Annotated in this window: 48 protein-coding genes and 1 pseudogene (1 of these 49 running past the window's edge); 30 read left to right on the plus strand and 19 right to left on the minus strand. The window is 67.8% G+C overall.

What is annotated here, in order from left to right; translation table 11 throughout:
• The 3 genes from JM949_RS02760 to JM949_RS02770 form a co-directional block, all read left to right on the plus strand.
• Window positions 1-1,986: hypothetical protein (locus JM949_RS02760; RefSeq protein WP_238432458.1), on the plus strand; the 1,986-nt coding region annotated here is incomplete at its 5' end.
• 337 nt (window positions 1,987-2,323) lie between these two features.
• On the plus strand, window positions 2,324-3,046 hold the full coding sequence (locus JM949_RS02765) for a hypothetical protein (protein WP_203146888.1): 723 nt from the start codon (window positions 2,324-2,326) through the stop codon (window positions 3,044-3,046).
• Window positions 3,047-3,264: 218 nt separating this feature from the next.
• Window positions 3,265-3,711 (plus strand): very short patch repair endonuclease, encoded by a 447-nt coding sequence (locus tag JM949_RS02770; RefSeq protein ID WP_203146889.1) that lies wholly within the window; start codon window positions 3,265-3,267, stop codon window positions 3,709-3,711.
• Here the strand turns inward: JM949_RS02770 and JM949_RS02775 are convergent.
• A complete protein-coding gene (locus tag JM949_RS02775) occupies window positions 3,656-5,551 on the minus strand; it encodes a DNA cytosine methyltransferase (protein WP_203146890.1) in 1,896 nt (631 codons plus the stop codon). The two genes, JM949_RS02770 and JM949_RS02775, sit on opposite strands and share 56 nt — an antisense overlap.
• A 303-nt stretch (window positions 5,552-5,854) precedes the next feature.
• Here JM949_RS02775 and JM949_RS02780 point away from each other — a divergent pair, with 303 nt between their 5' ends.
• From JM949_RS02780 to JM949_RS02795, 4 genes are read left to right on the plus strand one after another with little or no spacing between them, the layout of a single operon-like run.
• Window positions 5,855-7,342, plus strand: a complete 1,488-nt coding sequence (locus tag JM949_RS02780; RefSeq protein WP_203146891.1) for an ATP-binding protein — start codon at window positions 5,855-5,857, stop codon at window positions 7,340-7,342.
• The gene (locus tag JM949_RS38950) at window positions 7,332-10,133 is read left to right on the plus strand and encodes a Z1 domain-containing protein (RefSeq protein WP_203146892.1); all 2,802 of its coding nucleotides are present in this window, start codon (window positions 7,332-7,334) and stop codon (window positions 10,131-10,133) included. Before JM949_RS02780 ends, JM949_RS38950 begins: the two co-directional genes overlap by 11 nt.
• A complete protein-coding gene (locus JM949_RS02790) occupies window positions 10,130-11,128 on the plus strand; it encodes a PD-(D/E)XK motif protein (protein WP_203146893.1) in 999 nt (332 codons plus the stop codon). Before JM949_RS38950 ends, JM949_RS02790 begins: the two co-directional genes overlap by 4 nt.
• Window positions 11,125-12,885, plus strand: coding sequence for an AIPR family protein (locus JM949_RS02795; protein ID WP_203146894.1), 1,761 nt, complete (start codon window positions 11,125-11,127; stop codon window positions 12,883-12,885). Before JM949_RS02790 ends, JM949_RS02795 begins: the two co-directional genes overlap by 4 nt.
• 1,647 nt (window positions 12,886-14,532) lie before the next feature.
• On the opposite strand, the gene JM949_RS02800 is transcribed toward JM949_RS02795, so the two are convergent.
• From JM949_RS02800 to JM949_RS02810, 3 genes are all read right to left on the minus strand, one after another.
• On the minus strand, window positions 14,533-15,456 hold the full coding sequence (locus JM949_RS02800; protein ID WP_203146895.1) for a replication-relaxation family protein: 924 nt from the start codon (window positions 15,454-15,456) through the stop codon (window positions 14,533-14,535).
• A 623-nt stretch (window positions 15,457-16,079) separates the two neighbouring features.
• Entirely contained in the window at window positions 16,080-17,048 is a 969-nt protein-coding gene (locus JM949_RS02805) for a replication-relaxation family protein (protein WP_203146896.1), read from the minus strand.
• Window positions 17,049-17,467: 419 nt separating this feature from the next.
• Window positions 17,468-18,331 (minus strand): RNA polymerase sigma factor, encoded by an 864-nt coding sequence (locus tag JM949_RS02810; protein WP_203146897.1) that lies wholly within the window; start codon window positions 18,329-18,331, stop codon window positions 17,468-17,470.
• A 1,838-nt stretch (window positions 18,332-20,169) separates the two neighbouring features.
• On the opposite strand from JM949_RS02810, the gene JM949_RS02815 reads away from it, so the two are divergent.
• The 4 genes from JM949_RS02815 to JM949_RS02825 all read left to right on the plus strand — a co-directional run bounded on the left by JM949_RS02815 (window position 20,170) and on the right by JM949_RS02825 (window position 23,051).
• Entirely contained in the window at window positions 20,170-20,490 is a 321-nt protein-coding gene (locus tag JM949_RS02815; RefSeq protein WP_238432459.1) for a helix-turn-helix domain-containing protein, read from the plus strand.
• Window positions 20,491-20,687: 197 nt separating this feature from the next.
• Window positions 20,688-21,512, plus strand: coding sequence for a tyrosine-type recombinase/integrase (locus JM949_RS36320; RefSeq protein WP_238432460.1), 825 nt, complete (start codon window positions 20,688-20,690; stop codon window positions 21,510-21,512).
• On the plus strand, window positions 21,470-22,147 hold the full coding sequence (locus JM949_RS36325) for a site-specific integrase (RefSeq protein ID WP_309231972.1): 678 nt from the start codon (window positions 21,470-21,472) through the stop codon (window positions 22,145-22,147). Before JM949_RS36320 ends, JM949_RS36325 begins: the two co-directional genes overlap by 43 nt.
• Window positions 22,148-22,226: 79 nt before the next feature.
• Window positions 22,227-23,051: a class I SAM-dependent methyltransferase gene (locus JM949_RS02825; RefSeq protein WP_203146898.1), complete on the plus strand. Its 825-nt coding sequence runs from the start codon at window positions 22,227-22,229 to the stop codon at window positions 23,049-23,051.
• A 135-nt stretch (window positions 23,052-23,186) separates the two neighbouring features.
• Here the strand turns inward: JM949_RS02825 and JM949_RS02830 are convergent, their stop codons facing one another.
• The 6 genes from JM949_RS02830 to JM949_RS02855 form a co-directional block, all read right to left on the minus strand.
• Entirely contained in the window at window positions 23,187-24,065 is an 879-nt protein-coding gene (locus JM949_RS02830; RefSeq protein WP_238432461.1) for a hypothetical protein, read from the minus strand.
• Window positions 24,066-24,135: 70 nt separating this feature from the next.
• Window positions 24,136-25,266, minus strand: a complete 1,131-nt coding sequence (locus JM949_RS02835) for a hypothetical protein (RefSeq protein ID WP_203146899.1) — start codon at window positions 25,264-25,266, stop codon at window positions 24,136-24,138.
• Between the two features lie 272 nt (window positions 25,267-25,538).
• Entirely contained in the window at window positions 25,539-26,207 is a 669-nt protein-coding gene (locus tag JM949_RS02840; RefSeq protein ID WP_203146900.1) for a GNAT family N-acetyltransferase, read from the minus strand.
• A gap of 43 nt (window positions 26,208-26,250) precedes the next feature.
• Entirely contained in the window at window positions 26,251-26,934 is a 684-nt protein-coding gene (locus tag JM949_RS02845; RefSeq protein WP_203146901.1) for a GOLPH3/VPS74 family protein, read from the minus strand.
• 14 nt (window positions 26,935-26,948) lie between these two features.
• Window positions 26,949-27,962 (minus strand): acetamidase/formamidase family protein, encoded by a 1,014-nt coding sequence (locus tag JM949_RS02850; RefSeq protein ID WP_203146902.1) that lies wholly within the window; start codon window positions 27,960-27,962, stop codon window positions 26,949-26,951.
• The gene (locus JM949_RS02855; RefSeq protein WP_203146903.1) at window positions 27,959-29,365 is read right to left on the minus strand and encodes an APC family permease; all 1,407 of its coding nucleotides are present in this window, start codon (window positions 29,363-29,365) and stop codon (window positions 27,959-27,961) included. Before JM949_RS02855 ends, JM949_RS02850 begins: the two co-directional genes overlap by 4 nt.
• 320 nt (window positions 29,366-29,685) lie before the next feature.
• On the opposite strand from JM949_RS02855, the gene JM949_RS02860 reads away from it, so the two are divergent.
• Together JM949_RS02860 and JM949_RS02865 are read left to right on the plus strand one after the other, a co-directional pair.
• Window positions 29,686-31,023: a hypothetical protein gene (locus tag JM949_RS02860; protein WP_203146904.1), complete on the plus strand. Its 1,338-nt coding sequence runs from the start codon at window positions 29,686-29,688 to the stop codon at window positions 31,021-31,023.
• Between the two features lie 34 nt (window positions 31,024-31,057).
• On the plus strand, window positions 31,058-31,933 hold the full coding sequence (locus tag JM949_RS02865; RefSeq protein WP_203146905.1) for a DMT family transporter: 876 nt from the start codon (window positions 31,058-31,060) through the stop codon (window positions 31,931-31,933).
• Window positions 31,934-32,182: 249 nt separating this feature from the next.
• On the opposite strand, the gene JM949_RS02870 is transcribed toward JM949_RS02865, so the two are convergent.
• Window positions 32,183-32,878 (minus strand): RibD family protein, encoded by a 696-nt coding sequence (locus JM949_RS02870; RefSeq protein WP_203146906.1) that lies wholly within the window; start codon window positions 32,876-32,878, stop codon window positions 32,183-32,185.
• Window positions 32,871-33,776 carry a hypothetical protein gene (locus tag JM949_RS02875; protein ID WP_203146907.1) on the minus strand — a complete coding sequence of 302 codons (906 nt, stop codon included), beginning with the start codon at window positions 33,774-33,776 and terminating at the stop codon, window positions 32,871-32,873. The genes JM949_RS02870 and JM949_RS02875 overlap by 8 nt, the downstream gene beginning before the upstream one ends.
• Before the next feature lie 227 nt (window positions 33,777-34,003).
• Between JM949_RS02875 and JM949_RS02880 the strand changes: the two genes are divergently transcribed.
• The 10 genes from JM949_RS02880 (at window position 34,004) to JM949_RS02925 (ending at window position 42,464) form a co-directional block, all read left to right on the plus strand.
• Window positions 34,004-35,008, plus strand: a complete 1,005-nt coding sequence (locus JM949_RS02880) for an NAD-dependent epimerase/dehydratase family protein (RefSeq protein ID WP_203146908.1) — start codon at window positions 34,004-34,006, stop codon at window positions 35,006-35,008.
• The gene (locus JM949_RS02885; protein ID WP_203146909.1) at window positions 35,005-36,006 is read left to right on the plus strand and encodes a phosphoenolpyruvate carboxykinase (ATP); all 1,002 of its coding nucleotides are present in this window, start codon (window positions 35,005-35,007) and stop codon (window positions 36,004-36,006) included. Before JM949_RS02880 ends, JM949_RS02885 begins: the two co-directional genes overlap by 4 nt.
• A complete protein-coding gene (locus tag JM949_RS02890) occupies window positions 36,003-36,944 on the plus strand; it encodes a glycosyltransferase family 2 protein (protein WP_203146910.1) in 942 nt (313 codons plus the stop codon). Before JM949_RS02885 ends, JM949_RS02890 begins: the two co-directional genes overlap by 4 nt.
• Window positions 36,925-37,827, plus strand: coding sequence for a phosphotransferase (locus tag JM949_RS02895; protein ID WP_203146911.1), 903 nt, complete (start codon window positions 36,925-36,927; stop codon window positions 37,825-37,827). Before JM949_RS02890 ends, JM949_RS02895 begins: the two co-directional genes overlap by 20 nt.
• Entirely contained in the window at window positions 37,824-38,951 is a 1,128-nt protein-coding gene (locus tag JM949_RS02900; RefSeq protein ID WP_203146912.1) for a glycosyltransferase family 4 protein, read from the plus strand. Before JM949_RS02895 ends, JM949_RS02900 begins: the two co-directional genes overlap by 4 nt.
• Window positions 38,952-38,954: 3 nt before the next feature.
• A complete protein-coding gene (locus JM949_RS02905; RefSeq protein WP_203146913.1) occupies window positions 38,955-40,067 on the plus strand; it encodes a glycosyltransferase family 4 protein in 1,113 nt (370 codons plus the stop codon).
• Between the two features lie 16 nt (window positions 40,068-40,083).
• Window positions 40,084-40,704, plus strand: a complete 621-nt coding sequence (locus tag JM949_RS02910; RefSeq protein ID WP_203146914.1) for a histidine phosphatase family protein — start codon at window positions 40,084-40,086, stop codon at window positions 40,702-40,704.
• Between the two features lie 166 nt (window positions 40,705-40,870).
• Entirely contained in the window at window positions 40,871-41,398 is a 528-nt protein-coding gene (locus tag JM949_RS02915; protein ID WP_203146915.1) for a DUF6244 family protein, read from the plus strand.
• A gap of 185 nt (window positions 41,399-41,583) precedes the next feature.
• Entirely contained in the window at window positions 41,584-41,994 is a 411-nt protein-coding gene (locus JM949_RS02920) for a CdiA C-terminal domain-containing protein (RefSeq protein ID WP_203146916.1), read from the plus strand.
• A 14-nt stretch (window positions 41,995-42,008) separates the two neighbouring features.
• Entirely contained in the window at window positions 42,009-42,464 is a 456-nt protein-coding gene (locus tag JM949_RS02925; RefSeq protein WP_203146917.1) for a SitI3 family protein, read from the plus strand.
• A gap of 927 nt (window positions 42,465-43,391) precedes the next feature.
• Here the strand turns inward: JM949_RS02925 and JM949_RS02930 are convergent.
• Window positions 43,392-44,489, minus strand: a complete 1,098-nt coding sequence (locus JM949_RS02930; protein WP_203146918.1) for a HigA family addiction module antitoxin — start codon at window positions 44,487-44,489, stop codon at window positions 43,392-43,394.
• The gene (locus tag JM949_RS02935; RefSeq protein WP_203146919.1) at window positions 44,486-44,800 is read right to left on the minus strand and encodes a hypothetical protein; all 315 of its coding nucleotides are present in this window, start codon (window positions 44,798-44,800) and stop codon (window positions 44,486-44,488) included. The genes JM949_RS02930 and JM949_RS02935 overlap by 4 nt, the downstream gene beginning before the upstream one ends.
• A gap of 163 nt (window positions 44,801-44,963) precedes the next feature.
• On the opposite strand from JM949_RS02935, the gene JM949_RS02940 reads away from it, so the two are divergent.
• The 6 genes from JM949_RS02940 (at window position 44,964) to JM949_RS02965 (ending at window position 51,346) form a co-directional block, all read left to right on the plus strand.
• A complete protein-coding gene (locus JM949_RS02940; protein ID WP_203146920.1) occupies window positions 44,964-45,914 on the plus strand; it encodes a CBASS cGAMP-activated phospholipase in 951 nt (316 codons plus the stop codon).
• Window positions 45,915-45,917: 3 nt separating this feature from the next.
• Window positions 45,918-47,093, plus strand: coding sequence for a nucleotidyltransferase domain-containing protein (locus JM949_RS02945; RefSeq protein WP_203146921.1), 1,176 nt, complete (start codon window positions 45,918-45,920; stop codon window positions 47,091-47,093).
• Window positions 47,065-47,511 carry a hypothetical protein gene (locus JM949_RS02950; RefSeq protein ID WP_203146922.1) on the plus strand — a complete coding sequence of 149 codons (447 nt, stop codon included), beginning with the start codon at window positions 47,065-47,067 and terminating at the stop codon, window positions 47,509-47,511. Before JM949_RS02945 ends, JM949_RS02950 begins: the two co-directional genes overlap by 29 nt.
• Before the next feature lie 391 nt (window positions 47,512-47,902).
• Window positions 47,903-49,204 (plus strand): DUF4365 domain-containing protein, encoded by a 1,302-nt coding sequence (locus tag JM949_RS02955; RefSeq protein WP_203146923.1) that lies wholly within the window; start codon window positions 47,903-47,905, stop codon window positions 49,202-49,204.
• Window positions 49,177-50,628, plus strand: a complete 1,452-nt coding sequence (locus tag JM949_RS02960; protein WP_238432463.1) for a tetratricopeptide repeat protein — start codon at window positions 49,177-49,179, stop codon at window positions 50,626-50,628. The genes JM949_RS02955 and JM949_RS02960 overlap by 28 nt, the downstream gene beginning before the upstream one ends.
• 229 nt (window positions 50,629-50,857) lie before the next feature.
• Complete coding sequence (locus JM949_RS02965) at window positions 50,858-51,346, plus strand: sulfotransferase (protein WP_203146925.1); 489 nt, start codon at window positions 50,858-50,860, stop codon at window positions 51,344-51,346.
• Here the strand turns inward: JM949_RS02965 and argS are convergent.
• The 5 genes and pseudogenes from argS to JM949_RS02990 all read right to left on the minus strand — a co-directional run.
• Window positions 51,279-51,776, minus strand: a pseudogene (argS, locus tag JM949_RS02970) (arginine--tRNA ligase domain-containing protein); the annotation flags it as partial. The gene JM949_RS02965 and the pseudogene argS sit on opposite strands and share 68 nt — an antisense overlap.
• A gap of 443 nt (window positions 51,777-52,219) precedes the next feature.
• Window positions 52,220-52,636: a hypothetical protein gene (locus JM949_RS02975; RefSeq protein WP_203146926.1), complete on the minus strand. Its 417-nt coding sequence runs from the start codon at window positions 52,634-52,636 to the stop codon at window positions 52,220-52,222.
• Between the two features lie 138 nt (window positions 52,637-52,774).
• On the minus strand, window positions 52,775-53,341 hold the full coding sequence (locus JM949_RS02980) for a hypothetical protein (protein WP_203146927.1): 567 nt from the start codon (window positions 53,339-53,341) through the stop codon (window positions 52,775-52,777).
• Window positions 53,342-53,379: 38 nt separating this feature from the next.
• Window positions 53,380-55,032, minus strand: a complete 1,653-nt coding sequence (locus tag JM949_RS02985) for a DEAD/DEAH box helicase family protein (protein ID WP_203146928.1) — start codon at window positions 55,030-55,032, stop codon at window positions 53,380-53,382.
• A complete protein-coding gene (locus JM949_RS02990; RefSeq protein ID WP_203146929.1) occupies window positions 55,029-57,350 on the minus strand; it encodes an ATP-binding protein in 2,322 nt (773 codons plus the stop codon). Before JM949_RS02990 ends, JM949_RS02985 begins: the two co-directional genes overlap by 4 nt.
• 201 nt (window positions 57,351-57,551) lie before the next feature.
• On the opposite strand from JM949_RS02990, the gene JM949_RS02995 reads away from it, so the two are divergent.
• On the plus strand, window positions 57,552-57,671 hold the 5' portion of the coding sequence (locus tag JM949_RS02995) for a hypothetical protein (protein ID WP_203146930.1). Its footprint extends 171 nt past the window's final position; the window shows 120 of its 291 coding nt (coding positions 1-120); its start codon is at window positions 57,552-57,554; its stop codon lies off the right edge, out of view.

Raw genomic sequence — 57,671 nt, forward strand, 5'->3', positions numbered from 1 at the left:
GGCGCGCTGCCCCACTCCCGGCGGACCTCGGGCGTTGAGATACTTGCCTCTGTGTTTCCTTCCGGGCCTGCGTTCCGTTTCCCGCCGAGCTGGGTCGATGAGCTGCACGACGCGGTTGGTTGGTGGACCCGTTCTGATGACCAGCCGTGGGGCCGAGCCGGCGGTGTAGCTCTGCCGCTCGCCCTTTCGGAGGTTCGAAGCTGGATCACCGGGCCGTTCAGCGGTGTGCGGAAGCAACCGTGGAGGTCGGCGATGGAAGACCTCCGTCTTGCCGCCGGCAGGTGCGGCCAGCATCTGCGGACGGAACTGGGCCAAGATCTCCTCGATGTGGACGACCAGTCCCGACGGCTCATCGCGATCGTCTCGCAGAAGGGAAAAGTCGACGGCGCGGTGGGCGGGTGGTTGGCGGGGGTGCCGGCGCCAAAGGCGACGGTAGAGAAGCTGCTGGCCCGGCTCACGGAGCCGGCGGTAGCCGTTGCGGCCTGGCGCGACCTGGTGGACGCCTGCCAGACGAGCGGAACCTCCGCCGACGACCTCGGCAGCCGCCGCGACTTGTTCCGCGCACTGCTGTCCAGGGCCGAAATCAGCCTCCGCATCACCGGGCGGACCCTGACCGGCGTACTTCACGACAGCGCCGCCTTCGTGACCGAGGCCCGTGTTCACATCGGTGATCTCGATCGGGACGACGTGGCGACGTGGCCAGGTCTTGATGAGGCGGCCGGGCTGGACGAAGCCGCGCGACTTGCACTGTGTGAGCAACTGATCGCCTCCCGTGCGCAGGGCGGCCACCACGTCGTATGGTTCGCGTTTGGTCAGGCCCACATCGACACCTCGTACTTCGCCGTGGGTCCGGTCACCTTCTACTGCGCGCCGATGATGCAGGCCATGATCGGCATGACCGGGCCAGGAAAGGAGTGGGTGCCTGCCGAGCTCCGGCGAACCGACGGGTGGCTGAGGCCTAAGGACATCCCCACTGACGACGATCTCGTCTTCGCCCGTGTCGATCTGGGTCAGGGGCGCTTCGCTGATCCAATCCGCCGCGCCACGGACCTCGCCCACGCGACCGTTGCGGTCGCGAAGTTCGAGACCGGTACCCGCAACTGGACGCCGTGGAGCGGTTACATCCACGCAGTCGATGGCCGTGTTACCGGCATGCCCCTGCTCTCTGCACCGAAGCCGGAGCCTGAGTTGGTGCCGCATGAAGATCCGACCGGCGATGTGCTGGAGGATCTCTCCGCCACGCTGGGAGCGCGGCTCTCGCCGGTGCCGGAAGAGCTGCACGAGGTGATCAACCTAATGCGGTGGTGGCAGGAGGCTGGGGAGCAGTCGAACCTGCCCCGCGTCGTTCTCGACGTACGCGTGGTGGAGTGGGTCGCGTCCCTTGTCGGCGGCGGCAAGTGGTACGAGTTCCTCACATGCACCTGGCAGCAGCAGTGGATCAGAAGCCGGATTCGAGCTCACCTATTCAATACGTGTATCGAAGCTGCCGGTGAGCCGCACGCTGTCGCGCCCGAGCACCGCGCGCAGATGACCAGCCTCCGCGGCAAGCTCCAAGTGAATCATGGTCGAGGTGCCTACACCAGTCACCTGGACCACGCCTTGGCGGCCCTGCCCGGCCTCCGATCGATGCACCCGGTTCACACCCGCACCAGTCGCCGGTTGACCACCCTCGCCGACCGGCTGGCAACAACCGCGACGCTGGAGCAGTGGTGCAGCCAGTTGGAAGTGGACTGGACCTCGCAGGTCGATCGCCTCCAGCGGCTGCGGAACGCGCTCGCCCATGGTGGCCCAGCCTCGTCGGACGCCGTGGACACTGTCGCGTCGTTCGGGCGCGATCTGGCACGGATGACGCTCCGGGTCACCCTGACAGGTCTTCTCGACGGCCGTGGCTCGGTGATCGCCCATGAAGAGATCAAGACTGCGGCCGACGCCTGGCGCGCCGGCATACCGCTCGCGCCTGACGTCGCCACCGCGTTGTTCGCCTAGCTAGACACCTGGCTCTCCGTCGGCGGCCCTATGTCGCGCTGGATCATCTTCAGGCCCACCTCGGCTGGCGGGCCGACCTCCGTGGGCCGTAGATCACGCAACTTGAGCCGTGGGCCGCAGATCGCGCAGTTTAACCTGTAAGGAAGAGCGAGTGGTGATTTCGCTGGGGGCTCGCATATCGTTTCCGAGATGCCCGCCGGCGATGGGAGCATGCTGGCGGCGCCACTGTGGCGGGCCGGGCGAACAATCCCTCTGACTCGTACGAGTCCCCCGCCGCAAACTGCGTTCTGCGCCCTCAAAGTGGTTGACTGCTTCGAGGCTTCGAGAGGAGATGCGGTTGATCCCCCACACCCACATCCAGCTTGATCCGGCTTTTCCGGAGAATGCACCGTTTTGGATGCCGGCAGAAGACGAAATCCATGAAGAGGGCGTCGGATTCTTCCAAGGCGTGTGGGCGATATTCGATGTGCCGTTGTCGGAAGCGGCCCAGGTGGTAGCCGACGAACGGGCTGCGGCAACTGCAGTCGACGCCGCGGCGAACGATGCTACGACGTTCGAGTATTTCGCCCGGTTGATCGAAGCACACAACCCTGATTTCCCGTCCGAAGATCCCGAGGATGAGGCAGGCATGGCCGCGCTTGCCAAACATGGTGACGTCGACTCGGTCACTCTGTGTCACCTTGAACTCGGGGTCGCCGGGCTAACGTATGCATTGGCGGCGATCGGGTGCGTGCCGGCTGCCAGTTGCCGCAGTCACGCCGAGCGATCCTGGGCCGAGCGGCCGGTGGTTGTGGCCGCCATCGACCGAGTGCACGCGGACTGGTTGCAGCCGCTGGTCGAGAGCGCGTCCTGCGGATTCGACCTCGATGACCTGCGTCCGCAGTTTCTGACTATCCATGCGCGGTCGATCAAGGAGATGATGGACTTGGCCGCAGCCATTCTGGCCAAGGCTGAACACGATCCGCCACCGCCCCTGTGCTGGGGGCCGTCCTCGAATGATGAACAACCCCCGGAGGATCGCGTCGAAGTGGACGGGCAGCAGTCGCTGTTCAACTGCTGAGCGTCTGGCGAGTCATTGGACGCTTCTTCCTGGCAGCCCTGTCCGTCGTAGCCTTGGGGAGGTTCTTGGCTGCTCGGATCAACGGGTCGCCAGTAGGACTGCGACGGCCTGCTGAGAATTGGCCGGAAGCCGGCCCGCTTTTGGTCTGCCTTGGGAAGGCTCCAGGCTCCATGTGGCGGCCGGGCGCGGACGGCCATGCCGATCACTATCCTGGTGGCATGGGGCAGGCGGGCTCTGGTAGCGGCACTGACGCTCGGGGTTGGGTCTCGACCCAGGCCGGCGCGCATCTGCGCGGGCGCCGGGTACGCGACACAGGACCAGAGATCGCCCTCCGCAGCGCCGTGCACGCCCTCGGGATGCGTTTCCGGCTGCAGCGACAGGTGGTCGGCCGCTGCAAACCTGACCTCGTGTTCATGGGGCGGCGCTTGGCAGTGTTCGTTGACGGCTGCTTCTGGCACGGTTGTCCCCAGCACGGACCGCAGGCCTTCCGAGGACCGAATGCGGATCGCTGGCGTCAGAAACTGCGGGACAACCAGGAGCGGGACCGCCGCAACGATGCTGCCCTGGCCGATGCAGGGTGGCGCGTGGTGCGACTGTGGGAGTGTGAGATCAAAGCTGATGTGATGGCTGCGGCCCGACAGGTGCAGCGGGCTTTCCAGAGCTGACGAAGCGCGCGCCGAAGTGGCAGTTGTTGCGAAGGGGGCACGTTCGACAAAGTTGCCTGCTGGGCTCAGTCCGGCAAACGGTAGCGCCCAGTAGCCGCACGGCTGCCATGCGCGATGCTGCGTGTACCCCAGACCCAACGAGCAGCGCGAGGTCGAGCCTGCCGGCGGTGAGTCGGTTCGTCGTGTGTGAGTCGCTGCCGACCACTCGTGCTGCCACGCGGGTTGCCGTCTGGTTGGGTACCAGGCGGTCTTCGCCGAGGAGTAGTCGGAAGAGGTCTGTCTCGGCTGCCCGCAGTCGGAGTTTGATCTCCAGCTGGTCGGGGTTGTGAGCGACGTCGGGGTCGTCCAGCAGCGGGGCGAGCCGCTCGACGGCGTTACGAAGCCTTGACGTGGTCCTACCGTCAAGAACGCGTTCCAGCAGTTGCCGCGTCAGGGGGGCTGTGTCTCGTAGAGGTTCCAGTGTGGCGCCGAGTCCAGGCTGGCCACCGATCATCGCCACCAGCGCCGCCAAGGCGGGTGCACGGCCCTGCGACGGCAGCAGGTACCAGTGATCGCCCAGACGCTGACGGGTGGCGTGCTGAGCGAGAATTTTGCGGACGGTACCCCACTCGCGGTGCTCGTCGTCTGACGTTTCCTCTTGAGCCATGAGTGCCAGTGCGGCGGCCTCACCGAGCATCGGTGGTACGGCGTTGCCGATCTGTCGGAAGGCGTCACTGCGGGTTCCGGCGAAACGGAAGCTGTCGGGGAACGTCTGGATGCGTGCTGCCTCACGGACGGTGAGGGTGCGGTGCTCCTCCGGGTGGATGTACCAGTAGCCATCCTTGGCGATGTGCGCGGTGATCGACCGACTCCGGTCGTCCCAGTCCAGGCGCTTGTACTTGTCATCAAAGGTGTCGGCGGTGTACCGACGCAGGCTCGGGTCGATGGCGGAGTAGAGGGTTTTCGACGTCATCAGCGCGAAGACTTTGCGGTCGTCATCCCGGACGGGGCGGGTCATGTGATCGAACACGAGCCCGTTCTCAGCATTGCGTCGCATGCGCTGGGCGAATGGGCTCAGATGCTCTGACCTATGTTCCATCCGACGTCCGCCGGTGCCCAACTGTAGCCGCGGCAGGTCATGGATGGCCTCTCGCAGAGTCGTGAAGTGCTCGGCCTCCTCCGGCCAGGTGAACGCCCCATCGTCTCGGCGGGCGAGCAGGATCAGCCGCTGGCGGTGTTGGGGAACTCCGTGGCGCCACGCGTCGACCAGCCGGACCTGTGTGCGGTAACCGGCCTGCTCCAACGTTGCGACAATGGTTCGCACCACGAACATCTCATCGCCAAGTGCCATGTCCGGCACGTTCTCCATCAGCACCGCTCGTGGGCGGACCTTGAGAACGACGTCGACGAAGGCACGCCACAGTTCCTTGCGGTGGTCTTCTTCGTCTCTTTTGCCCGCTTCGACCAGACTGCGAATCTTGCTACGCCCCGCCCGGCTGAACGGCTGGCAGGGCGGCCCTCCGGCCACGAGGTCAATGTTGACCTTCCGGAGGAGTCGCACGAGACCTGCCCGGGCGACGTCATCGCCGAGATCGACGTCCAGAGCTAGCCCTGGAAAGTTCGCCCGATGAGTGTCCAGCGCCTTGCGGTCGTGGTCCACGGCGGCGGCGACGGTCCACCCTGCGTCGGTCAGGCCCTGGCTCAATCCGCCGGCCCCGGAGAACAGGTCGACCGCGAGGCGCCCGCCCGCAGCCAGCCGTTGTTCACACCACTGCGGGAATGACTCCAGGCTGCAGCTGTCCTCGCGAGGGAGGAGTCGAAGGTCGTCGCTCCGCTGCAGCTTCACACCGTAGGTGGCCACCCGGACGCCGTCCCCCCAATCGGTACCTCACGCAGATTTCGGTCGCACGTGTGTATGAACGACCGGTCAGGCACACTGTACGACGATGATCGCTTTTCGTCACGTCGCAGCGCTGCACTGTCCGGGTCGTCCTCGTCGGCGCCCGCCGGTCTCGCCGGTCTCGCCACTGTAGGCGGTCCGTCCGCCGGCACGCCTGGTGCCCCCAACCCCACCAGGTCGCGGTGATCTCGCCCCGTTCGTGGGACGGAGAACGTCGGAGAGGGGTCGTATGCTGGCGCCCTGTAACACGAGTGAAGGGCACCGATGACGGTCGAGCCGCGCGCACTGCACGCACCCCCCAACGCCGCTGCTCTGATCGAGTCCCTGCGCGCCCTGGGTTACCACCTACCGGACGCGATTGCCGACCTAGCCGACAACTCTGTGACCGCTGGCGCCCGCTCGGTCAGCGTGGAGTACAACGCCGATCGGGGAACCGGCTGGGTGGCTGTGGTCGATGACGGCAGGGGCATGACCGAGGAGCAGCTCCACCGGGCCATGCACCTAGGCGTGGATGGACCTCTGGCGCCGCGCCCACGCGGGGACCTGGGCCGTTTCGGCCTCGGGCTGAAGACTGCCTCGTTCTCGCAGGCCCGCAGGCTCACCGTTCTCACGCGCACGGCCGCCGGCGCCATGGCTGCCCGCACCTGGGATCTGGGATTCGTTGCTGAGCGGGGCGACTGGTACGTCCTCGACAGCGTTGATGACGAGGCGCTACGCATAGCAGAGCAACTCGGGATGGCCTTCCCGGGGACGATGGTGCTGTGGCGTGACCTCGACCGCTGTGGTTACGGGAGTCAGCTGACCGACGGCATGGCCGGCGTGCGCGACCAGCTGGCGGCGGTATTCGGTCGCTTCCTGCGCGACGGACGCCTCCGCCTGACCGTCGGTGGCCAACGGGTGCGGGGTTGGGACCCCTTTCTGACGGCGCACCCAGCGACCCAGGACCTCGGCTCCGCGCTGGTGGAGGGCGGGCTGTCGACCGCCGGCGTGACACCTTACGTCCTTCCGCACCCCTCCCGGCTTACCAACGTCGAGGCCCTGGCAGCCACCGGTGCCTCGGGGTGGAGCTCGCACCAGGGTTTCTACGTCTACCGCAACAACCGTCTCCTCACGCTGGGAGGCTGGCTCGGACTCGCCGGCCTGCGCCGCACGCCGCAGTGCCAGCTCGCACGCATAGCGGTCGAGGTCACCAGCGACGACGACCACTACTGGCAGGTCGACATCCGTAAGGCCCGGGTCAGCCCGCCACCAGTACTACGCGACCGGCTACGCGAGATCGCGGTGCTCACACGTACGCGCTCCGAGCAGGTCTTCCGCCACCGTGGCACGTCGGTGGTTCCCGCCAGCCGGAGGGACAGCGGTGCACTGACCTTCGTCTGGCAACAGCGCAGCCGGCGGGGCCAGATTGGCTACCAGATCAACCGGGACCACCCAGTTGTCGCAGCCGCACTGGCAACCCAGGAAAAGGCGGCTGTAGAGGTGGCCCTACGACTGGTGGAGGAAGCACTGCCCGTCGGCCTGATCGCTACCGAGGTGACGGCCGCTCCCGACCGCGCGGCGCAGGCACCTCTCGACGGCGCTGGCCAAGACGAGGTGGCCGCACTCTTTCGCGCCGCGGTCGCCGCGCTACCCCATGAACCGCACAGCCGGCAGGCTGTCGTCGCCGCCCTCCGGTCGACCGAGCCGTTCAATCGCTTCCCCGAGGCGCTCGACCGCGCCTTGGACGCCGAAGGAGCAGCAGGTGCACATTGATCCGTTCACGATGGCCCTCGACGTCGCCGAGAAGCTTCTATTGAGCCAGCCTCGTACCGATCGGACGATCGAGCGGATCCGCGAGGCGGCCGAGACCGCCGCGAAGCCTGCCAGCGTGATTGGTCCTGTCGATGTTGACCGGCTCGTCGAGGAGTTGGAGTCGCGATTCGACGTGTGGGTACCCCGCCCGGTGGCAGTGACCAGTCCCGACGCCCACCAACCGTGGTACCCGGAGCGCCGGGAGAAGATTTCGTTTGACTACTGGAACCGCTACCGCACCTGGCTCGCGTCCCGTCGGAGCTGGAAACCCCAGCCGGTGGAGGCCCTGGACGAGGCGACCGATGTGATCCTCGACCGCTTGGAGGACCCAGAACGCGCCGGCCCGTGGGCCTTCTACGGGTTGGTCTACGGGCAGGTGCAGTCCGGCAAGACCGCCAACTACACCGGCACCATCTGCAAGGCTGTGGACGCCGGTTACCACGTGGTGATCGTGCTCGCCGGGCGACACGAGAGCCTGCGCACCCAGACCCAGGCACGGCTGGATCTGGAGTTCCTCGGGTTCAACACCAGGGTCACCCGCACCCGCGGTGAGGGTGCGGGACTCGGCGATATCGGCGTGGGCACCCTGGGCCTCCGCCACCCCGTGCAGTGCTTCCCACTGACGACAACTGAGTCGGACTTCAAGAAGGCAGTGGCCCAGAGCACCGCCGTCGACCTGCGCAAGAACCGCGTTCTGATCGTTGTCAAGAAGTACAAGAGTATCTTGGAGAACCTGACTGGCTGGTTGGCCAACTTCAACAAGGACGGCGCCTTGGCCGACCTGCCGCTGTTGCTCATCGACGACGAGGCCGACGACGCGTCGATCGATACGCGCAAGACTCCTGACAAGAAGACGCACAGCGATCCCGAGCACGACCCCACCGCGATCAACGCGGCCATCCGTGACCTGCTTGGCCTGTTCGACAAGAGGGCCTACCTCGCCTATACGGCCACCCCGTTCGGCAATATCTTCATCCCGCACGACACCGACCATCCGGAGCATGGTCCCGATCTGTTTCCGCGCCACCTGGTCCTCGCACTGCGGCCGCCGACGAACTACTGCGGCCCGGAGACCGTCTTCGGGCTCGAGGACCCCACCGCCGACGAGGTTCGTCAGCCCCTACCGATCGTCAGCGTCGTCGACGACCACGAAACGTGGATGCCTGACAAGCACAAGGGCGGCCACCGGCCACCGGCCCGGCTGCCTGCCTCACTGGTAAACGCGATCGACGCCTTCGTGCTGGCTACCGCGGTGCGTAAGGTCCGTGCCGCCCGGCCGGGCGGTCGGCCCGACCACAACTCCATGCTCATCCATGTCACTCGGTTCACCGACATTCAGACGGCTGTCGTCAACCAGGTCCGTCAGCACCTCGCGCACATGCGCGACACGTGGGGGGACCACGGCGCGGCCGGTGCGGCGCTGCGACGACGCCTGTCCAAGCTTTGGAAGCAGGCCTTCGTTCCCGTGCACCTCGACCTTGCCGCCCGCGATAACCTCGGTGACGCCGTGGGCGAACCGGTGGTCCTCAAGGAGGTGCAGGAGATCCTGCCCGAGGTGCTTGCGGAGGCGGCGGGCAACGTCAAGGCGATCAACGGCACCGCGCAGGACGTGCTCGAGTACGGGTCCACGCCGGTGACTGTCGTGGCCGTCGGGGGCGATAAGCTGTCCCGGGGTCTCACGCTGGAGGGGTTGACGGTCTCCTACTACCTGCGCGCGTCCAAGGCCTATGACACGCTGCTGCAGATGGGCCGCTGGTTCGGCTATCGGCCCGGCTACCTGGACGTCACTCGCCTGTACACGACCCAGGAACTGGTCGACTACTACGTCCACATCACGCGCGCCAACCGCAACCTGATGGACGTGGTCGGCACCGTGGCAGCGAACGGCGACACCCCCAGGGACGTCGGGCTCAAGATCGAAGATGGCTACGGTCAACTCCAGGTCACCGCCGCAGCCAAGCGACGATCTGCCACCACGCTGTCCTTCACCTTCTCCGGTGAGCGACCCGAAACACTGGTCATGCTCTCCGACCCGGTGACGAAGGCAGCGAACAAGACGGTGTTCGACCGGCTGGTCGAGAACACCCTCAACTGTCCCGAGCTTTCGGTCGAACGACGCCCCCGCGGTCAACGAGGCTACTTCCGCTCCGAGGTGCCCGCTGCCGTCGTCAAGGACTTCCTGAACGACTTCCGGGCGTCGCCCCGGAACGTCCAGGCCACCCCGAAGGTCCTCGTCGAGTACATCGAGGCACAGGAGAGCAAGGGTGAGCTGACCCGGTGGATCGTAGCGATCGTCGCCGGCAAGGCCGACACCACCGACACCATCGACGGCGTCGAGCTGCGGCGTATCACCCGGAAGAACACCACCAATAGCGACCCCGCTAGGTGCAGGGAGCACGAGGTCGGCGTGTTGGTCAGCCCCACCGACGAGGCGATCGGCTTCGACGCCGAGCAACTCGCCGCCGCGAAGAAACGTACCCAGGCTCTCGCCGGAGACCAGACCACGGTGAAACGCCCCAGTGGAAAGGTGCTGCGCAGGATGCGGGACCCCGCCGAGGGCCTGCTCGTGGTCTATCGCGTCGACCCGGGTACCAACCAGGACGACGACCTCCTGATCGGGTTCGCGGTTCCGTTCCCGCGGTCCGACAACGCCAAGCGCCTGCAGTACAAGGTCAACAACGTGTTCATCGAGAACCTCGCCAAAAGCCTCCGCGCCGAGGAACTGGGCCAGTCCGAGGACGATCTCGAGTGACCGCACACACCGTTGATGAGATCGCCCGCCTGTTCGCCCAGATGGAACTAGCGCCCCCCGACCAGCCCGGTGTCCTGCGGCGCCGGCTGCGTGCCGACCTGCGTCATCTCGACATCCACGTCGAGGTCGCGCTGCCCGAACGGACGCGAGCGCTGGTCGTCACCGCCGCTGACGCCGTTGACGACCAGCAGCTACTGAACACCGCCGGGCTCAGGTGCAGCACCCAGGGCGGGACCGTCCGGGTGCAGGCCGAGCCGAACGTCGAGGCCGAGCTGTTCTGCACTCTGGTGGCCGACCTCGTCCATCACGCAGGTACCGCCGCCGCCCAGCCGACAGCGGCGCTGGTACACCGCATTCGGTGCTGGCAGAAGATGCTGGCGGCCGGACTTAACACCGGCCTCTCGGCGCAGGCTCAGCTGGGCCTTTTCGGTGAACTCGTCGCCCTTCGCGAGATCGCCCTGCCCGCTTGGGGGCCGGCGGCCCTGCAGGCGTGGGTGGGGCCGACGGGCGCCCCCCAGGACTTCCGGCACGGCCGCGCCGCGCTGGAGGTCAAGTGTGTGTCGTACCGCGATCCGGAACACTGCCGGATTAGCAACGAACGCCAGCTCGACACCGCCGACATCGAGCTCCTGTGCCTGGTACACCAGAGCGTGCGCTCCGGCTTCGACGGAGGTGTCACCCTGCCCGAGATCATCGATGCTGTGCGTGCCGACCCTGCCTTGGCCGGGTACCGGTTGTTGCTGGAGGAACGCCTGCTGCACGCCGGTTGGCTCGATGTGCACCGCCACCAGTACGAGCGTGAGCGCTACGGTCTCACGGCGCGACGTTGCTACCAGGTGGTTCCAGGTTTTCCACGCCTGACCCCCCGCGATGTTCCCACCGGGGTCCGCTCGGTGAGCTACTCGGTGGAACTCGACCAGTGCGCCCCGTTCCTCCTCACCGAGCGCGACCTGGCGCAGCTGCTGCGTCAGCACACCCCTGAGGAGGTGCCGTGACCGGCAACACGGACCTTGCGGACTTCGCCGAGGACCTTCGCGTCGAGGTCAATCAGCGGCTGGCCCTCGAGCCTGAGAGCATGAACGGCGACATGTTCGTACGCGTGGTCGGCGAACGACTGATGGCCGACGGGGCACTAGAGGACCTGCACGTCTGCTACCTGCGGCAGACGGGCCGCCCGTCGCTCGAAGTCGCCGGGTACCACATCGGCCAGGACGGCACCGTTCTCGATCTGGTGACCAGGGCGACCGATCGGGGAGCCACGACAGTCACCAGAAGCCAGGTCGACCAGCTCTTCCGCCGTGCTGCCGCGTTCGCCGAGGCCTGCCGCGACGGCCTGCACCGACGGATGGAGGAGTCCTCACCCGCATACGACATGGCGCAGAGGATCCACGCCGAGTGGCAACAGCTCCGAAAGGTTCGGATACTGCTCGTCACCGACGGGCGTACCACGCTCGACCGTCTCGACGCGGGCATAGTCGCCGGACTACCAGCCACGTACGACGTCTGGGACATCACCCGGCTGCACCGGCTGGCAACCTCAGGGCGTGTGCAGGAGGAAATCGTCATCGACCTTGAGGCGATGGGGGAGGTGGTGCCGGTACTGGAGTCACCGAAGCAGTCCGATGGATATCGCTGCCTGCTCGCCGTGCTGCCGGGGCAGCTGCTGGCTGATCTCTACGAACAGCACAGCGGCCGACTGCTGCAACGCAATGTTCGTGCTTATCTGCAGGCGCGCGGACGCGTGAATAAGGAGATCCACACGACACTCCGGACGGCCCCCGGCCGCTTCTTGGCCTACAACAACGGCATTTCGGCCACCGCCACCGACGTCGCGTTCCGAAGGGTGGACGGAGCCACCGTGCTCACACGGCTGCACGACTTGCAGATCGTCAACGGCGGTCAGACCACTGCTTCACTACACCACGCGGCCACGCTCAAGGCGGACCTGAGCGACGTCCACGTCATGGCGAAGATCACGGTTGTACCGGCCGACATGCTCGACGAACTGGTACCGCGTATATCGCGTTACGCCAACTCGCAGAACGCCATCCGGCCCGCCGATTTCGAAGCCAATGGCGCCTTCCACGTAGGTCTCGAGCGCGTCTCCCGGGCGGTGTGGGCACCGGCGGTCGGCGGCGCCACCCGCCAGACCCGTTGGTACTACGAACGCGTCCGCGGTCAGTACCAGGTAGAGCGCAGCCGACTGCGCGGCAGGGGCCAGCTGGGTAGGTTCGAGCAGGAGCATCCCCCGGCCCAGCGTTTCGGCAAGACCGACGCTGCCAAGTACGAGATGGCCTACCTACGGCAACCCCACACCGTCAGCCTCGGCGCCGAGAAGTGCTTCCACGAGTGGACCCTGCAGTGCCATCTCGATGAGCGAGACGAGCCGAGCGTCCAGTACTTTCAACACCTCATCGCTAAGGGCATCCTCTTCCAACGGATCCGCTCCCGTGTCCTGGGCATGAAGCTGGGGGGGTACCCCGGTCAGACCGCCGCCTACGTTATGGCCCTCATCCTGGAGCGGCTCGGTGGGGGAATCGACCTTGACCTGGTGTGGCGTCTACAAAGCCTGCCCAGCTCGGTGGCGGCCGTGATCCCGAACGTAACCGAGCTCGTTCGCCAGGTCATCATCGATCCGCCCGACTCGGCAAACATCACGGAGTGGTGCAAGAAGGAAGCCTGTTGGCACAGCGTTCAACAGGTTGCTTGGCAACCGCCGCCCGACCTCGCCGGCCTGGCCATGGCACCATAGGCATCCCTCGCCAGTGGAAAATGGAAAGATCCCTAGGACCAGAAAATTGCCTCGGCACGTCCGTACTCGAAGAGCTCCCCTGCCTATCAGCTGACAGGACCGCTATGGAGAGCAACTCTGTTCGCGCCTGAAAGGTTCGTCAACGATCCACCACGAGATGCAGCGGCGTGGCTGTCGCCCGGTCACTGATCCGGTGCGCAAGGCCTGCAGCGAGGGTGGAGGCCCCCTGCGGCCGATCCTGTCCTAAGCTGCAAGCAGAAGAATGGCAGCGGCGCCGCGATGTACAGCCCGAAGACCACGCCACCACCCTCGCTCCAGCTCACCCGGCGGGTAAGGGCGGCGGGCGCGGCGAGACGGTGTGGCAGGCGGCCCTGAGCAGCACTGCGTCCCAGACAATCGTGTCGAGGGCGGCATCGAGTAGGGCGGCGAGCCGTACGGCACCGAGTCCCATGCCGCTGCCACTGATCGGGGCGAGCAGCAGCTATCCGCCGCCGCGCGTCAGCAGCCAGCGCCGCCTCGACTGCGAGGATCTCAAGGCTTCACGGCTGGGTGCACTCGTGGCCGAAGTTCCGAACCCGCACGCCGTAAAGCCGGCGCAGCGCGCCCAACGCGGCGCTTGTTTTTTCGGAGACAGCCGTGTAGTTCTACGCAGCATTGGCGGCCAAGGCTGGTCGTGGGGATGTCTGCCGTGACGGGCGGTCTGCCACCGGCCGCACGGGTGCCTTGGTCGCAAACCAGCCGCGAAACGCTGCCGGTCGGTGGGTGGTCACGGCTGCGCGTCCCCACGCGCGTTGGGGCGCGGGCGGGACGGCGGGCGGGCGTGCCTGTCGGGCGAGGTTCATGGCCTGGCGGGCGTTGCGGGCGGCGGGACACATACCGCGGTGGTGGGTGCATTGCAGGTTGCGGCAGTTGCCGTGGTGGTCCGGTTGGTGTGCGGCGGTGACGTCGAGGGCGAGCCGCCACAGCAGCGGGTCGGTAACGTCGTCGGGTATCACGGCGAGCAGGCTGAGGCGTTCGCGAGACATGGCAGGACCCTTCCGTCGATCGTGTCCGCCGTCCTCCCGAATCGATGGGCCAGCGGTGGATACGATCGACGCCCATCTTCGTTTGAAGGTCAAGTCGTCTGCCCACGCTGGCGATCGTGCGGGCTCAGCACCCGCTGACCGTGCCAGCGCTGACGTCGGTGCCTGAGCCCGCTTGCGGGCCGCGCACCCTCGGTGGTGCGGCCTCTTCGACCGTGCGGTGGGTCCGGGATGGTGGAGTCTCGCGTGCGGCGTGTAGGTGGGCGCGGACGGTGGTCAGTCGCTGATCCAGGGGTGGCGACTTGGCCGTGCCGCTCGTAGGGCAGTGGCGTGCCTGTGGCGCAGTACGGGCACACCTCGCCGTCACGCCAGTGCTCGCCGTCGGGGTCGGGGCGGGGATAAGTGATTGCGCAGGTGTCGCCGACGAGGTCGATGCGCTCGCGCCGGACGGAGGCCGCGGCTGTCTCGTCGTAGTGACATTGGGCGCGAGTCTGGGCGGTGACGCGGCCAGCGAGGAGCTGCGGCGTCGCGCGGGAGGTGGGCTCGTCGGGAAGCAGCCATACCGGAGCGGCGATGGCGGCCGGCGGGGTCGCGTACGAGCCCGCTCGTTTTCCGCTCCCCCTCATTAGGCGGCCCGCTCGTCCGGGGTGGGCTGGTCGTGGGTGGGGTAGTGGGTGTCGGTGTAGGGCAGGTCGATGAGGCGGTGACGGCCGGTACGGCCGAGCAGTTGCCAGATCTGGTGGGCGGGGCTGGCGGCGAGTGCGGTGCGCAGTTCGGCGGTGGTGGTGGCGATGACCGTCTTCAGGTCGGCGCCGGCGAGGCGGTTGTGCAGGTTCGCCTCGCGTCGAGCGGAGGGTAGGTGCAGCAGCACCGGCCAGGCCCAGGTGCTCAGCATGTACAGCCGCTCGTATTTGATGACTTTGTCGATGAGGACATGCAGGTTCTCGCCGCTGGTGTCGTACTCGAGGAAGAACGGCACGGCCCGTTCGTGCTCGGTCCATATCCCTGCGCCGTCCGGGCGGGGGAAGCCGGTCGCTCCGGCGAGGATGATGTTCGGGTCGCCGCCTTCACGGTAGAGGGTGCCGGGTTCGTGGTAGGCCGACGCGGGCTCCCAGCGGGCCAGGTCGCTGTCGGGGTGGGTGCGGGCGTGGGCGGCGAGGTCGATGAAGACCTGGTTGCCGCCGAGCAGGTGCGGCAGGTCCGGTCGGTTGGTCAGGGAGTGTTTGCGGCGGCGGGCTTGGTCCCGGCGGCCTCGTGGGAGTCCGCGTTGGGCGTGGACGTGGTCGTAGCCGAGTTGGTCCAGGACGTAGTGGTAGGGGTGGGAGCCGCCGTCGGCTTTGTTGGGTCGGAACCGGTCGACCGCTCGCAGGGCGGTGAGGCGGCGTAGCCGGCGTTGGGTGAAGTCCAGGGACGGGAACAGGGCGGCGGCGATCTGGTCGGTGGTAAGCACGCCGTGGTCGTAGAGCCAGCCCAGGAGCCGGTTGTCGCGGGCAGTGATGCTGGCCTGCAGACGCAGCAGCGGATCCGCGGTCGGTAGGTGTTTACCCATGGGCACCAGCCCCTGGGGAGAGACCCGAGACTGGAGGGTCTGTCTGGAGTGGTCCCCAACTGCTGACAGCGGGGCTGACCTGGGCTGTGAGCGGCCGTGAGGGGTCAGGTTGGGGGTCAGGATCAAGACGGACGGTAGAACGGAGATCGGCACTGACTGCTGAAGCGCCGGGCACAACGGGTTCGGCGTGACGGTGCGGTGAGGGTGGGTGTGAGTCGGGCCGGTGACGCTGGTGAGGTTCGCGGTGCGGGGTGATCATCGTTGGTGCTCCAAGGTCAGAGGTGCGAGTGGGGGTGAGGTTGGTGCGCCCCGCGGCCGCAGCGGACGGAAGCAACCGGAGGTCCGCAGGGGCTGTACGGAAAGCTTGGTTGGACATGCCAACCTGCCTGGTCTCGCGCCGATGGCGAACTTCCGGCGACATTGGCAGTCAGTCGCCTGTCGATCGACGTTGGTCACAGCGGCTGTGACCTGCGGTGTGAGAGCCGCAGGCGTTGCCGTTCGGGTTCGAAGCGAACGGCAACCTCGCCAGTCCTCTGAGAGTGACCGGGTGGGCGCTTCGGTGGGTCGCTCCGGTCTGCTCCTCGACCGGCCCGGGTGGGCGTCGAGGAGCAGTGGTCGGTTGGTCAGGGTCGCGGCGGGTAGTGGTACTCGCCGTTGGCGACGGATTCTTCGTAGGGGCGTTCGGGGTCGTAGATGGGGTGTGGGGCTCGGGGCCGTACCTGCTTGAAGGTCACGGTGTCGGGCGGCCACTGATCGGGGGTGTGGGGAAGGTCGGTCAGGGCGAGGCGGTGTGTCTCGCCGATCGGCTGCCAGACCGGGTCGGCTGGGTGGCCGTGCTCGGGGTTGCTGGTGACGACGGTGAGGTGCCGCGTGTTGCGGCGCTCGAGGTAGCGGCGCAGGTCCTGCTCTCGCCGGGGGTCGGCGGCGTGGAACAGCAGGGTCGCCAGGCCGGTCCGTTCGGCCAGTAGCCGGTAGGCGTGGACGTGGTCGGAGAGGTCGGCGGGACGGATCTCGCCGGGGTCGGGCTGGTACCAGAACGCGTGGCGGTCACGGTCGTGGATGTACTCGCCGTGCCAGGCGGCATGCCGCGCCGCGGTGACGCATCGGCAGGTGCGCGGTGACCACCAGGTGCGCAGGTCACTACCGGGCTCGGTGAGCGCGTGGGTGGCCAGATCGACGAAGAAGGCGTTGGCCCGCAGCAGGCCGGGCAGGCCCACATGCTGGCGGAGCCGGTCGCGGGCCTGGTACGCCTGCGCCGGTGTGACGTCGTGGTCTTCGCCGAGTGGGGTGAGTTGGGTGCCGATCGGGCCGAGGCACCACCAGGTGTCGGCGGTGGCCGCGGCGCTGGTGTTCCAGAGGCGGTCGATCCAGCCGCGGCGGGCGAGGATCGCCAGACGTCGGGTGGCCGACGCCGTGGTGGTGGCGAAACCGAGTGCGGTGAGCTGCGCGGTGGTCAGGACGCGGTGCTCGGCGAGCATCTCGACGGCCCACCAGTCGGGCAGGCGCATGCGGCCGCTCTCGGCGAGGAGCAGCTCCGCCGGGATCGGTCGGGTGGACGGGACAGTGAATTGGGGATGGTAGGTGGTCGGCATGACCGGTACCTCCAAGGTGGCACCATCCCCGGATTGGGGGTGGCAGGGGTGGATGAATGCCTGTGCGACCGCGTCGGTGCGGCACACCTCGGGCGGATCACGCCATCGCGGTCGTGCGTCGCGGCGGGTGACAGGGCGGTGCCAGATCGCCGGTTCCGTGTCCGGACGGCCGCCCGGGCATGGAACCGGCTGGTCCGCGCGGCCGGATCACCCGCCGGTACCTGCGGTAAGGCGAGAATCCGAGCGCGGCTTCTGGTGCCGTCATTTAGGAACCGCCGTTTGTGTGCTCTGGCGAACGCCTGCCCCACTCACAGCCACTCACAACGAGGGGTTTTCTCAGTTGAGGTGATCCGTCCCAGGAGCCCTCACCGGGGGAAGGTGACGGGCGCCGTGAGAAGAGGGCTCCTGGGACAGCCGACCTACGCGACTGCCGTCGAGGTGGCGGCAGCGGTGGAGAGGCGGCGGCTGGCGGCGCGCAGACTGGCCCGGCGTTCGGCTCGCGCCGCCAACGCCTCGGCGGCCTGCGGCGACGCCACGCCGGTCAGCATGCCGCTGGCGAGGGCTTCGGCGAGGCGGGTGTCGATGCGACCCAACCGCATGCGCAGGGCGTCGGTGCTGATGCCCATCCGGGCCGCGATTGGATCCATGGCCCGCCGTCCCAGTCGCACGTCGATGTAGGGCTGCTCGTCGTCGGCGTCGAGGATCCCGAGGCGCACCGCGCGGCGTACCAGCAGGTCCGGATGCCCGTAGGGCACCTGCGGGGTCCGCGGTCCCGTGACGCGCTCCACGTCCTCGACCGTGGTGAACTCGCCGGCCTGCTGACGCAACGCGTGCCCGGCGCGCCACCCGGCCCGGCACAACGACGCGTACGGCGCCCGGCGGGCCACGTCCACGTGGTCGCGCAGCGCCGCCAGGAAACCCGCGAGGATCTCCGCGCTGATGTCGTCGGGGTCGCCGCGGTAGCCGTCGGACAAGCGCCTGGCGTAGCGGCGCAGCGCCGGCATCGCCATGCCGACCGCGGCGATGACCCACTGCGGTCCGTCCAGGCGGGCACGACGGATCAGCTCCCGCCACTCCGCGTCGCGGACGGTGTAGGCGCGCGGGTTGGCCAGCAGCCAGTCCCGCAGCGCCGGCAGCGCCAGGACACCCTTCGGCAGGCCGTCATCCGGACCGAACTCGTCGAGGTCGAGGGACAGGGGCGCCGGATCGCTGGTCAGCGCCGCGAACGCCACGTCGACGGCGTCCAGGGGCGCGGCGGGCGAGATCGTGTCGGACACACTCATGATCAGTACTCCTCGGTCAGAGACCATCGAGGTCGCCGCGGTCTTTTCGGCGACGCTGGGATGCCGATTACGCCACGACCCACTCACAACGCTCACAGCGCAGGTCAGGCCCGCTTTTCGCCCCCAGTGGACCGCCGTAGCGCTCCACCCGAACTCCGGGCGCCAGTCCGGCACCTCGCGGGCGACGCGGACGGGCTGCGGTACGGCTGAGCAGGACTGTGAGCCACCGAGGTGCACCGTGGACGGCACCCGGACGGCTCAGCGAAGAGGTCACGATCGTCAAGCCGCGCCCACCGCTCACAGTGACTCACAGCGGCTCACAGACACTCACAGCCGCTGACCCCGCCCATCTGGTCAGCGAATCTCGTCCGTCAGCGGCGATCGGATCACTCTCGTGGGGCACTGAACCACCTTGGTGGCATCGGACTGACAGCTCCGTTGAACTTCGTGCCACCGAAGGTGCGCCGCAGCCGTTCTCGCCGCCGAGGTCGCACCGCCGCTGGTCATCTCGCGCGAGGGGTGCTGGCAGGGCTGTGAGCGTAGGGGCGGGTGCGAGAAGTGACCCCGACAAGAGAGTCTCCGGGGCCCTATACACCCTCCCACTCACAGCGACTCACAGCCGCTCACAAAGACTTCCGGCGACTCACAGCGGCGTGGCATCCGCTGCCGGGCACGCCCGGTAGGCCAGCGGACGACGCCGGCGTGGCACGAACTCCGACCAAATGCCGCGTCCCTGTCCCTGGGCGTCATGCCCGGCACCTCACCCATGTCGACCGCTGAGGTGTGCGCACCAGTGGGGGGAACACTCTGTCCCGGATGCCTCGCCCGGGAAGCGTGCGATCCGGTGTCAACGAGGGCGGTCGATTGACAGGTTGTCCGTGCGGGCGGCGGCGACCGCGTCCGCGAGGACAGGAACATCGGCCTCGGCGCTGTGTCACTTCGTCCGGACACACGTTCACGAGCGGTCACATGACGTCGAGAAGTGCCGATCGGTATCGTCCGCGCGGCCATGGCCTCAAGGTGGGCACAGCATGCCTCCGTGCCTGGACCGGTGTCCGTGACGTCGCGCATGTCATCGATGCTCGTCGTTGACAAAATGTCCGGCGGATCGCTGATCAGGCCCGGGACAACTCTTCCTCGCGCGTCACTGGCCTGGAGTGACACTGGCGCAGGTTGGCCGAGGTTCGTCTCGTGGCGGCGATGGCCAACCGGCATGACATCACCGCGCCGCGTAGGCGGGTGTGTCAACCGCTCGCCAGAGGTGTCCGCGCTCGTCGGTGACGGACATGTTCCCGGACAACTTGTCATCGACTTGCATGAATTCCTGACCGGTCGTCGCCGCTGCCCGTGTGACACGTTGGCACCGCGGCGGAGCCGTCGGCGGACAGGCTGTCGGAGCATTCGTCAACCGTCACACCGCCCACCTGTCATCGACTTTTGCCACTGTCCGGGTGGGTTGGCGTCGAGGCGGCGGCGCATCGGCGTTGGTATCGGCGCCGGCTCCGTGTGAGCGCTCGGACGGGCGGCCTGTGAGTCCCTGTGAGTGGCGGTGAGTCAGGCAGGCGTTCGCCAGAGCACACAGGCGCGGGTTTACAGATGTCAGTGCCCTGACCGGCGTGGCGCGGAGCCGACATCGAGATGAGCGAGCACCGACGTAAGTACCGCTTGAGTCGTCCCGGCCGGCCGTGCTGGACGTCGCGAGCCAGATCGAGCGCCTGTCGGATCTGCTCCTGCGATCCGGCCGTGAGAACCGAGTCCGCATCCGGGCACCCGGTCTCACCGCCGCGCGCCCCCGTGCCTGACGCCGTACGCCCGTGCCCACCGTTGAGGAGATGACCATGAGATCGTCCAGACGCACTCGAACGGTGCCACCGCAGTCTGGGGAAGAGGCGGCCGCTGGTGAGCGGGAGCCGACGTGGACGGCCGAGCGGATCCGCGCCCTGGGCGCCAGCACCGACCTGGCCACCGCCGCGGTGGTGCTCGGCATGTCCCGCTCCGCCGCCTACAAGCTGATCCGCCGCGACGCGTTTCCCGTGCCGCACTTCCGCGTCGGGGCTCACTACCGGATACCGACGGCGCCGCTGCTCGCCACCCTGCACCTGGGTGACCCCGGCACCACGCCGGAGCGCGCCGCCGGTGCCACGAGTGCCCCACCGTAGGCGCGCGTTCCGCGTCGGCCGGGGCCCATCGCGTCCAACCCACGCCGCGCCAACGCGCGCGGCCCCTGTTCCAGCTCCGACCTTGCGCCGGGACCGTCGTCTGACGGTCCCGGCGACTTGATCGTGCCCGCGGATCACGCGTGGATGTCGATCGACGAAACCGATGCACCCCACCTGAACGAGGAGCGCCACCTGCCATGCCTGACGGAAGCATCTTCAAACGCTGCGGCTGCCGCCACCCCGACACCGGCAAGCCCTTCGGAAACGACTGTCCCAAACTGCGCCGCCCCAACCGCGCCTGGAGTTCCGAGCACGGCCACTGGGCCTACCAAATCGAACTCCCACCCACCACCGACGGCCGACGCCGCCAACTACGCCGCGCCGGCCTACCCAACCGCCGCGCCGCCGCCGACGAACTCGACCAGGCCCGGGAACTACTCGCCCTCGCCGGCGGGGACCGGCGGCGGCGCACCGAGGTCGCCGACGTGCTTCAGGCCGCGGTGCGGGCCAAGCGGCCGCTGCCCGAGGTCGACCGCCTCCGGCAGCGGCTGCGCGGCGACGGCCCACTGGCGGACATGGCGACCCTCGCCGAGTACCTCGCCGGCTGGCTGGAGCACCTCAACATCGACGCGAACACCATCGGCGGTTACGCGTCGATCGTACGCGTGCACCTCATCCCGCACCTCGGTGAGGTCCCGCTGGACAAGCTGCGCACCAGCCACATCCGCGAGATGTTCGCCGCGATCGGACGCCGCAACGACGAGATCCTCGCGGCCAGAACCAGCCCCGACCCGGCGGTGCGCCAGTCGGTCGCCGGGTGCGCCCCACCGGCCCCGCGCGTCGTCAGCGCATCCGCGCCTGCCTGCGCAAGGCCATCAACGACGCCCTCGCCGACGAACTCATCGTCGGCTCCAACCCTGCCGCGCTGGTCAAAACCCCGGCCGACCGGCCGCTGCCAATCGTGTGGGAGGACGAACGCGTGCAACGCTGGAAGGACACCGGCAAGGTCCCCGGACCGGTGATGGTGTGGACCGACGCCCAGGTCGTCAACTTCCTCGACCACGCCGCGCAGCACGCTCCCGACCTGCACCCGATGTGGCACTACATGGCCTACCGAGGGCCCCGCCGCGGCGAGGCCTGCGGACTGCGTGACAGCGAAGTCCGCCTGCACCGACGGGAAACCACCATCAACAACCAGATCGCCACCCACGGCTACACCCCCGTGCAGAAACCCCCCAAGAGCAGAGCCGGCAACCGCGACGTCGCCCTCGACGCCGACACCGTCAAGGTCCTCACCGCCTACAAGGCCCGCCGCGCCCAGTGGCAACTCGCCGCCGGTCCGGCGTGGCCCGACACCGGCCTGTTCTTCGTCCGCCCCGACGGGCAGCCCTGGCACCCCAACGCCATCACCCAACGCTTCCGCCGGCTCGTCCGCAAAGCCGGTCTACCACCGATCCGGCTGCACGACCTGCGCCACAGCGCCGCCACCATCGCCCTCGACGCCGGCGTCGACATCAAGGTCCTCGCCGACCAACTCGGCCACTCCACTACCACCCTGACCCGCGACACCTACCAAAGCGTCACCAAACAACTGCACCAGGACGCCGCCGACGCCGTCGCGAAGAAGATCAACCAGAAGCGCCGCAAGGCGGGGTGAAGCCCAACCTCGCGAAGGCGGCAGCGGACGACCGCGTGCGGCCGGGCCGGTCCCGGTCTCGAGCGAATACGCTCGCGACGTGAGCGGTGAGGACCAGCGGCTGAGCCGGCGGGGCAGCTTCGACGAGGACCCGGACAACTACCAGGCGGCCCGGCCAGGGTACCCACGGCGGGTGTACGAGGTGCTTCGCGGGCTTGGGCTGCGGCCGGGTGCGCGCGTCCTGGAGATCGGACCCGGAACAGGGCAGGTGACCCGTCCCCTCGTGGACGCCGGCGCGTCGGTGCTGGCGGTGGAACTCGGTGGCCGGCTGGCGGCCCGGCTGCGAACGAACCTGGCCGGCCACGACGTGACCGTCGTCGAGGGCGACTTCACCACCGTGCCACTGCCCGACGACACCTTCGACCTGGCGGTCTGCGCCACCGCCTTCCACTGGCTAAACGCGGGCGCGGCGGTACGACGGCTGGCCCGCCTCGTTCGGCCGGGCGGAGGGCTGGCGGTGTGGTGGACGGTCTTCGGCGACCCCGACCGCAGCCCGCCCTGGCGCACCGAGCTGGACGCGGTGTATCGACGATGGCTACCGGGGCAGGAACGCGGCCCCGCCGGTAGGCCAGCGCCGCTGCGGGTCGCCGAGCGCACGGCGGAACTGCGGGCAGGTGACTGGTTCGGCCCCGTCCGGGTCGAAATGATCCGCTGGGAGCACCAGCTGACCCCGCACGGCGCACGCGGGCTGTGGGGGACCTTCCCAGACGTCCGCGAGTTGAGCGCCGACCAGCGCGAGGCGTTCCTCGACGGCGTCGCCGAGGTGATCGCCCGCCAACCCGGCGGGACGGCGGTCGACCACTACGTCACCGCGCTGTACACGGCGCAGCGGCGAAACAGCTCCGCCCTTCCGGCCGGTTCTTGAAATCGGGCAGCGGACGACTGAAGGGCGCCCAGCGATCCACGCTTTCAACAGGGACTGGGCCAGCCGGGACTGCAGAAGCCGGACATCACCTGCGAGCCGACGCGCCGATGCGCCCCTCCCAGTAGACGGGACAGCTTAGGGCCGCCCGGAAAGTGTTCGGGTGTCGGTGGTGGTGTGGCCGCGTTCGAGGATCAGCACGTAGGAGAACAGGCCCGGCTTCGCACCGTGCACCTGTTCGTGGGCGGAGAGTACTTCGCCAGTGCTGGGGTGGATGATGAGCTGCGTCTGGGAGTTGTCGGCACTCACGGTGAAGCCGAGGCCGGTTCGTCCGGCGAGGTCAGTCCGCTCGCCCTGGTAGCCGATGGTCGGCACGTCCGCGAGGACGCGCAGCGTGGCTGCGCGCTGTGCTCGGTCGAGGTATTGGCTGGTGGCGACGCCGATGACGCCGTGGACGAGCATGCGCGGGTAGGCGGGCTCGCCGGCCAGCTCGTATGGGGCCAGCGCACTAGCGAGCTCCGCGGGATCGGTGGGCAGCGGTTCGGGAAGGTACGGCTCGAGATCGCCGCTGACGTATCGCGTCGTCTTCGTCCCGGCAGCGGCGAATTGGCGGCGCTCGTCAGATGTCGGGCGGTGGGCGAGGCCACGCACGTCGGGGAGCCGGCGCGTCACCTCGCGGCCGGAGTAGTCGGCGTCGCGGCGCCAGCGCTGTAGGTCTGAGCGGGTGATGACATTGGTGGCACGGGTCCAGGATTGGGTGTGCAGGTAGCTGTAGGGCAGGTCGATGGTGCGATCGGCGGGGGCGGCGGTGATGGTGCCGGCGAGCAGGCGCAGGCGCTGCGGTGGGGTGAGGCCGGGCGCTGTCGCCGCGAGTGCCGGGGATGGGGACGCCGAGGGCGTCGCGGGAGCTGGTGTGGCCGATGACGAGCCGGAGGGTCCGGGTTGGCAGCCAGCGAGGAGGAGGCCGGCGAGCAGCCCCGCCGAGCATCGGCGCGTGGTGAGGGCGGTGCGGAGCAAGGTGTCTCGTGTCCTTCCGATGCGAGTTTGGTGCGGGTGCGCCCAGGCAATCTGTCCCGGTGATGGGCGTTCAGGTTCGGGCGGTCCGGCCGGTGCCGGGCATGGCGGTCATCGCGAAGTGCGTGGGATGACCCGGCGGGTCGTTAGCTGTGGTGTGCATGCGGTACAGGGCGGCTGTCATACGCGCGACGGCGGGGTGGTGGGGATGGACACGGCGGTGGTCGGCGATGGTGCGGGCGAGGAGTTGCCGCGCGAGTTCCTGGTGGCCGTGTTCGTGCAGGACGACGGCGAGGGTGGCTTGGGCGGCGAGGGTGGGTAGTGCGTAGGGTCCGTCGGCTTGGGTGTGGTGGCGGATGAGGTCGCTGTAGCAGTCGGCGGCGGCGGTGAGGTTCCCGGCGGCGCGGTGGGTGGCGGCCAGGACGCGCAGGGCGGCGCGGACTTGCGGGTTGGTGGGGTCCCGGAGGAGGTGGCGGAGGCTGCGGTGTCCCCACTGGGCCCAGGGCAGCGCGGCGGCTGGTTCGCCGCTGGTTAGGGTGAGGGTGGCCAGGAGCGCGGCGGCGCGGGCGGTCGCGGTGTCCAGGGCGAGCCTGCCGCTGGTGAGGTCGATGTGCAGGAGCCCGCTGTTCAGGACGTCGATGGCACGCTCGAGCGTGTTGTCGGCGGCGTGGCGCCGGGCCACGTGCAGACGCTGAGCCATGCCCATCATCGGGCCGGTGATTTGCCGGGATACGGCTCTCCAGGTGATGTGCAGGTCTGTGCTGGTCGCGCCGACGGTGACGCGGTGGATCGGGCCGAGTGCGTAGGAGGCGGCCTGGGTCGTCTTGCCGGGTGGGACGAGGTGTGGGGTGCGGTGCAGGATCACTGCGGCGACGGCGCTGCGGATCTCGTCGGCCGGAACCGGTGTGCGCCCGCAGGACGGCGCGCACAGGTAGACCCTGCCGCAGCCGGGCAGCTGGATGAGGACCATGGATCGCGCGCAGGTGTGGCATGCCAGGAGGTGGGGTGGCACGGGCGCGGCCTGCACGGTGCGGGCCCGCGAGACCCATTCCTCAACCGTCGCCGGCGACAGGCCATGGCCGCGGGCCACGTCCCGGAACGCTCGGTGCAGGCCGTTGACGGCGGCGTGCTCGATGCTCGCGGCGACGACATTGGCGACAAAGGCGGGTGTCCACGCGGCGAGGACTGGCGTCCGCGTCGGCATCGGCGTTCCTTCCTGCTGTTCGTGTTCAGGTGGTGGGTGCGGGTAGCACCGCTGGGCTGGTGCAGGCGGTCGCAGCCGAGGGCTGCGCATTTGGGCGGAGGGTGTGGCCGGCGGCGACAGCGGGGGAGTGCCGTCGCTGGCCACGTCGGTCGCCGCTGCCGTCCCTCTCCGGGCGGGCGACCGGCTTGTACGCCCCTTCGTGGGCCCAGCGCAGCTGGCGGGCGCCGAGGCGGGACGGTCGGGAGCTGTTACCTGGGCGTCTGCACCCCGGCCTAGCGCTGCGCGTCAGACTGGGGGCGCGCCGGCGCGGTGACGGTCGCCGGCCTGGCGATGTTGTCGGGCCAGGATCCGCGAGTTGGGTGAGGGTTGCGGCGCATCGGGGCGATGATCGGCCCGGCGAGCAGGGTGAGCGCGGGTCTCGGGAGGTAGCCGTGCCGGCGGTACACGTCCTGGCTGCCATGGATGGTTTCGGTCCACGAGGGCATGTCGATGCGGTCGAGGCGGCTCTCGTGGTGGGTGAGCATCGCCGCGCCGATACCGCGCTGCCGGGCGGCGGGAATGACGGCGAGAACTGCCAGGTGGTAGTGAGGTTCGGTGGGTCGGACCTGGGTGAGGAGTTGGTCGAGGAGTTCGAACTGCCGCGCGTGCGGGCCGGCGGCGTCGGCCAGTCGGCTGCGGTAGTTCGACGGTGGCGGGATGCTGCGGTAGCGGTGGAACCCCATCGCGGCGGCGCTCAGGTCGTCGGTTATCTGGATGTCGCCGAAGAACATGGCGTGTTCCACCCAGATGACCGCCACGTCGGTGAGGATCCGCTGCCGGCAGGTCGCGTCGGGCACCAGCCACTGGGCGAGCGGACCGGAATGCAGGGCGTCGGCGACGATTGCGGCGATTGGTTCCTTGTCCGCCCACCGGGCGGCACGGGTACGCGGAATGACGTCCATGAGATGCCTCCAAGGGCAGCGGATCGGGTGGGATGGTGCGGGCTCACCGGTAGGCGGCGGTGGCGAGGTCACCGACGGCGGCGTCGACCGCGGCGGTGATGTCGCGTACCTGCCGGTGGTGCTGCGCGGCGATGGTGCGTAGCTGCACGGTGAGGGCGGCGATGTCGTCGGCGAGGTAGAGGTGGTTGGTCAGTCCGAGGGTCGCGACGAGGCCGCCGAGGGCGGCGGTGTGGTTGTCGGGCTGGTCACGGCCGGCGGCGATGTAGTGCAGCCGGGCGCGGGCGACGACCGGCCACTTCAGGTCGGCGGGCAGGTAGCGGTCGGTCCGGGCCAGCCCGCCGAGGCGGCGGCGCACGTCGTGGCGCAGGATCCCGCCAGCGTGCAGGCCTGCGCGGGTGCGGTCGTACAGGTCGTCGGCGAACCCGCGCAACCACCCCCGCAGCGACAGGGCCGGATGGGCGTAGCGGATAGAGGCCAGGGCGGTATCGGCGATCAGGTCCCCGACCGGGTGGTCCAGGTGCAGCCAGACACGCTGCTCCTCGCCCGGCCCGGTGTCGCCGCTGGTGTCGAGAGCGATCCGCCCGGCGAGGAAAAGGTCGATGAGTACCGCACCGGCCAGACCGAGGGCGAGGGCCTGGCGGTGAATGTGCGGGTGGCCGGTGTCGTCGTCGTGACCGAGCAGGAACAACTCGTCCCGCAACGGCAACTGGGGGATGGAGGAGGCCATGTGGATCCCGCCCTCTACCGCGGCACGCCGGCGTGCTGTCGGAGGCGGGCGTGCATCCCGCCGTAGGCGGCCTGCGGCTGCGGAAGCAGTAGCTTGTCGACGGCGGCGAGGACCGTGTAGTTCGGGTCGCAGACGTTGCCGATCGGCGCCCGCCCGGCCTGCGACACCAGCTGGTAGGCGTCGAGCTGCTCCAGGCCGGTGAGGTCACTCACCCAGCCGACCAAGTCGCGGTGCGCGATCCGGTACGCGTCCTCGAGGGGACGGGCGCAGCCAACTGACATGATCGACGTGTCGGTCTCCAGACGGGGCCACACCGTCGGAACGCCCTTGATGACCTCGATGATCAGGGTGGTGGTCGTGGCGATCTCCACCCCGACGCCGCAGGCCTCACCCTCGCCCTGGCGGGCGTGGCCGTCGCCGAGGGCGAGCATCGCCCCGTGCACGTTCACCCCCAGGTACAGGGTGGCCCCGGCGCGCAGCTCCGGGCTGTCCAGGTTCCCGCCATGGGAGTCGGGGACGATCGTGGAGCGGGCCTCGAACCCGCCGGGCGCGACCCCGATCGTGCCGATCATCGGGTCCAGGGGCAGGTCGACGCTGTGGTCGCTGCCCGTGGCGTGGAAGCGGACCGTCCCGGTCTGCCGGTCGATGTCGTACACCCACACCCGCTCCTCCAGCGGCGGCTGCAGCGTAGCGGTGTGCGAGGTCGAGGTGAGTGCTCCGAAGTGCGGGAACGTCGACGAGACTCCCCAGTCCCGGGCGGGCTCGATGGCAGCGAGGTGGATCGCGAGGGTGTCGCCGGGCTCAGCGTCCTCGACGAAGAACGGCCCCGACACCGGGTTCAGGTACGGCATCCGGCACACCCGCGACGGCAAGTCCGCCGGCCCGCGCACGAGACCGCCGAAGCAGTCCTCCGTGAACACCCGCAGCACGTCGCCGGAGCGGACGTGGGCCACCGGCATCCGGCCACCGAAGGTGTAGGCCAACTCATCGCGAGCCGGACGGTAAGTGATCGTGTCCATGCCGGTCACACCCGTTCCACGTGACGGGCCTGCGGCTGCGCGGGCGCCAAACCCGACAGCGCGGGCCGGCGGCCGGCCAGGTACAGGCCGGCGAGAACGACCATGCCGAGGGCGAGCCAGGCCAGGCCGAGGCGCTGCGCGGCGATATTGGCGTTGACCACCACGTAGGCGAGGATCGCGAACCCGATCCCGGGCATGACCAGGTGCGCCCACCAGTTGCCGCTGCGCTGGCGGATGAGGTGGTGCACGACCACGGATACGTGCAGCACGAGGAAGGCGACCATCGCCCCGAAGTTGATCAGCGACGACAGAAGGGTGATCCCGTCGGCGCGGGTGGCCATGTAGAGGCCGAGGGCGAGGGACACGGCACCGGTGAGCAGGGTGGCGTTGATCGGCACGTTGCGGCGGATCGACACCTTCGCCAGGAACGCAGGCAGTTGCCGATCGCGGGCCATCGCGTACAGCAGCCGGGACGTGGCGACCTGCGCGACCATCGAGTTCGGCAGGCCCCACGCGATGGCCGTCGCCACCGCGCACAGGGTCGCCAGCCAACTCCCGCCGGCCACGGCGGCGGCGTCGTAGAACGCGGTCCCGTTCGGGTCACCATTCGCCAGGAGACCGGCCGGGTCGGGGACGAGTATCGCGGCCAGCCACGTCTGGACGATGAACAGCACCCCGGCCAGGATCAGGACGGCGGCCATGGCGCGGCCGATCTGCCGGGAACCGCCCTTGGTCTCCTCGGCCAGCATGCTGATGCCGTCGAAGCCGAGGAACGACAGCACCGCGATCGACACCGCGCCCGCGACGAGCGACCAGGTGAAGGTGTCGGCGTTGTAGAACGCCTCCCAGCTGAACCAGCCCCTGCCCGAGGCGAGGGCCCAGCCGGCAATGGCCAAGAAGATCGCCAGGACGATCAACTCGCCGACGAGCATGACCCGAGTGACCACCGCGGTCATCCGGATCCCGACCGAGTTGACGACCGTGTTGACCGCCACGAACACGAGCAGCCACAGCCACACCGGCACCGCCGGGACCGTGGCGTGCATCGCCATCGACGCCACCAGGTACAGCAGACCCGGCACGAGAACGTAGTCGAGCAGGATCACCCAGCCGACCAGGAACCCGACCGGCGCGCTGATGCCCCGACCGGCGTAGTTGTAGACGCTGCCCGACATCGGGAACGCCTTGACCATCTGCGCGTAGGAGAACGCGGTGAACACCAACGCCACCACACCGACCGCGTACGCCAGGGCCACCATCCCGCCGGAGCCGGCGTACACGCTGCCGAAGATCGCCATCGGCGCGATCGGCACCATGTACACCAGCCCATACGCGACCAAGTCGCGGAACCGCAGCCTCCGCGCCAACTCCTGCCGGTAGCCGTACCGGGCTAACTCGTCTTGCTCATACATCAGCGAGCCTCTCTTTCCCCATCGATTGCTCGGGCCTAGCGCCAGGTGGTGGACGCCCACCCGGCTTGAATGCGACGCCATCAGCGCCCGCGCCTCCGGCCGTTACTGGATCGCGTGCTGCCAGCGATGCCCCTTGAGCAGGTGATCCGCGTCGTGATCGAGGGTCGCGTCCGCAGCGGGAAAGATCGACCCCGATTGGTGGGGATCATCGGTCCGCCGGGACTCCACGGATCACGGGGAGTACTCGGTTGGATGGCTTCCGTCACAGCGGCGGTGATCGCTAACGTGCTACTCACGGCGGCCCGGAGGAGGAGGCGGGGATGGCGAGGAGCGCGCGTAGTTACCAGCGAGAGGCCGACGAGCTTCGCGCCAGCGGGTGGACGTACCGGCAGATCGCCTCGCACTGGCGGAAGCGGTACCGGTTCAACCCGCGGGTGGCCTTCCGCCTCGCGCACGGCCTGACACAGGCTGACGTGGCGCGGCGCTGGAACGAGCAGTGGCCAGACGCGGACGCGCCGAAGACCGCCAAGCAGATCTCGTACTGGGAGATCTGGCCGGGCCCGGCGGGCCGGGCACCGTCGTTGAACACGCTGAACAAGCTGGCGTTTCTCTACCGGTGCGCGGCCGGCGACCTGCTCGGCGGCGAGGACCACAGTCACCTCGACACAGCGGCCTTGCGTGCGAGCGAACCGGAGCCGCACGCGGGCGGGCCGACCGGCGAGCGCACCACCGGCGCTCCGCTGCCCGCCAGCACGGTCTTGACCCGGGTCACCGATCGGATCGTCGAGGACTTCGAGATCCTGACCGACACCTACCGGCATCTCGACTACCGGGAGGGCTCAGGCCGGGTGAGCGTGGATGTCGGCGCTCACCTGCACCGGATGTTGGAGGTCAGCAACCGCACGACCAACGCTGGTACCCATCACCGGCTGCTGCGCGCCGCGGGTGACGCCGCCCAGCTCGCGGCTTGGTTCGCCATCGACGCTCAGCGCTACCAACAGGCACACGGCTTCTGCCGGCTCACGATCTCGCTCGCCGAAAAGGCGAACGACCGAGCTCTGCACTCGTATGGTCTCGGCGTTCTCAGCCAGATCCACCTGCACCGCGGCGACGGCCGTACCGCCCTCAGCCTGCTGGGCACCGCCCGTGACGTCGGCGGGCAGGGCATGCCGGCCGCTGTCAACTCCTGGCTGGGTGAGGCGATCGGTGAGGCGTACGGCCTCCTTGACGAGCCTCGCCGGGGAATGACCGCCTTGGCAGAAGCCGAACGGGTCTTCGACGGCGTTAGCGCCGCAAACACGCCCGGCTGGCTGAGCTTCTTCAACGCCGACTGCCACGCCGCCCGGCTCAAGGGTCGATGCCTGACCCGGCTCAGCCGTCCCACCGACGCGACCCGCTCGCTCTACGAAGCGTTGACCCTGCTGCCCGCTGACTTCGTCCGGGAACGCTCCGGCACCTTCATCGACCTCGCGGTCGCGTACACGCAGATGAACCAGATCGAGCAGGCCTGCCATGCGGCCACCCAGGCTGACATCCTCGCGCGTCGGACCGGATCCGAGCGCAATCGCAAGCGCCTACGGCAGCTCCTGATCGACCTGCTGCCTTGGGCCGGCCTCGACTGCGTTCAGAGCCTCTACCGGCAGGTGCTGATTAACTAGAGCGCGTGCGTACGTCGACCCGCTCCGACCCGCTGTGACCCGCCGCTCCTGGATTGAACTGGTCATCCTGTCCGCCCTGTGGGGCGCGGTGTACCCGCTCATCACCGTCGCTCTGCGGGATCTCTCGCCAGCGCTCGTCGTCCTTGGCCGAGTGCTCCTCGCCGCGCTTCTGCTGCTTCCCCTCGCGATACGCCGGGACGCGCTTCGGCCCGTTTGGCGCAACCCGCGGGCGATCATCGAGACGGTGCTGGTGCAGTCCACGGCGCCGCTGCTGCTGCTCACCTACGGCCAGCAGTACGTGTCGGCAAGCGTCGCCGGCATCCTCCTTGGTGCGCAGCCACTGTTCGTTGCGCTCCTCGCCCTCCGCTTCGCACCTGATGAGCGTCCGCATGGCTGGCAGGGCCTGACCGGGGTGCTCCTCGGCCTGATCGGCCTGGTCTTGCTTTTCGGCGTTGACCTGCGTGGAGGTCGACTGGCGCTGCTCGGCGGCGCGCTCATCCTCGTCGCGGCGGTCTGCTATGCCGCAGGCGCGATGCTGATACATCGCAGATATGCCGAGGCTCCGCCCCTCGGCGTCGCCACCTCCGCCATGCTGGTCACCACCGCAGCCGTGGCCGTGCCCGCCTCGGCCACGGTTCCAAGCAGATTGCCCGGCTTGGAAGCGACAGCGGCCCTGCTCGTGCTCGGGATCGCGTGCACGGGCGCGACGCTCGCGTTGTTCTACAAGCTCATCACCCAGATTGGACCTGCCCGCGCCGCGCTCGCCTTTTATCTCTCACCCGCGTTCGCCGTCGCCTTCGGCGTGGCCCTCCTGGGCGAGCAGATCAGCATGGCCGCTGTCCTCGGGCTCGCGGCGATCATTGTCGGGTCCGTACTCGCCGCCCACCGCAGCGAGCCGACACCTCCGTGATGCCTGTTTCCACCCCTCGACGGGGCTCACCGTGTCGGGATCCCCGAGCGGTCTCGGGCCGCGTTTGGCGCAGCCTTCGTGTCCCGCCCTCACCCGCCCGGTCCTCGCGGGGGAGTTTCACCTCTGCAAGTTCATGCTTGCGGGCAACTCCGCCGCTCAAGACGTAGCGATTGACAAGCGCGGAGAGCTGCCGGGCCCTTACGTGATCAGCCGGAGTCAACGGCGGCGAGACGTACTCGACGCTTGGCCTCAGCCGATCGAGGCGAAGCGGTCGGAGAGGGCGTAGCGATGGAATACGACGTCTCCGACCTGTCGTACCTCGACAAGGCGGGCCCGGCTTGTTGATGTCCATGAGAATGACCCCGGGTTCACGAACCGGGGAGCGTCGGCCTCGCCGACGAAGAAGGGTGCCACGACGAGGTGCAGTTCGTCAGCAAGATCCGCCGTCAGCAGTGCGGTGTGTACGCTGCTGCCACCCTCGACTAGGAGCCGACCGATGCCGCGCCCGGCGAGGTCGGCCAATACGCGCGGGAATGAGAGCGGGTCGCCGCCGTCGGCGACCGTCGCCACCGACCCGAGGTGTTCCCGCTGCTTGGCGATCGCGCTGGTCTCGCAGTACACGATCTTCTCGATGTCACCGGTGGTGAAGAACGCCGCAGTGGGATCGAGGTCGCCCCCGCGGCTCACTGTGACCTTGACCGGCGTGGCCGAGAGTCCGGCGGCGGTCCGGGCTTCGCGGCGGGCTTCGGACCGCACCATGAGCCGGGGGTTGTCTCGGCGGACGGTGTTGGCTCCGACGAGGATCGCGTCGCAGGCGGCCCGCACCGCGTCGACCCGGTCGAGGTCCTGCTTGTTGGAGAGGATGAGTCGAGTGGAGCCGGCCGTGTCGATGTAGCCGTCGAGGGACATGGCGCACTTGAGCAGGACGTACGGTCGGTCACTCACGGATGTCACTCCTACGGTCTGTGGCGATGATCCGCTCGACGAGTTCTATGAACTCGTCTGCGATGGCGCATGAGTCCAGCGAGTCGAATAGGTCCTGCGTGATCCACTCGCGCAATCGTAGATTGATCCGCATCCGGTTGAGCGCGCTGCGGGCCGCTCCGCCCGTGGCGCCGTAAGGGATGATCTTCTTGTCCATGGAGACGGCAAGGTCGATCTCGTCCAGCGTGCCCTGACCGCCACCGAACACGAGGACGTAGTCGGCGTTGCGGACGACGTTCGGATGGCCGAACACGCCGACGGCCGCACCGAGGCTGGGCGGGCGGTAGTGATTGGCGATGTAGGTCATGATCTCGATGCCGACGCCTCGCGGTCCATGGTCAACGTCGAAGCGGTGGTTCATGAGCCATCGACTCACGGCGATGATGCAGCCGTCGATCGCCTTGTCGTCCGCGTCTTGTGATCGGCTTCCGCAAACCGAGATGCGTAGTGGTTGTTCGGATCGTGTGGGCCGGAACCACCCGGTTGTCACCGCGGCTTTGTCGCCAACCGGGGCCCCGCGCTGCTTGGGCGCGGTGAACGCGGAGATGGCCACATCGACCGGGGCGAGGCCGAGCATCACGCGGGATTCGTCGGGCATGAGGAGCCCATCGGCGACGCGCGCGAGCACGTCGATGTCAGTGACGCGCGGGCCACGCGTTCCTCGGATGAAGTTTGATACGTCGGACCGGTCGTGGCTGGTTAGGAGCGCGAGCTGGGTCTGCGTGCAGTCCGGGTGCGCTTCGAGGTAGATCTTGAAGAGGGTCCCGATCTCGCGGCGGGCCAGCGCGAGCCGCACGTCATCGCGCCGCCAGAACGGGAGCGAGACGCCGGTGACGTCGAACGTCTTGCGCCGAGCCACCCCGCCCCCCACTGGTCGTCGATCTGCGATGACCAGAGGGTAATGGATTTCGATGGAAGTTCGCGTGACCTGGTCCCACCGCTTTGTTGTCCGACGCCCGTGGACTCGGACCACGGGTCGCGTCAATTTCCTGATGTCGACGACAAGCCCACTCTCAATCGTGACCGACCATGCCGGACCTTCCGGGGGTCGAGGCGACGCGAATCCGATGGAGTTGAGGAGGGCACATGGTTGATCCCGTTCTGCGGCTTGACGCAGTTGGTGGGCTGAACGAGTCGACGATCGTCGTGACCGGTGGTGCCGGCTTCGTCGGCAGCCACGTGGTCGCCCGGTTGCTGGCGGCCGGCGCGACTGTGAAGGTCATCGACGATCTTTCGACGGGCCGGCTAGAGAACCTGGACGACAGCCTGAGCGGCGGCCTGACAGGCGCGGACATTCGGATCTGTGACGTGCGGTCGGCCGAGGCCGCAAACGCCATACGGCTGTGGCGGCCGGAGATCCTCATCCATCTCGCCGCGCAGTCGAGCCTGCCAGCCTCGACACGGTCGCCGCTCGTCGACGCGGACATCAATATCCGGGGAACGGTGAACGTGCTCGATTCTTGCGCTGAGGCGGAGACCGGGCTCGTCGTGTACGCGGCCACCAGCGCGATCTACGGCACGGTCGACGGCGATGCCCTGCCTGTTGCGGAGACCGCGCCGATCGCGCCGACCAGTCCGTACGGGCTGAGCAAGGCGACGGCACTTGAGTACCTCGACTGGTACCGAGATCACCGGAGCGTCGACTACACGGCGCTCGTGCTGGGCAACGTCTACGGGCCACGCCAAGTTGGCCCGATGTGCGGCGTCGTCGGCCTGATGGCGCAGGCCGCGATGGCGGGCGCGGACTTGGCCATCTTTGGCGACGGCCACCAAACGCGAGACTTCGTGTTCGTCGCCGACGTCGCCGAGGCGGTGACCGCCGCCTGCACCGCTGGCGGCGTCGGGCTGGTCAACATCGCCTCGGGCGTCGAGACGACCGTTGGCGAGATCGCCGGGTTGGTCTCTCAGGCAGCCGGCACTGGAGCTTTACGCCATGCCGATCCGCTGCCAGGTGAGGTGCGGCGCATGGCGTTGGACATCTCGAGGGCGAGGGACCTGCTCGGTTGGCACCCCAGGACCCCGCTCGCGGAGGGCATCCGGGTCACCGTCCGGGCCGCGCGGCGGCGCGATTCGATCAAGGAGGCGTCATGAGTTACGCGCGTCGATTTGCGGTCGGGCCGGTCGAGGTGCAGGTGACCTCGAATGAAGAATCGGTCCTTGACTACCTTGGCGAATTCTACACCGCGACGGGTGCCGCCTTGCCGGGCCACGACTGGACGGTCGACGCTCAGGTTGGCTTGCCAGAACCAGATGCGAACACCAACCAGTGGGGCGTTTCCTGGCGGATAGACCGCTCTGACCACACGGTCCATCTGCGCGCCGGGGCCCCCGAGAGCCTCTCCGTCACCGCCCGTAAGTGCGTACGGGAAGTCCTGGTCGACTGCTGCGAGCAGCGGCGATACACGATGTTGCACGCCTCCGCGGTCGTCGATGAGGCCCTCACGATCGTTGTTGTCGGAGACAAGGGAAGCGGCAAAACCACCCTTGCTCTGAAGGCCGCCCTCCGGCACGGGATGCGGTACGTGTCCAACGACCACCTGATCATGTACGGGCGTGACGGGGCAGGCACCCTCACGTTGACGTCGCTTCCCACGCTGATTCCGCTCAAAATCGGCACGTATCTGGACCTCGAAGGCGCATTGCCGGAGCCGTGGGATCGTGACGGGCTCGATGTCGAGGCATATCGTGCGTCACCGAGATCCGAGGTCTATCCGCTCGATCGGCGAGTCCTCTACACGTACCGCCGTTTGGGTCACGACAACCCGATCACGGTTGAGCTCGGCCCACGCCGCTTCCCGGCTACGACGTTGATCGTTTTGGCGGGCTACTCGCCGGGCGATGCTGGCGAACCCGAACCCGTCGCGGATCCCGTAACGGAGCTTCTCGCTCACGTTCGTACCGATTGGATGTTCGATCCGACGCTCAACCAGCGGTACCTTCCGCAGGCCGAGCGCGGCCGGGATGAGTACCTCGCTGACGCCCGCCGCATCGTCACCGCCCTGGCCGAGCGGTCGACAGTCGTTCGCTGGACTCACTGCGGTGATCCGGCCCCGATCCTGGGGTTCGCCGCCAATCGGAGACTGGTATGAAACCCCTCGTCACCGTCGTAATCCCCACGTACAACCGACCCGACCCTCTGCGGCATGCCCTGGCCAGCGTCGCCGCCCAGCGCGCCGTACCCGGCTCCGTCGAGGTAGTCGTCGTCAATGACGGCGGATGCGACGTCAGCATGGTCGCGAACGCAGCCCGCGAGCAGGGCCTCGTCGTCCGCCTCATCGATCTGGACCAGAACGGTGGTCTTCCTTCAGCGCGCAACGTCGGCATTCAGGTCGCACGAGGTGATTACCTCGCCTTGCTCGACGACGACGACATCTTCCTGCCCAGCCACCTCGGCACAGCCCTCGCAGCGCTGAGCACGGGGGATGCCGACCTCGCGTACACGGTGTGCGCCGTCCAGGAAGCGCGCGTCGACCCCACGAACCCGCCGGCATTCAGCACCCCTACCACGTTCTCGTTTGATCCGGACCTGCTGTCGGTGGCCAACTTCATGCCGGTCCATACCGCAGTGCTTCGGCGCCCACCGGAGTCGGCTCGGTTCGACCCTGACCTTCCCGCGCTTGAGGACTGGGACATGTGGCTGCGTCTGGCCCGCGAGCATCGTTACCGGTTCGTGCACGTCCCGGAGCCCACCGTCGTCTACCACCGCATCGCGAGCGAGGCCAGCATGGTCGGCGCGACCGTCGGCGATGGGCATGCCCTCGCCCACTTCGGGAACCTGACCGAACAGATGTGGTGTCGCTGGCCCGCACGCACGCCCAAGGCGCAACACTTCCGGCTGTACATCGCCGTCATGTATTGGCACTCGTTGGCGCGCCTGGCGGCCGGTCATGCGCTCAGTGACCAGTACTTTCAACGCTGCGTCGCAGAGATCGCCGCGGTCTGGCACGGGGAGCGCTCCGAGACCGGCCTTCGCCAACGGCTCATCGACTCGATCAAGGAGACCGCCGATGTCGCACACGCCGCCTGATCTGCCTGGCTCAGCAGCCACGATCGGGCTGACCATCGACACGGTGCTTCGGCGCACGGACAAGACCCTGCTGGCGCGAGGCTCGTTCCGCGGCGAACCGGCAGCGGTGAAATATCTGATCGACCCAGACCCGTTCTGGGCGGCCAGGTGGCGGCACGAGCTGGACGTGTACGAGGTCTTCGGTGACACCACCCCGCCTGTCCGCGTTCCCGGGCTCCTCCATACCGACCGTGACCGGCTGCTGGTCCTGGAATGGGTCGACGCATCGCCCCTCGCGGTCGAACGCTACCCCCAGCGTGAGCTCGACACCCGAGAGGTCGATGCCGTCCTGGACTGCATCACCGCGTTGAATGAGTGGACCTACCCCGCCGTCCGGTTCTCACCCACCTTCGACTACTCCGACCGCCTGGCTCGGTACCAGGCCAAGGGGTACCTCACTGAGGACCAGCGAGAGGCTCTGGATAGTCTGCTGGCCCGCTGCGACGCGCCGGAACAGCTCAATCACGGCGACCCGCTGGCCAGCAACATCCTCCTCAATGCCGACCGTTCCGACAGCGATGACGAGGCCGAGACCACGGCGGTGCTAGTCGACTGGGAGTTCACCGGGCTGTTCCTTCCCGGCTTCGACCTTGCGATGCTCCACACCCAGGTCGGCGCAAGTACGCCAGTGATCCGCGAGCGTATCGAGGCGATCGTGAGTGAGACGGGCATCGAGGCCGCATTCGCGCTCAACCTCGCTGTGGTCCTGACCCGCGAGCTGCGCCTGCACCACGAACTGCCCGAGGACGACCCGGCCCGGACGCGGTGTCTGCCGATCATCGAGGCCGCCTGGACCTCGGCCAGCACCCGCCTACAACGGCTCGCCGCAGCGAGGCCAGCATGATCCACGTAGCCCTTGTCCACCGGGACCTCCACGAAGTGAGCCGCGGCGGCATCTGCACGCTCTACCGCTCCCTGGCCCGGCAACTGGCAGACCTGGGCGCATCGGTAACCATGATCACGCAGGAGTCACCCCACCCAGTGCAGGCGAAGGATGTCACCGTCGTCTCGCTTCCCCGCACCGAAGACCTGGTTCAGCACCGCGAGGCCGTCGCTGCCGCCCTCGACGCGGTCGGGCCCGACGTCGTCGACTGTTCCACCTGGGAGGCGGAGACCCTGCGGTATCTCGCCAAACCTCGCGAAGACCGAGCCCCCGTCCTCGTGCGCGGCGAGTTCAGCGCCGCCCGCCTCGACGCGGGCGACCTCGCTCGCGACGAACACCAACTCGTCCAGTCCGCCGACCAGGTCATCGCCGTCAGCCGGTACGCGGCCCAAGATCTCGCGGCGGAGTACGGCATTCCTCTGCCACTCGCGGTGGCCAACGGAGTCGACCGGGAACGGTTCCATCCTGGGAGGCCAACCACGCCCGCCAGCGGCTTCCACATCGACCTCGGGGTCGACGGCCACGTCGCAGGCCGCAGATCGATACCCGACCTCCTCGCGGCCGGGGAAACAGTCTCGCCATGGTCGCCGGATCCGGCTGGACGCCTCCGGCTCGTATGGGTCGGAAAGATCACGCCGATGAAGGGCTGGGACGTGCTCGAGACCGCCGCGACCCGGCTTCGGGACGTCGCCTCCATCTCCGTGCTGCTCGGCCACTCACCAACGTTCGCGCCGGTCACATCAGCCAGCGGCGCACTCACCGTCCTTCAAGATCTGGATGACACCGACCTGCCGGGCCTTTATGGCGCGGCGGACTGGCTGCTGTCCACGTCGCGCTGGGAAGGCTTTGGCCTCGCCATAGCCGAGGCGCTCGCCTGTGGCACCCCGGTCCTGCTGCCAGAGCACCTCGGCACCGCGCCTGAGTTGCTCGCCGCCGGTGGCGGTTACACGTACCGCGACCTCGATCACCTCGAGGACATCCTGACCCAGGCCGATCGCCCGGCCGGCCGCCTTCCCGACCATTTCGACTGGGCAGTCAACGCGGCGGAAAGTCTCCGGCTCTACCGAGAGCTCGTCGGCAGGTGAGCTGTGCGAATCCTGCTGATCGGCCCACACCACACCGGCGGAAGCATCCCGCCCTACCTCGACGTCTTCGTCGCCGCGCTGCGATTCCTCGGCGTGCGGGTCGACCGCCTCGGCTCATCGGGCGTGCCCTACGACAAGGGGCAGGACCGATTTTGGACGGCCGAACGCGTCCGCAAGGAGGCCGAGGGCTTGCTTGCCGACGTCGACGTGAACGCTTACGACCTGCTCTCTGTCCACTTCGGTAATCTCGACGTCGAACAACTGCTACCCGAGCTGTGGCCGGTCCGCCGACCTCCGGCCGTGTACCACCTACACAGCCTCGACTGGACCCTGTTCACTGACCACGTCCCCGAGCCGGAACTGCGCGAGGCGGTGAACAGGGGAGTCGCCGGGATGGACGCCTTCGTATGCTTCGGCACCTACGGAGCCGAGCGCCTCGAGACCCTCGCCGGGCCCGACGCACCACGCCTTGTCTCCTGGCTGCCGACCACCATCCCATCGGGCACCTCGCCGAGATACCCGAAGGATCTTGCAGCAGCCCTGGAACCCCCGGACCTTCGGCCGCTTGGCAGCCTCTACGGCTACGCAGCCCCCTGGAAAGACGCCGAGAACCTCATCGCCGCATGTAAGCGGACGAAGAAACCCGGCCGCATGATCGTCGCCGGCCCGCTCTGGGACGACCCATCACAGGCAGGACTGAATCTCGCTGCTGAGGTCAAGGGCACCACGCACGGATCAACACAGCTGCGTGTCGTACCGACGTACCTCGACGCTGCAGCTCGGATGGCGCTCGTAACGGCGACGGACTTCGCGATCTTCCCCTACCGCTCCCAGCCGACCTTCCAGGGCAGCGGTGCCATCGCCGACTACCTCGGCCACGGCGTGCCCGTCCTCGCAACGGACGTTGCCAACATGGCCGAACTGATCGGTGGCGCAGGAGTGGTCATGGAGCCCGCGAATCCCCAGTCGTTGGCCGACGCGGTCGATCGCTTCATCCACGACGTTCAACACCGCAAGAACCTGGCCAACTCCGCCCGGTGCCTCGCCCGCCGCTTCAGCGCCGTCCACCACGCCGCCCAATGCCTTCGGTTCTACGACACCCTCATCAGACGCTGAGACGGGACCAGCGACCATGACACTTCCCACTGAACTGATCATCGCCCGCCACGGCGAGGCCCACTGCAACCGCGAACAAATCGTCGGAGGACTCCAAGGGTGTCGCGGACTGACCGACCGCGGCCGACGCCAGATCGAACGACTAGCCCAACGACTCGGTCAAGAGCACCACGAGCGCCCCATTCACGCCATCTACACCACGCCGCTGCGCCGAGCCCAGGAAAGCGCCGCGATCATCGGCGCGTACCTCAGCTTGGACGCCGAGACCGTCGCAGACCTCGCCGAGCAGGACTACGGCGCCGCCGACGGCCGTCCGTGGACCGACGTCGTCGTTGAGTACGGGGACATCCCTGCTCTCGATGCGGACCGTCCGCTCGCAGCCGGCGGCGAAACCTGGCGGGACTACCTGCATCGGGCCAGCGTCGCCATCGGCGAGATCACGACCCGGCATGTAGGTAAGCGCGTCCTCGTCTTAGGCCACGGCGAAACCATCGATGCCACCTTCCACCACTCCTGGCCATGCCCATCGCCGTTCGGGCCACCGCGGCTGTCGCGGCGTACCATGCAAGCGTCACGACCTGGGTGCAGCAACCGCTCTCCTGGACCCGACCCTCCGCTGGTTGGCGATGGACCCTGACCAGCCACAACGACACCCGGCATCTGTCCGTAGATGCAGAGATGACCGGAAGTTAGCGGGTCTGTCTGCGGTGCCGACCGCCTCGCCGGTGCCTGGTGGCCTCGCGAGTAGCGGTAGGTTCAGCTGTCGAACACTTTTACTTTCATCGATTGGGGATGCCGGCCACGTGTCGCAGATCGAGAAGATCGCCGCTGAACTTCGCGCGATGATGACCGGGGTCGAACGAGCGCAGGGGTTGGCATCCGCCGCCGACAGTCAGGCGCAGGAGGTGGCCTTGCGGGCCGCGGGCGCGGGCTTCGTCGCCGTGGCGGCGGGTGTGGCGCGGGTGCGCAACGCGATCACGGGCATCCAGGGCGGCTTGGGAAGTCTCGCCGGGTCGATCGGTGAGGCGACGAAGGCCACCGCGGCGGTGCCGAACGAGGCCACCCCGCAGGAGACGATCGCCGGGCTGGCGCCCGTGCTGAGCGCCGTGGACGCCGCTCGTGACGCGGCGGCCGGGGCCATCACCGGAGTTGCTGAGGCGCAGCAACTCGTCACCGTGGTCCTGCAGGGCGGGCAACCCGGGCCGCTGCTGCAGGCCCTAGAGGCCATCAAGCAGGTCCTGGTGCTGATCGCTGCGCGCACCGGCGGGGCCCGGCAGGCTGTCGAGGCGGCGATCGCGCAGGCCCGGCAGTTGGGGTCGTCGGGAAACTGACGAGGGCTGGCGGTCACCCACCTACCAGCCCTACCCCTTCCGCGCACGCTGATCCGCCTTCGCCACCTCATGCCGCCGGCGACACCACGTCCGCTGACCACGACCACGGCGCGCCCTGGACCAGACAAACAACCGGAGTCCCGGGCGGGACGCCGACCGGTCCGAGAACCCGAATTCCACCGCGGTTGGACGACGACGGGCGTCGTCCGTTGGAGCTCGAGAACGAATGCGCCGATATAGTCGCCAGCAAGAGCTACCAAGTCCACCAGAACCCCACCAGGCAGGAGATCGCCGACGCCCGGCTCCGTACCGGCGACTCGGGCAACCCGAACAAAGACCCGGACTACCTGATCGAAGGTCACGTGTTCGACTGCTATTCGCCCACTCTTGGCAAGCCGGTGCGGGGTGTCTGGAGCGAGGTCCGCGCCAAGGTCGACAAGGAGCAGACCCAACGAGTGGTGCTGAACCTGCACGACTGGCACGGAGACCTCGCCGCTCTGCGGACACAGTTCGACACCTGGCCCGTCGAGAGGCTGAAAGAACTCGTCGCGGTAACGCCGAGTGGCGTGATCGTGCAGGTCGTCCGTCGAGACTGAGGAGAGGCGCAGAGATGGCTGTCGAGTTCAGGTTGACCCTGGCGGGTGACCTGCCCCTGGACCACGTGGCTGATCTCGTGGCGGCCGAACCCGCCGAGAAGCCCAGGCCGAGCGGCACCAACCCGCGGCTGTTGACTGCCCGCCTCTACGACACGTGCGGGTACGCGCTGACCGTCTCCTCAGGGAGCCAGGGCTATTTCGACGCCGAGGGCGACAACGGTGCCCGCTGGGAGTGGGAGCCGGAGACGTACGTCGACATCGACTTCTCCATGCGGGCGGACGACGTGGTCGACAAGGGGATCCCGAACATGATGCAGGCCGTGGCCCGGGTGTTGGCCGCCCGGCAGGAGGACGCGGCGCTGGTCCAGAACGGCAACTGGCTCCTGCTGACCCGTGTCGAGGGCACACTCCGCAGACACCGGCCTACCTGGTGGAGCCACTACGGCATAGATGACCTCGTCACCCCATGACCCGCCGAGCGGGGGTGACCCGCTGATGAACGACGCGGCTTCGACCCGCCGTTCGTGCGTGACATCGACGTCGTCCTCCTCGACCCGACGGACCTGACCCGCGACAACGACGACCGGGCCGCCGCGGAGGCTGATGGCGACGTGACCGGACCCGCGGTGGGAGGCGACGCCAGCCGGGGAAGCGGGAAACCCCACATGATCTTCGATGATGTGCGCGGTGTGTGCTCTCCAGCGGATGCCAACCGGGGTCAACCGGTGCCAGCGCGGGTCACTGCGGCCGAGCGCCGGTCGCAAATCGGGGTTCGTGTGCTCCGGGTGTGGTCCTGGGCTGGGAGAACGGGGGTCCGGGGAACGTGGGTGAACGTGGGCCACTCCCTGCCACCCCAGGTGAACCCCAGGTCGTTACACTGACCACTCGCGCCCCCGTAGCTCAGGGGATAGAGCATCGGTTTCCTAAACAGCACGCGATTCTCACCCGCAGGCTGATGACCTGCGGGTTCCCAGTTCTAAAGATCCAAAATTGGTCGCAAGGCGCTATTGCTGTGATCGCTTGCTGAAGATTTGCGGTTGCGGCGTCTAGCCTGTTCAGAGTGCCGATGGCGCGATGGACTGTGGCACCCGCACCGCTTGAAGATCACACCATTGCTCGACCGCATGACCGCCGCCTTTCGTCGATCCGTCCTGCGGCTCAGCATGACGATGTTCCGAACAGCGGCTCATCACCCGGAAGAGCGACACCGACTCTGCCGCCGTGGCGGCAGAGTCGCGAGTACCAGGGCTTGGACCTGTTCGAAGCCCCGCAGGGCGCATTTCGTTAGACGTCCGGTCGGCACCGGCGGCGGCGAAGTCCGGGTCGGTGGATGCCATCCACGGCCGGCGGCTCGGTGAGAATATTGGGGTGAGTCGAGGAAGAGCCGATGGAGCGGACTACTCGTCGGTGAACGCGAGCCGGGTGCGGAGGCGGTTGAAGTGGCTGTACGGGATGGTCTTGTCGTGCTGGAGGCGGCCGACGACGATACCGGGATGGACACCGGCTTCCTTCGCTAGAGCGACGGCCTGCGCTTGGGAACGGACAGTGGCCAGGCGGCTGTCGAACGATCGAGGTAGCAGGACCCGGCCGGCGAAGTCGTCTGCTTCGAGTTCCATGGCGTTGTCGGTGTCGGGGCGGTCGATGCCGTCAACGATGGTGAACCTTCTGCGGTCATGCAGAAGGACGTGTGCTGCCTCGTGGAAGAACGTGAACCAGAAGATGTCCGCCCAGCGGTGCCGGACGCTGAGCTGGACGAGTGGTCGTTCGCTGGGAAGCCAGCGAACGGCGCCGTTGATGCGGGCGCCGACGATCTCGCGTTCGACGACGAGTGCGACGCCGGCGTCAGCGCACAGGGATTCGAGTTGCGCTAGCCAGATCTTGGGGTCCTCGATGTTGGTGAGGGCGCGTATGCGGGGGAGGTGGTCACGGAACCGGCTGCGGTCGAATGGTGGTAGGTCGGCTCGGTCGGCCCGGATCTCGCCGATGCGCAGCCACGCGGCGAGCGCGCCGTAGTCGACGTCGAAGGCGCGGGACTGCCGATAGGCGGTCGGTACCGCCCAGACCTGGTGCCACGCGTCCGGTGAGGCGACCTTGAAGAAGGCAAGGACCTCGCGCAGCCGTTCGACCGGCGACGTGTCGCTGCGGACGAAGCCTCTGCGGATGAGTTCTGCGACCGGGAGCTGGTTCAGCCAGTCGACGTGCGCCTGCAGCCGGGTGGTTTCCTCCAGCCGGGTCTGCGCCACCTGGTAGGCCGCCTCCAGCCCGGTCCACACCTGCGCGGCCACGCCGGTGACCAGTTCAAGCCTCACGGCCGTCTCGGCGCTCAGCGTCGCCGTGCCGAGCACGATCTGGTTGATGTGCTTGGTGGACAACCCGGTCCGCCGCGCCAGGTCGGCCTGGCTCATGCCGCGTTCGGTGAGGACCTCGACCAGCGTCTCGCCGGGCGGGACCGCGTAGTCGGGCCGGAACCGCCGGGTGTTACCGGTGTTTGTCATCGGCGAGTCCTTCCCGCTGGTTGATCGCTGACGGAGAGCACACGCACGGTGCCAGCGCCGTCGGACGTCCGGTCGTCGAGGGCGAACCGGATGACCGCCACGTTGCCAACGTTGATCATCCACGTGTCGTCCGTCGCGTCGCGGCGCAGGCCGCCCGGAAGTGCGCGCAGCGCCTCGACGGTCGGAGCGGCCTCGATCTGCAAGAGCCTGCGGCCGACCGCCATCCCGCCCGCCGCCCCCCAGCGCGCCGTCAGCTTGGCTGCCCGGCTGCACAACTCGGCGGTCTCGTTGTCGCCGAACCAGATGTCCATCACCCTGGACTCTAGCGTTTCATGCACGGGTCACCTCTACGCGACTGTTTCGTAGACCTATCCGGTGCATGGAACGTTCTGGCCGTGAAGTATCGTGAGAGCAAGGTCGACAACAGGCTCGGCCCGAGACGGAGGCACGCAGGTGACGGAGAGGGTACGGCCAGTGAGCGGCGATCGGTTCCAGATCCTGTCGCTGGACGGGGGCGGGCTGCGGGGGATGTTCTCGGCTGCGGTCCTAGCGGGTCTCGAGGAAGACCTCGACATCCGCATCGTCGACCACTTCGACCTGATCGCCGGAACGTCGACCGGCGGGATCATCGCGCTGGGCCTGGGGTTGGGCCTCACCCCGCGGGAGATCCTGCAGTTCTACACCGACCACGGCTCGCGGATCTTCCGCGACCGCAGCCGGCTGCGCGGCGTGCGGCACCTGCTGCGCGCCAAGCACGCCGCCGAGCCGCTGCGCACCGCGCTGACCGAGGTCCTCGGCGAGCGCACCTTCGGGCAGAGCGCCAAGCGGCTGCTGATCACCTCGTACAACATCGGTGCGGACGACGTCTACCTGTTCCGCACCCCGCACCTGCCGACCCTGAAGCGGGACTGGCGTGAGCGTGCGGTCGACGTCGCCATGGCCACCGCCGCCGCGCCGACCTATTTGCCCGGCATGCCGCTGGGCGGTGCGCGGCTCGTCGACGGCGGTATCTGGGCGAACAACCCGGCGATGGTCGCGCTGACCGAAGCGGTCGGCCCGCTCGGCGTGCCGCTGGAGCAGATCCGGGTGTTCAGCCTCGGCACCACGACTGACCGGCGGCACCGCAGCCGCCGCCTCGACCGGGGCGGCCTGTTCCCCTGGGCGCGCGACGCGGTCGAAGTCCTCATGCGCGCCCAGAGCGAGAGCGCCGCCAAGCAGGTCCGCCACTTCCTGGGCAAGGACAACGTCCTGCGGCTCAACCCGACCGTGCCGACCGGCGCGCTCGCCCTGGACAAGGTCGACGCCGACGCCCTGATCGGCCTCGCTGGGCACCACAGCCGCGACGCATCACCGGCATTCACCCGCTGCTTCGCCGACCACACCGCGCCGGCGTACGTCCCGCACTACCCGGCCCGGAAGGACTGACCCGTGCACACCGTGGAACAGATGGACACCATGGAGGAGATGCTGTCGATGCTGCTCGACGGCGCCGTCGAAACCCTCGACATCTCCCCGCACCTGTACCAGCTCGCCGTCGACAAGTACGAGGAGGTCGGCACCTGGCTGGCCGAGCACGGCACCCCGGACTGGCGCATCTACCCGCAGGGCTCGTTCCGGCTCGGCACCGTCGTGCGGCCGAACACCCCGACCGGGGAATACGACATCGACCTGGTGTGCTGGCTGCCGATCGCTAAGGAGTCCACCACCCAGGCCGAACTCAAAGAGCGCGTCGGGCGCATGCTGCACGCCTTCGTGCGGTTCAAGCACCGCCAAGGCCACGGTGACGGCCCCGCCAGCTGCGAGTCCACCCGCCGCTGCTGGACCCTGAGCTACCCCGACGACGGCTTCCACCTCGACGTCCTGCCGACCATCCCGGACGTCGACCTGCCGCCCACCGGCATCCTGCTCACCGACAAGCAACTGCGGCTGTGGCAGCACTCCAACCCGATCGGCTACGCCACCTGGTTCCAGCAGCAGTCGCAGCTCGATCGCCGCCTCGTCGAGGCGAAGCGGCACGCGAACGTCGCCGACGTGCCCGACTGGCAGGTGCGCAGCACCCTGCAGCGGGCCGTGCAGATCCTCAAGTGGCACGCCATGCTGTACTTCGCCGACGACACTGAGCACCGGCCCCCGTCGATCCTCATCACCACCCTCGCCGCCCGCGCCTACCTCGGCGAGTCCGACCTCTTCACCGCCACCCGCGCCGTCATGGACCGGATGAACGCGTACGTCGAGAACCGCCACGGCCAGTTCTGGGTGCCCAACCCGGCGCACGAGGACGAGAACTTCGCCGACAAGTGGAACGAGTATCCGGAGCGGCGCAAAGCCTTCCTCCACTGGCACAACGACCTCGCTGTGCTGCTCGACGAGCTCGTGCATCTGCAGCACAAGGGACTCCCGGCCCTCGCCGCCCGGATGTCGGAAAGCTTCACCGCCGACGCCGTGCAACGTTCCTTCCAGCGGCTTGCCGAGCGCCGGACCATCGAGGTGAAGACCGGCAAGTTGCACATGGCCACCGGCGGCCTGCTCACCACGACGACCGCGTCCGGACCGCGCGTCCCACGACACACATTCCATGGTCAGCATCCCCACCCGCGCGGTTAACCTCACCAGGCAGCTCGTCGCGATCACCACCGTGCTGCCTGACGCCGAAGGCGCCGTCCGCGGCGGCGAGCTCACCTGCACCGTCCGGCTTGAGCCGTCGCTGGCCAGCCGGACCTACACCGTGCGTCTGACCTACCGGCACGGACTCCGTCCCAAGGTCACCGTCATCGACCCTCCCGTGCTGGAGTTGCACCCAGACGCGGAGGCGCTCCCGCACGTCTACCCCGGCGACGAGCTGTGCCTGTACTACCCGGGGGAGTGGAAACACCACATGCTCCTGGCGACCACGATCCTGCCCTGGACCACCGAATGGCTCCTGCACTACGAGCTGTGGCTCATCATCGGGTATTGGGCGGGCGGCGGCCACACTCACGCGACCGGAGGGGCAGTGCACTACCGACCGAACCGTGGCGCCTGACCACCGACGTGTGGGCTCTGGCTCACTTTCGGTGGTGACATTCCGTAGCGACCTTGCAGATGCACGCGCGGACCGATGACGCTGATTGTCTCGGGGTCTTCGCCGGAGACGCGCGACCCCGACTTGCTGCCCTGTTTGCCCTGGTTGTACCAATTTAAACAGCGCCACCACCCAGCCCGTTGAGATCGCTACTCTCTGCTGCCACCGAAAGTGAGCCGAAGCCGAAATCTACGCAGTCCCGCCTTTATATCCAGATTCCCCCATTGTCCTGCGGCGACGTTCTGGCCATATCGGGTGGCCGACATTTGCGCTCCGCCGTCGGAGTCGTCGTACCCGCGAGGCATACTCGCCCGGAGTCAGGTTTCGCGTCGAGCCGTGAGGATGACGGGTCGTGTCTCGCAGCAAGAAGGTCAGCCGGCAAACCCTTATCGGTGAGGCTGGCGTGGCGCTGATCCATACCCGGGTGACCGCGATGGGCTTCCTCTTCGAACCACACCGGCTCGATCATGGAATTGACGGCCGCATCGAGCTCGTCGATCCCGTTACTCAAGAGGCTCTCAACCTGACGCTGCTGGTGCAGAGCAAGGCCAGCACGCTGCCGTTCCCGGGCGAGACCGACACGTCCTTCCGCTACACCTGCCGCGAACGCGACCTTCACTACTGGCTGGGCGGCAACGCCACGGTCATCCTGGTCCTATCGCACCCAGATGACAACGAGGCCTGGTGGGTCGACATCCAGGCCGCCTTTGCGGATCCGGCGCGACGGGCCTCCCGTACGGTCACGATCGACAAGCGCCGGCAGGTGTTCGATGCCTCCGCTGCCCCCGAGCTCCTGCAGCGCGCGATGAAGCCCTGCTATTCGTACGGCATGGACGAGGGCCCTGGCCGTCTGATATCCGAGGCCTGGAGCCCATTCGCCCTTGAGGTTCACGAGGCGATCACCCCGTTCGGCGACACAACCGGCCTGCCCGAGCTGCCGCCGTACGTTCCCCGCCAGCACGACGGTGATCTCGAGAAGATTGTGCAGAAGGCGGCCGCTGGCGTCAGCGGGATCGCACTGCTGCTCGGCAACTCCTCGACGGGGAAGACCCGCTCGGCCTGGGAACAGGTCCACCGCCTGCCGTGCCATTGGCGGCTGTGGCACCCGGCGTCGCCAGACGAGCTGGTCGAGCGGTTGCCGTCGGTTGGGGCGCATACCGTGCTGTGGCTGAACGAGTTGCCTCGCTATCTGTACACCGACGACGTTCGCCGGGATGAAACGATCGCGGCCGGGTTGTTGGAAGCGCTCCGCAGCGCGGATTGCGCCCCCGTACTGATCCTGGGGACGCTTTGGCACGAGTATCGGTTGCGCCTGGCCCCGGCCGAGGTCGAGATCGGCAGCGAGACCCGGCCGAACGCGCGGATCCTCGTCGCGGGCAACCTGGTTCCCGTCCCGGAGACCTTCGGTGCCGTCGAGTCGGGCCGACTCGCCGAGGCCGCAGTCACCGACGCCCGCCTCGCCGAGGCCCTGGCTCGGGCCGAGGAAGGGCACATCACCCAGTACTCGCCGGCGGCCCCGCGCAGATCCAGCGGTATCGAACGGCCGACCCGGTGGCCCGAGCCGTGTTGCACGCCGCGATGGACGCCCGCCGTCTCGGTTGGGGTGAAGTCTTACCAATGGGTTTCTTGGCTGCTGCGGCCCAGTCCTACCTGACCGACCTGCAACGCGCCACCCTGCCGATCGACTGGTTCGACCGTGCCCTTAAGGAGTATCTACTTCCGCTGTGTCAGGGCGCCCGGGGACCGTTGTCGCGGGCTGGCGACGACTTTCGGCTCGCCGACTACTTGGAGCAGCACGGCAAGCGCACCCGCCAGGGCAGCCGCCCACCGGACGGTTTCTGGGCGGCCGCGCTGCGCGACGACGTCACCGGCGGGGATGCGGCGGCCATGGCCAGGGCGGCGTACCGGCGCGATCGGCGGGAGATCGCCCACCGGTTGGCGTTGGAGGCGGCGGTCCGCGGTGATCGAGCCGGATTGGCCACCTTCGCGGCGATGGTGGAAGAGGACGAGGGCCGCGACGAGGCATCGCCGTACCTCGAACTCGCGGCGGAGAACGGAGATACCCGGTCGCAGCTGGTTCTCGGCCACCGATGTGAGGACTCGGGCGATTACGACGCCGCCGAAGCCTGGTATTCCCTGGCGGATGACGGCGCCAACCCACACGCCCTCGTCGGCTTGGCATCAGTGCACGCACGCCAAGGGCGCTACGAGGTCGCCGACGAGCTCTACCAGACCGCCTTGACCAACGGCGGGGCGCGAGAGGTGGAATACCAGGCCCGCGACCTCGCCAAACGCGACGAACACGACGAAGCTCTCCGGCTCGCTGAGGAGTCGTTCCGGCACGGCAACCGGGAGGCGCTCACCGGCCTGGCGTGGCGATACACCGGCCCCGACCTGCCACGCGCCTTCGCCGTGATGCGGCGCGCGATGGCACTCGGCTTCGACGACGCGATCACCGAGATGGTCATCCTCGCCACGACGGCCAACGACCCCGCGCTCGTCAGGAGGTACTGCGACCTCGCGATCGAGTCGGGCCATCCCAATGCCCAACGTGTGGCCGGGCATGTCCTCGCGCGGTCCGGTGACGAGCGCCGAGGTGCGGCTCTGCTCTGGCGTGCCTTCAATGGCGGCCTGCACTGGTCCCTGTTCGAGCTGGCAGAGCTCCGCGAGCGGCAGGGTCGCGTCCGCGCCGCGCGCCGACTCTACCGGCGGCTCACCAGCGTCGGGCAAGTCTTCGCACTGGTTCGGCTGGCCGTCTCGTACGAGCAGGCGGGCGACCAGAGCACCGCCGAGCATCTGGCCTCAACGTACGCACGGCTGGAACACCTGGGACCGAAGGACAGCGGATGGCGTTGGGTCGCCGAGGCGCGATACCAACGCGGCGACCATGCCGGCGCGAAGAGACTGCTGGAACGGATCGCGTCCGCCGGCGACACCCACGCTCTGGTCACGATGGCCGGATGGGCCATCAAGACCGGCGACCGGCCGGAGGCCGAGGCGGCGGTGAATCGAGCTATCGACAGCGGGGCGCCCGGAGCGAAGAAGCTCCTGCTGCAACTGAGGCAGTCGTCAGAATAAGCCGAGCTGACCGGGTATCGGCTCCTCCCGGCTAACCGTCGAGGGCGCCGTTGGAATGGGCCGGTCCGCTTCCTCGATTTCTTCGAGGCAGGCCAGCATCGGCCGGTATCGGTAGCAAACGGCTGCGCGAGCACTTGGACCGCTTGAAGTTCTACGGCAAAACGGCTACGGCCTGAAGTTCGATCAGGATCGCGCCGGCAATGTATTGGACGACCTCCGAACCGGCGGTATGTCCGACGTCAATGTCATCGTGAGCGCGCTCGCAGCGTTGCACGTTTCCGTACGGGGCAGAAGATCCGCGAACTGGCGAAGAGGCAGATGCTCCGACTCGCGTGGCAGACAGGGGCTGCACGTAGTGACGGTCACAGATCGCCTGGTCACCTCACCGGTATTCGTCCTCAGCTCGATCCGATCCGGATCAACACTGCTGCGGTGCATTCTCAACACCCACTCCCAACTGCACGCTCCCCACGAACTCCAGTTGGTGGACTTGGCGGTCGGCATAGAAAGCCGCTTCGCGCGACTCGCCATGGAGGTTGCCGTCCTCGGCACGCGCGAGCTGGAACATCTCCTGTGGGACAGGGTGCTGCACAGGGAATTACTCCGCTCGGGCAAGCCCATCGTCATCGACAAGACCCCCACGAACCTGCTGCGCTGGCGTTGTCACGTACGTCGTCTTCGGCTCGCAGCACGGGGCACTTCTCGTAGAACGCGGTGAAGGTCGTGGCTAGCCCGTACAGGTACGTCGCCAGGCGGTGGAACTCCAGCGACTCCGCCACGTCGGCGATCACGCCCTCGATCGCGAGTAGCTCGATCGCCACGCACGTTCCGCAGGCTCGGATACGTTGATCGCCGCGAGATCCGTTGAGGGGGTGACGTCACCCCGTCGGAAGATCGACAGGATCCGGGCGCGGGCATACTGCAGATAAGGGGCGGTGTTGCCCGCGAAGGAGAGCATCCGCTTCCAGTCGAAGACGTAGTCCTTGTTCCGGTCGTTGGACAGATCGGCGTACTTCAGCGCGCCGATGCCGACCACTCGAGCGACCTCGGAGCGCTCCGCCCTCACCAAGATCGGGATTCTTCTGCTCAACAAGGGCCGCCGCCCGCGCCACGGCTTCGTCGATGAGGTCGACCAACTTGACCGTGTCCCGTTACGCAGCAGAGCATCGGCCTCCGCACGTGAAGCCGGCTCGTTACCCGGGCGCTGGCGCTGCGGTTCGTCGGGCTGACTGGTCACGCCGTGCCTCTTTCATCAATATGCCCCTGTAGCCAGTGAATCAGCAGGGTCCGACGTAGAGCCATCCCCCGGAGGACCGGAGCTCCTCTGAGGACGGAAGGGGCGATTTACGGGCAGCCGCAGGTGCAGGTAGCGACTGCTTCGGTTCTCCGCAAGTTGCAGCGGCGCTCACGCGGTTCTACGTTGGAGCGGGATTCCTGAAACCAGCCGGCAGACGAGCTTGGCTGCGGCGATGACCGCCGCTGGCGGCGTCCGCGAGACAGGTTCACCGCACCCGGCCTCCCGTACTCCTGCGTGGACTGGTTCGCTGGCCAGGCTGGTGGGTGTTGCTCTGCGCGGCGCAGGAGGAAACGGTCAGCCCTGATGATGTCGCTCTCGCGCTGTACTCAGGCGGAGATGACCGTGTGCCCTGTCCCCGGTACCGGCGATGTCAGCGGCCGTCGCGAGCGGGCTGCTGGCGCCGGCGGGGGCGGTGGTGTCGAGCACCATGTTGTGAGTCTTGACCACCCCGACGGCGTCGCCCAGTCGGGTGAGGTTCCGGTTCCGCCGCTCCACCTCGCCGACGTCGAAGCCCGTAGCCGGCAGCTGGTCGGTGACCGCGACACGCCAAGACGACTCGACGCCCTCGCCGTCGGCCAACCCAGCGTGTGGCAGCAGGTCAACGACCTCATCGCCACCAAGAAACCCCGCGACTACAACACCGCCGTCCAACTTCTCACCGACCTGCGCGACGTCGCCGACCGCGACCGCGACACTGCACCGTTCCGGCAACGACTGGCAGAACTCGGACCAACCACGCCCGCAAACCAGCCTCCTCGAACGCCTCGACCTGGTAGCACTCGACCTGTGATCGATGCCGCCAGCGGTGATGCGTCGACCCGGGGTGGAGCAATAGGTACGGCCCGCAGCCTAGTCTCGAGGCTTCCGGCTCACCGCGTACGTAACCTGATGGCAGTTGGCGTCAACGATGGCGCTGAGCGCTTTTACCAACTCCCAGTCGGCGGGCGGCAGGGGCGCGCTGTTGGGTTTGGTGATGACCACGGTGATCGGCTGAAGTGGATCGCGGGCGCGAACCAGGCAGGAGTTCCAGATCAGGCTTTGAAGGGCGGTGAGCGGCCCCCAGATGATGAACATGGACGCGCCGGTGGGGCCGTCGGCGAAGCACCTCATGGGCTTTATCTCGATCGTGTCCGGCCTGGGCGACCACTGGTCTCCGAGCGCGAGACGGACGACGGACGCTGGGCCGGGGTAGGCGCGTTTCGTGAAGGTCGCGATCGTCCCGACGCCCTCGAGCGCGCGTCGATACTCCTTCGCCGGCCCGTCCTTGATCCAGACCCTGATTTGATGCGCCGTCATGAACGGCGCCAGTCTGCCGCCGATCTTCGGGTCCTTCACGAAGCGGTTGTACATATCGGTGGCGGCCGCTGCGGATAGTTCCTCCCAGCGTGCGGCGTCCATCTGACCGACGATCTCCATCAGGACCTCGGTCCGTACCTGGGGTGGAAGCGCCGCCATCAGATCCCTCCAATGGGTGGGAACTCGAGGCGTACGCTGTCGTCGGCGCCACCCAGATCCCCGACGTCGGCCATCCACTGTTCCAGCAGGTCCCGCACGCGCAGGTCCTCGAAGACGAACTGATTGCGCCCGACCGATACCTGTTCGATCTCGGCCTCGGACACCTGCTCGCGCATGTCGTAGACCTCGGCGAGGCGCCTGATGTCGCTGACGAAGTCGAGAACTTCCACGCGGCTCTTGCCCTTCGATAGGCGTAGGCCTCGCCCGAGTTGCTGCACGAAGATCCGTCGGCTGTGGGTGACCCGGGTGAAGCACAGGATGTTGACGTCGGGGACGTCGACGCCCTCGTTCAGGATGTCCACGGCTACCAGGATCGGTACATTGCCGGAGCGGAAGCCCAAGAGCCGCTTGCGTCGTTCTCTGGTCTTCAGGTTCGCGTGCAGCGTCGCCGCCCGCTCCCATCCGGGACGCAGCGCGATCAAGTCGCGCATCCGCTCCGCGTGCTCGATCGTCTGGCAGAAGATGATGGCTCGGGGGTTCGGCGTCTGGTCCCAGATTTTCTCGATGTGCCCTTTGACGGCGTCGTCCCGCTCGGGGATGAACAGACGCTTGTTCAGGTCTTTGATGGTGTAGCCGTGCTCAGATGCCTCACGTACGAAGTCCCAGTCGATGTTGTCGGCGAAGACGCTGTACTTGACGTCGGCCAGGTAGCCGAGGTTCATGCCCTGCGAGATGGACACCCGGACGACCGGGTTTCCGAACGTCCGCTCGATGTCGTACTTGTCGCCACGCCACGGCGTTGCGGTCACCCCGAGCCGCTTTGCCTCGGGCAAACGTTCGAGCAGCGAGGCGTAGTTGCCGGTTTCGCCGACGTGGTGGGCCTCGTCCACGATGACGAGGCCGGGCGAATAGCCGGACTCGACGTAGCTGCGGGCCGTCGGAGCGACGCCGAAGGTCACGCCGGGCAAGGCGTGTGGCTTCGAGTCACCATGGAGGATCCGCGTGGGGACCTGCTTGGGGATGTCACGCCACATGGCGCGTTCCAGCTGCTCCACAAGATCGATCATGTGTGCGGTGACCAGCACGCGCGCGCCCGGGTTGGCCAGCAGGAAGCGTCTCAGGACTCGACCGGCGACGACGGTCTTGCCGAGGCCGGTGGCCAGGTATACCAGAGCCTGGCCGGCGTCGGTGAGGGCCTCCCACGTAGCCTCCACCGCGCGGTCCTGGTACAGATGCAGGTCGAACGGTTTGACGTTGTCGGGGGCGCGGTCATAGACGGTCGCGAGTCGGCGTCCATCCCATAGGCTGATGTTGATTCCGACGTCACGCAACGCCTGAACGCGCTCATGGGCTTTTCGGGTAAAAGCCCTGTTCGTCACGACCACCGCGCGGTGGATGCCGTAGTGGCGCATCGCCGTGTGGGCCTCGTCCACGGCGTCGTAGTCGACTGACCCCGACTTCTTCCACTTGGCCTGGAAGACCCAGTCCTGCCCCTTGAGGCGAGCGATGATGTCGGCGCCCTTGTCGCCTGGGCCGTCGACGTTGACGACCTCAGTGAACGCGATGAGACCAAGCAGTCGTTCGAGCTGCCGCGTGAAGCCCTTCGGCCCCTCGTCGACCAGGAACGCCGGGTCGAGAAACGAGTTCGTCATATCGTGACGATCTCGTCGTCGAGGAGATCGGCGGTCAGCAGCAGCCGAGAAAGCTCCAGCGTCTTACGTAGGGGCGCTCCCGCGACCATCCTTCGCAGGTCGGCCAGCAGTGCTGCGATCCGGGAGATCTGATCCGCCTGGGTGTCCTCGCTGAGGGAGGCGTAGGTGGTCCGGAATAAGTTGGCGTCGAGCACTAGGGCGGGACTGTTGGTCACCAGGTCGTAGACGCCTGCCGCGCTGAGATAGCGCGCGAATTCCCCATTTTCGACCGCGCCGCTCCAGTCGACGTCGGGCGTGATGCTCACCGCGATCGCCTCGGCGGCTCGCCTGGCTTCGGCGGACAGGGCGCTCCAGTAAGCGTGTGGACTCTTCGGCGCGAGATGGGCGAGGCGCTCGCGCATGTTCTCGAGCAGGGCGTCGCCGCGAGCCCGTACAGCGGCGGCGTCAACCCGGCGGTCGGGGAATTGCTCGAGGATCGAGGTCACCAGATTGTCGAAGGATCCCTCGACGGAGTAGACGTTTTTGAGTCGTGGCGCGCAGCAGACTAGGGCGAGGTTCAACGGTGACCATCCGTACTGGCGGATGAGTGTCGCCTCGGCGTCGACGTAGATCTCGATCTCGCCGGCGACGATCCGAATCGCGGACGGCTGTCTCTGGCCGTCCATGCTCAGTTCGACTCCAGACGTGACGTAAACACGCAGAACGGGCTGCGCGTTGCCGATGCGCACCTCCCGGTCGGTGTCCGGCAAGAGCGTCGCGGCGGATCGCCACCGCGCGAACCGCTCCTCCTCGGTCTCCGGTGTGATCGGTTCCGGCTCATCGGCCGGCTCGTCCCTTTCCCCGCCGAGGTGACCGAGGCCTTCGTCGTCAAGCCAGTGGTCATCGTCCGCCGCCGGCGGCGGACCGGGCGGCGGACCGTTTTTGATCCTTTCGTGCGTCTCGATGGCCTCGTACCACTTTTCATCGGTGAGGTACTCGGGATCGTTGGCGCGGAATTTGCTCGCCCAGCCCTTGGCGGTCTCATGGATCGAGGTTGTGCCGTTACCCGGGACGAGGTAGCGAAGTCCCGGCTTGTTCTCGCGGTAGGCGTTGAAGAAGCGGCTCAACGGAGACGCGTTCTCGCGTCCGACCAGGCGCATGGCGATCAGCGGCCGGAGAGGCTCCGGCCCGCGGATCTTCTCGACCATGAAACGCCATTCGTGGGATGAGGTATCGAAGTTGTTCTTCCGCACGTTTACCGGCGCGTGGTCGAGATGGATCTCGCCGACGATCCGTCCCATCCCGAGCTCCACCGGGTACTCCAGCTCGAAGTCACCGTCCGGGGTCTCCCAACTGAACAGGGACTTGTTCTGGTACGTGATCGCCCGGCCGTGGCGCAGGAATGTCAGTCCGAAGTCGGACTTGTCGGCGTACCGCTGGATGCCGAGCCAGCCCCAGATCCGCCGTTCCCGCTCCTCGATGTCGGTACTCTCGCAGTCGACGCACTCCTCGTGGGCCACGCTGTACCAGCGGCCGCAGTTCATGCAGGCGTACGCGTTGGTGAGCGGAATGTTAATTCTGTCGCCGGCATGGACGTCCGAGCCCTTATAGGGCACGGAACGGCTTGGGTCCCAGACGCATGGAAGGTGGGGCGCGACCGGGCGACCGTTGACGTACATTCGCTGATTGGCCCCACCCATAAGCTCGGCACCCGAGTGGCCAGCCTGTGGGTCCCGCAGCATGTACGTGTACACGCGCCCCAAGAGGCTCATCGTCTCCTTGATCGCGCGGGTGGACTTCAGCCGAGTCACCATGTCTTCGCGAAGTTTGGTGACGGTGACCAGCGTGCCGTGCTCTTCACGCGACTTGTCCTCGTAACGCAACGGGACCTGATAGGTGGACTCGCGCTGCATCGCCCTGAGATCGATCGTCGCGATCACCCACTGATCGTCACCCCGACACCCGGTCCTGACCTCGGTGACGGCTCCGAGACGCGCCGTGGCGATGTTGAATCCCATGCCGAAGAGGCCGAGGCTGCCAAAGCGCTGCTTGCCTGAAGTGCCGGCGCTAAGCGCCCGCTGCAGTCGCTCGGGCGACACGCCCCGACCGTTGTCGCCCACCGTAATGACCGACGACTTTCCGGCCGCGCCGGAGCTCGGCAGCGTGATGTCGATCCGAGGCTCCAGCGATCGGTCTCGCGTCGAGGCTTCGATCAGCTCGTCCAACGAGTTGTCGATCAACTCCCCGAGGCATTGATGAAGCTGCAGGTCGACCTCGGCGATCATCTCCAATATTCGTGGCGACGGCGTGAGGTTGAGGCTGCTGAGCCGAGCGGTCATCGGTCGCTTATCTCCCGAGTCAACGAGTTGTGGACGCTGCCGGCGATGACTCGCTCGAGAAGCGCGGGGACCGTGTGGGGCGTCCTCTGCCCAGGGATCGTGGAACTCGAAGTCTAGATCCAGATGTCAACACCGCCCCAAACCTTGGCTCTGGCACACATTTGTCAGTCGCGTTCGTCCGTAGTTCGGGTCGGGTGCCGGATGGAGATCATTCCGGCGTTGCTGCCGCATCTGACGGGCCTGCGTTGGAAGCGGTGGTGGTCCGGGGCGAAGATGGCCAACCTCGACGGGAGCCGACGGGACGGCGCTAAGCGCGAGGTC

The sequence above is a fragment of the Micromonospora tarensis genome (genome assembly GCF_016803395.1).
GTDB classification, from domain to species: domain Bacteria; phylum Actinomycetota; class Actinomycetes; order Mycobacteriales; family Micromonosporaceae; genus Micromonospora; species Micromonospora tarensis.

What these genes read in the sequence shown, in the direction of transcription:
- JM949_RS02880 (WP_203146908.1), top strand. Translation starts at nt 34,004, where the DNA reads ATGGTTGATCCCGTTCTGCGGCTTGACGCAGTTGGTGGGCTGAACGAG.
- JM949_RS02780 (WP_203146891.1), top strand. Translation starts at nt 5,855, where the DNA reads ATGACGGTCGAGCCGCGCGCACTGCACGCACCCCCCAACGCCGCTGCT.
- JM949_RS02935 (WP_203146919.1), bottom strand. Translation starts at nt 44,800, where the DNA reads ATGGACATCTGGTTCGGCGACAACGAGACCGCCGAGTTGTGCAGCCGG.
- JM949_RS02860 (WP_203146904.1), top strand. Translation starts at nt 29,686, where the DNA reads ATGGCGAGGAGCGCGCGTAGTTACCAGCGAGAGGCCGACGAGCTTCGC.
- JM949_RS02910 (WP_203146914.1), top strand. Translation starts at nt 40,084, where the DNA reads ATGACACTTCCCACTGAACTGATCATCGCCCGCCACGGCGAGGCCCAC.
- JM949_RS02815 (WP_238432459.1), top strand. Translation starts at nt 20,170, where the DNA reads ATGAGATCGTCCAGACGCACTCGAACGGTGCCACCGCAGTCTGGGGAA.
- JM949_RS02835 (WP_203146899.1), bottom strand. Translation starts at nt 25,266, where the DNA reads ATGCCGACGCGGACGCCAGTCCTCGCCGCGTGGACACCCGCCTTTGTC.
- JM949_RS02990 (WP_203146929.1), bottom strand. Translation starts at nt 57,350, where the DNA reads ATGACCGCTCGGCTCAGCAGCCTCAACCTCACGCCGTCGCCACGAATA.
- JM949_RS02890 (WP_203146910.1), top strand. Translation starts at nt 36,003, where the DNA reads ATGAAACCCCTCGTCACCGTCGTAATCCCCACGTACAACCGACCCGAC.
- JM949_RS02800 (WP_203146895.1), bottom strand. Translation starts at nt 15,456, where the DNA reads ATGGGTAAACACCTACCGACCGCGGATCCGCTGCTGCGTCTGCAGGCC.
- JM949_RS02810 (WP_203146897.1), bottom strand. Translation starts at nt 18,331, where the DNA reads ATGAGTGTGTCCGACACGATCTCGCCCGCCGCGCCCCTGGACGCCGTC.
- JM949_RS02895 (WP_203146911.1), top strand. Translation starts at nt 36,925, where the DNA reads ATGTCGCACACGCCGCCTGATCTGCCTGGCTCAGCAGCCACGATCGGG.
- JM949_RS02980 (WP_203146927.1), bottom strand. Translation starts at nt 53,341, where the DNA reads ATGGAGATCGTCGGTCAGATGGACGCCGCACGCTGGGAGGAACTATCC.
- JM949_RS36320 (WP_238432460.1), top strand. Translation starts at nt 20,688, where the DNA reads ATGCCTGACGGAAGCATCTTCAAACGCTGCGGCTGCCGCCACCCCGAC.
- JM949_RS02885 (WP_203146909.1), top strand. Translation starts at nt 35,005, where the DNA reads ATGAGTTACGCGCGTCGATTTGCGGTCGGGCCGGTCGAGGTGCAGGTG.
- JM949_RS02855 (WP_203146903.1), bottom strand. Translation starts at nt 29,365, where the DNA reads ATGTATGAGCAAGACGAGTTAGCCCGGTACGGCTACCGGCAGGAGTTG.
- JM949_RS02965 (WP_203146925.1), top strand. Translation starts at nt 50,858, where the DNA reads ATGTCCGACGTCAATGTCATCGTGAGCGCGCTCGCAGCGTTGCACGTT.
- JM949_RS02900 (WP_203146912.1), top strand. Translation starts at nt 37,824, where the DNA reads ATGATCCACGTAGCCCTTGTCCACCGGGACCTCCACGAAGTGAGCCGC.
- JM949_RS02840 (WP_203146900.1), bottom strand. Translation starts at nt 26,207, where the DNA reads ATGGACGTCATTCCGCGTACCCGTGCCGCCCGGTGGGCGGACAAGGAA.
- JM949_RS02925 (WP_203146917.1), top strand. Translation starts at nt 42,009, where the DNA reads ATGGCTGTCGAGTTCAGGTTGACCCTGGCGGGTGACCTGCCCCTGGAC.
- JM949_RS02930 (WP_203146918.1), bottom strand. Translation starts at nt 44,489, where the DNA reads ATGACAAACACCGGTAACACCCGGCGGTTCCGGCCCGACTACGCGGTC.
- JM949_RS02985 (WP_203146928.1), bottom strand. Translation starts at nt 55,032, where the DNA reads ATGACGAACTCGTTTCTCGACCCGGCGTTCCTGGTCGACGAGGGGCCG.
- JM949_RS02805 (WP_203146896.1), bottom strand. Translation starts at nt 17,048, where the DNA reads ATGCCGACCACCTACCATCCCCAATTCACTGTCCCGTCCACCCGACCG.
- JM949_RS02770 (WP_203146889.1), top strand. Translation starts at nt 3,265, where the DNA reads ATGGGGCAGGCGGGCTCTGGTAGCGGCACTGACGCTCGGGGTTGGGTC.
- JM949_RS02845 (WP_203146901.1), bottom strand. Translation starts at nt 26,934, where the DNA reads ATGGCCTCCTCCATCCCCCAGTTGCCGTTGCGGGACGAGTTGTTCCTG.
- JM949_RS02950 (WP_203146922.1), top strand. Translation starts at nt 47,065, where the DNA reads ATGGTCAGCATCCCCACCCGCGCGGTTAACCTCACCAGGCAGCTCGTC.